Here is a 57,671-nt window from a genome sequence, read left to right on the forward strand (position 1 = left end):
GCAGAAGCGTCACCAGGGCCAGTGATATTATTGGCGAAGTTATAGCTGGAGCGCTCCTTGCTACCATCACTAAATGAGATCTCCAATCTGGGCGATAGCATCATAATATTAGGCAAAATTGCCGCAATGTTTTTCGTCAACAACCATCGATTTAAAAAGCTATAATGCCAATCTGAAGTCCTCTACTTGATAAAAGTCTGAATATTTACTTTTTTGGCTCTCTCAATATGGCCAATCCTTTTTTCAAGACGACTTATATTATTAAATCTATTAGGTTATGTACTTCTATCTAGTTTCAGGACAGATTCATTTTATAGAGTCCATTTTTGGTGGTTTGTGTTTCATTGGTTCGAGGGAGGATTGACCAATGAATGATTTAGTTTTGTTGAGCGAAAATCAGATGGCACGGATATCACCCTTTTCCTACTTTCTCACGGAGTTTTTCGTGTTGATAACCAGTGTGGTGACAGCAGTATTGTCTATGTCATTAAGCATGGTCTGCAATGCAAAGATGCACCTGTTGGCTATGGTCGGCATAAAACACTCTATAAACGTTTTATTCGCTGGAGCCGAATGGGTGTGTTTGACCGCATCTTTACAGCCCTTGCTGGGCAAGACCCAAAGCCTCAACGTATCACGATTGATGCCACACATCTCAAGGCACACCGCACGGCAGCACGCCTCTTAAAAGGGGGATGTTCCCCGCCACATCGGGCGCACGAAAGGTAGCTTGAGCTCTAAACGGCATACAGTCTGCAATCAAGATAGAAAGCCGTATTTAAAATTGTTGATTGGGCTGTGTCTAATAATGTTCATGTTCATCTTGTTGCTCATGCCCGAAAATCTAATTCTGACACAGGTATTCAAGGAACGGAAGAGGTCAAAGGTGCATCAGAAATCGGTGCGAACGCATTTAACATCATAACATTATGGCGTAATCGTAAACTTGAAGAGAAACTAAGCGCAGCTAAAACAGAAGAAGAAAAAGCTGAACTTACTGAAAAACCAAGTGTTGTGATGAACGTAGCCAAACGACTTAATGGAGACTTTGAAGGTATGGTTGGGCTTTGGTTCGATCATAAAAGCGTATCGTTATTTTTCGTCATACGACAATAGAACTTGGCAACGTAGTTATTTAGAACGGCAAACAAAATATCATTTGGAGGCCGCAGAATGAAGCTTATCAACTACTGGCTTTAAAAAAACCTGTCAAAAAAACATGGAAAGGATCTGCAAAAGGATATTACCCAATAGGTTTAGGGTGTCGTGAAGTATTCTTCAACCTTTATGAAGATGATAAGGTAAAACGTTCATATACAGAACACTTAGGGCAAGAATTTACCAACATACCACGCAAAGCAGACTTTAGTGCAAAAGCACAAGTTGATGCTTGGGCAAATTCAAAAGCACCTTTGCCTCGTTGTCTTTTCGACCCTTTTGAAAACGTGGGGAAACTGTAATATGCGAAAGAATGTATCTGATTATAAACAATCTATAACTAAACCTACGCGCAGTAAGTATGGCAATAAAAAAACTGTATTTAATGGACGAACATACGATAGCAAAGCAGAGGCAAGATATGCAGCTGAATTGATGCTACGTTTTAGCTGGTGAAGTTTCAAACATAGAAGAACAAAACCCATTTCCTTTAATCGTTGCTGCTGGCCGCCTGATTGGTAATTACAAAGCGGACTTTGTATTTTACGACCACATTTTAAAGCGTAACAGAATTATTGTTGTCAAACGCATTGAAACACAAATTTTCAAACTCAAAAAAATAGTTGAGGTTCTTTATGGAGTTGAGGTTGAATGTGTATAGGTGGGGTCATGAATTATTTTAAGGCAAAAGCTGAAAAGACGTATAAAGGGTGAAATGCCGTTGTAAAGCCTCCCCATAAAGGCAAAGATATTATAATCATTAATGATGAAAGAAAGCCTTTAGTTTTCATAATAAAAGTTTATGCAATGAAAGCCGTTACTGAAAATTTATTAAAATTTTTAAATGGCGATTATCGTTCATGGCATGATTTTTCAGTTGATAATGCAGCACGACAAAAAGCCAAACTACTATTCAAAAACCAATCATCAGAAAGCGTTTGATATGGCTAAGATAAAAAGAAAAAAGCAAAACAATGAAAAGATTGGCCATTTGAAAGCTCATGTCGTTACAATAGAGGTTGAAAATCCATATTTTCAAAAATCAGACAAAGAAAGTAGAACTAACCAAAATACAATTAAAGTTCATGTGAATGCAAATGAAAGTGCAATAGAAACTTTATATAGTCGTGGAAGCATTGATCTTGCTCATAAGCTTGCCGATGATAAATTAAGATATTTATGGGAAGCTTGCGGCGGTAAAGGTGCGAGTGCTATTGATTATTCACGTGAGCAAGTTGACGGTCGAGCAACTATAACGTGTGTTACAGATAAATAACTTGAAGCGGCAGAGAAATTAAAACAATGTCAAATATGGCTTGGCGATGATGGTTACAAATTAGTCATTAAATTGCTGGACAAGGCTATTAGCTGTCAGAGCTTTTTAAAGATAAAACCCAAAGAATATATGCATCTGAACATTTCAAAAAAAGCATAGACCTATTAGCCGTTAAATGGAATTATGCTAATAGGAGAAAATTTGAAATATGTGCTTGACCTCGGTAACCGAATAAGGTATATAAATACCATAATCAGAATTGTAACTAATATTAAGTTACCTAAAATCAGAACCCACACGCCTCTTAATAATGCGAACCAGTGGGTTTATTTATTTAACGCGGAATGGAGCAGAAGCAGCTCGCTTGGCTCATACCCCAAAAGATGCAGGTGCAAGTTCTTCTTCCGCGACCAGCGCATAATATAAAAATGCATTCTTGTTCAAAATAAAATAAATGAATATTTGTACTACATTTACTATCGTCTTGATTAAGGCAACCGAGGGAAACCAAGGCGGTCTTTGCTTTATGTGGTGTGTCCTTTGCCTATTTATTGTTTTGATAAAAAGTCAAAGCTGCTTCAGTTATTTCATAAAAGCCATATGGTTGGATATTTCAAAAACCACTGTTTTTAAATTCGTTAAGAATTTCAACTTTTTGATTTTTATCATATTCCTGTAAGTACTACTCAACCGTAACAGGTGTAAACCCAAGATTTGCAGTAATGTTGGGATTGTATTTATACATTGCTTTCATATAAGCTATTAAATCGCTATCAGTAGCATTAAAAACTTTAACGTTATCATTTGATTTAATATACCTTATAAAAATAATACATTAACAACAGTAAGTGCTTCTGCCCGTTCTTATATAACAACATCACAGTCAATTTACGATTTCAATTAGATTGTTGCTACAATAGTAAAAAGAGCAAATGGAATTCATTATCACTAGGGCAAGTTAAGTGAAAAAGAATTTGAAAATTTCAAAGCTGCATTTATTGAAGCAGGTATAAATTTAAAGCAATTCATTCATATTGAATGGGCTGATAATTTAGGTCAATCAATGCTTGATAAAGCCGTTGATCTTTTTGTTACAACATTTCCAATCTGTTCAGCTCTGACTGAGGTTAAAATGATGTCTTCAGGCATACCTATACTTAATCACTATGTTATTAACCCATCAATTTATCCTACAGCAGATTTTTGTGATCCTAATCAATTCTTATGGTATGATAAAGATGATTTGCTAGCTATTATTAGCACGCTCAATGCCGATATATTAACACAAAAAAGCAAATCAGCTAAAGCGTGGTTCTTATCGCATAATGACTATCAACTCTATATAAGTAGTTTATTAAATTCATTAAAAAAATCTTATCCAGTAAATAAGAAGCCTTGAATTCACATATATGATTATGATACTTTTACAGAAAATAACTTTTCTGTAAAAGTATTTAAGATTACATATTATAGCTCGAGCTTCGAAAAACAAAAAGATTTTAACACTATTCTCTTAGAAAAGATTGAAGAAAATAAATGCGATATTCAAAATATTGTAAATGAAATACAACAAGCAAATACAAATATTTCAAACAGTATGGAGCAGGTGAGCTCTAAAATAATTTTAGAGATTGAGGATAAATTTATAAAATTAAATAATAAACGCTTATCACGACGCTTTAAAAGCTTTTTAAAAAAAATACATTTTTAGAATGTATGTTGAGGTAGAATGATGGATAAAATTGATAAAAAACTAACAATTGTGATGGCTGTATATAATAAGGAAAACCTTATCAAACGTGCTATTGATTCAATTCTATGCCAAGAAACAGATTATTTATATAAAATAGTTATTATTGATGATTGTTCATCAGATGGATCACAGATCGTTATAGAAGAATATAAAAAACAATATCCAAATATTATTGAGTTTCATCAAAATAAAAAAAATATGCGTTATTTTGGGGCAGTTCTTACTGGATGCAAAAAAATTACCACACCATATTGGACTGTTCTTGATCCTGATGACTACTGGACAGACAAAAAACATCTTAATGATGCCGTAGAGTTTTTAGAAAACAATGAAGACTATGCATTATATGCTTCCAACGCAATGATGTTAAGCGATACTGGAAAAGAAATGGGGGTTATAAGTCCACTTTTTTCATGCCCTAATTATAGTCTTAAAACATCAGATATTTGCCCATATACACATACATCAGCTACCTTTTATAGAAATTATTATACACCTACCGATATTGCAGATTTAAAAAAATATATAAATACACCTTATGAAAAAGTGATTGAAGGGGATAGTTTTAGAAATTTTTGGCATTTAAATAAAGGTAAAGGTTTCTATTGCAGTACCATTAAGAGTGTTTATGAAGTTGATCAAAAAGGTATTTATTCCATTTTAAGTGATATACAAAAAGATATTTTAAATGCAAAATTATTTTATTTTTGTTATTTGTTTTTTGATAAAAATATAGAATTTAAATTTTTAAAGACAACGCATTTCTTTTTAAGAAAAATATATTCTTCACTTGCTTTCATTGATCTTGATCAGAAAGTAAAAAATGAAGTGTTTGATCTAAGTAATATTGTTTTTTTCATCAATAAAGAGTGTTCTCAGGTAGTGCCTGTTAATATCATTCGTGAGAAGCAAAATAAAAGATATTATTTATTTAAGTTCATACCAATTCTAAATGTAAAATATCGCAAAAATATTTGTAGAGTGTATATTTTTGGATTTATACCTATTTTGAAAATAAGGTACAAATAAAGTGAATAAAATAAGTTTTATTGTCATTTGCTATAATCAAGTTGATGATATTGATAATGTTTTTGAAAGTATCTTTAATCAAAATGTTGATCAAGATTACGAAGTCATTGTAAGTGATGATGGGTCGACTGATGGGACTATTGAAAAAATTCAGAAATGGAAAGAAAAGTACCATGATAAATTAAAATTATTCATTCAACCACGCGATAAAAACATTGCTATCAATGTTATGACAAGAATTGCTAATTCATTCAAATGTGCAATGAAAAACATGACCGGCCAATATTTTTGCTTATTTGATGGCGACGATTATTGCGTTAATAATAATTTTGCTAAAAATGCTATTGAAATAATGGATAAAGATAGCTCCATTGGGTCTGTTGTTTTTGATTTTGAATATAGGTTCCTTGATAAACGGGAAAAAGCTTACTATCATGTTTCAGATGAAGGCATAGTTGATAAATATGCCTTTTTTGCTAATAATTATGCGCATTCTGGAACTTTTGTTTTTAGAAACAATTTAAATAATTCGCGCATAGATGAATTAACAAATTCACCTTTTGTTATAGATAATACAATTATCCCATTCATGTTGCAGTTTGGTAATTTATATTACAAACCTGAATTATCTTATTCTTATAGAGTGTTTGGAGGCACTTGGGATAAAAGAATAGATGAAGAGAAGTTTGTGTTTACTGTGCTGATTTCAGCTATTATAAGTAAAATTTCTTCAAGATTCCAAGCTGCATTTGATAAAAGGATTTTTCAAAGCTTTAAATACATATATGATAACAAACAAAATCTACGACCTAATATGGATAAAGATACATTCGATCAATATGTAAAAATAGCTAAGGATTATAAAAGTTATTTCATTTATGATTGTTTGTTTTGGAATGAAATAAATTTTCTAAAAAGAATTAGGTTATTTTTTTGCTACAAATTATTAAAATCCAAATTAGGTTTATGATAATGGCAAGCTAAAATTATTGATATTTCATACCGAAAGTCTACATGAGAATGGTAGTTGCCTTAAAGTTAATAGAAATAATGTACGACTTATCTAATATGATAACAAGTAATTTAGAGCATCATATATTTATGAAAGAAATCAATAAAAAGAAAAGTCTTTTCAAAAGAATAAGAATTGTTTTTTCTCCTTCACTCTTGAAGTGACATTACCGTGTAGCTCGTAACGCAAGAGAAATACTTGAATTAGGACGGTACAGAGAGGCGTGTAAGCAAGCAGGTATTCCTCTGTATCTAAAAGCGCAAATCTCTGGAAGCATTACAAAAAACTAGGCTCTAAAAAGAATATTAATCCTTGCCAGTTATTTGATGTAATTTGGTATAACAATCGTTATTTCTCAGAAGATCCAGAGATTAATCCACTTGTACACTATTTAGTTATAGGCGAATGCCGAGGCTATAACGTAAATGACCTTCTTATTCCTAACGATGTTTATAAAGCGCTTTCAAATGAAATGCCGTATGGTAAAAGTTATATTTTGGGGCTTATGAAAAAGTACAAAGTCCTACAGAATAATGATTTATTTAATTTTGATTTAAAATTTTTTGAAATCTATTTTGACAAAAAAAGATATAATCTTGTAGATGGTATAACATAAGCCAAGACAAATAATATTGCATATTACTTTATAGATAAAAACAATCCATATAACAAAGATTATGGTTTTTATTTAAAAATTCAATTTTTGTATTTCAAATGCCTTATTACACAACCTTTGATCACGTTAAAATATTGGCAAATACATCCGATATTATTTTTGATAATGATAATCTCATTAATGATCTTTTCTCAAGAAATAATTCAATTTGTTTGTTTTCCAATAGTCAACGATAAATACTGCGTCTATATTATTTGAATAATGTTTTGGCTTCATGATCGTAGAATTTTATTTATGAAAACCAAACAAATAATATAAGGCGCAGTCTTGATGATTATCACTATATTATTATCATGCATTGCTCTCTTTACAGTATTTAAAATAGGATAATCAGACCATCAGATGACGATTCAATCAAATGTTTTGATATTTCTCGTCATATAAGTATAAACAGACATCAAAAAAAAATTTTAAGAATTTTATGAGTGTTATATAAATCTTGTCATTTTAAATATTTAAGAACACATTTTTTTGATTTTTTTGGTATAAAATCAAAAACCCATCGTAAATTTGCGATGGGTTTTTTTAAAAGTAAAAAAATAAAATATACTAAACATAATATACGTTATTTTTGTCAATCATACCTTTATTTTGCTCGTAAGGTTAGTTTTGAGACACCAAGTGCCAAATTTGCACCTTCATGCGCTTCAACACTTACAGGCTGCAATGAAAATGCCTTGTTATTACCAACGAGAATGCGTGCGCCAGCGCCAACACCTGCGGCCGCATTGACGCCGACACCCCCATATTCACCAGAAAGCACACCTTTGCTATAAGCATCTTTACTTGCCGCAAGAACAAGCCAAGAGATTTGCCCTGCCCCTGTTTGCCCAACATCAAGACCAAATTCTTCAATTTTACCTTTATAATGATCAGCTTGGGCACCTTTATTATTCGGCTGGTAAATACAAGAAAGTTCTTCACTGCTTTTAAAAATCTGCCCCGTCTTACCTTGTCCAGTACAAACCAACATTCCCACTGTTACCTTATCAGCCGCAAAAATATTCGATGTAGAAAATAATGCTGTTACGGTTGTGAGACCGGCAATAAAAGCAGTTTTCAACATATGAGACATTTGTTTTTCCTTTCTATAATCATCATAATTAAAATTAATGCGCCCATATCGGTTTTACGTCTATAAATTTTTTAATTTTTTGATGAATTCTTCGTGAGGCATTTTTTTTATTATAGGATTGAATTTTTAAGAAAAGAACCAATGTATGGATTAAGGGAGAAAAATATGTTGGTTAAAAAATTAACAGTTTTAGCTTTAATGACTTCAATAATTTTCAGCTTGTCTCTGAAAGGTTATACGATTGAAATTAACAGTCCTTTGGCACCTATTGCCCCACCCAAAATAGCACCTCTACCAAAAAGTGATTATGCACCTTTAAAAACCAATCGTAATTTTGAATCCCACAAAACTATTCCATCAAAACCAAGTTTTAAATTAAACAAAGGACCTGATATCAACCATCAACAATGGTGTAAAAGCCGTTTTCAAGCATATCGATCATCTGATAATACTTATGTTGATCACGGTGGAGTGAGGCAAGCTTGCAACTCACCTTTTTCTCAGTAAAAAATTGTATTTTAACAATTTGTTTGAAATAAAACAATCAATCTTATCAAATTTTAATCATAAAAATTTCTGAGTTAAAAAGGGCATTGAAATTGCCCTTTTAGCTCATTTTTACATTAATTACGCTCTTTATCGACAAGTGCATTGGATTGGATCCAAGGCATCATAGAGCGTAATTTTTCACCAACTTCTTCAATCTGGTGGGAATCATTCAAACGGCGAATACCTTTGAAACGTGCAGCACCTGCTTTATATTCCTGCATCCAATCTGAAGTGAATTTTCCTGTTTGAATATCCTGCAAAACCCGCTTCATTTCAGCTTTAGTTTCAGCTGTGATAATACGTGGTCCTGTCACATATTCACCCCATTCTGCTGTGTTTGAAATCGAATAATTCATATTGGCAATGCCACCTTCATAAATCAAATCAACAATTAACTTGACCTCATGTAAACATTCAAAATAAGCCATTTCAGGTGCGTAACCTGCTTCAACAAGCGTCTCAAACCCTGCACGAATAAGCTCGACCAAACCACCGCATAAGACCGCTTGCTCGCCAAACAAATCCGTTTCACATTCTTCTTTAAATGTGGTTTCAATGACGCCAGAACGACCTCCACCGACACCACAAGCATAAGATAATGCAACGTCATGCGCGTTTCCCGAAGCATCCTGATCAACCGCAATCAAGCATGGAACACCGCCACCTTTTAAATACTCACCACGCACAGTATGACCAGGACCTTTTGGCGCAATCATCACCACATCAACACTTTTTTTTGCTTCAATCAAACCAAAATGAACATTTAAACCGTGCGCAAATGCAATAGCCGCACCATCACGCAAATGATCATGTATATGATTTTTATAAATGTCTGCCTGTAATTCATCGGGTGTTGCCATCATAATAAGATCAGCCCATTGAGCAGCATCTGCCACAGAGACAACCTTAAAGCCATCTGCTTGCGCTTTCTGTGCTGTTTTAGAGCCTGCACGCAGTGCAATTTGAACATTTTGTGCACCAGAATCTTTTAAATTAAGTGCATGAGCGCGCCCTTGTGAGCCGTAGCCAACAATAGCAACTTTTTTCTGTTTAATGATATTAACATCAGCATCACGATCATAAAAAACACGCATGGAAAGCTCCCTTGTTAAATGCGTTAAGTAAAGTCTTTTTTTTCTTTGCCAAAAAGAATAAAAAATTGTCGTGTTGCGCTACGCGCTTCACGTATAATTTGGTCGTCATTCATAACAAATTCATCACCAAGCAATTTGCGAATTTGCATGTCACGTACAACCAAACCGAAAAATGTACGAAAGGCTTCATCAAGATTATCAAAGCATAAAAAACCTGATTCACGCCCAAGTTCAAGAATAGGCTTTAATCGATGAGCCATTGCAAAGGGTCCATTATGCAAAACAATCTCACTCAATTTTGAAGTTTGTGATGCTGCATGGCTCACCGCCAAACGATTCAATGCAATAGAGGTTTGTGAGGACAAAACCATCAACCAATCACGCGCAAAATGCTCCAAGCTAGTAAAAAGGTTTTTTTCATCAATCCCTTCACGATGCAATGGGACAACACGAACGCGAGAGGCCTGCCAACGCACCATCGCTTCCAAAAATAAATCGCGATCACCAAACCATTTATAAAGTGTTTCTTTAGAACAACTTGCCGCACGGGCAATATTTGACATTGTTAATGCCTCATCCCCTTTTACAAGCAAGTGCAAAGCTGCATCCAAAACATCGCATTGGCGTCGTGTTAATGTTTTTTGCGCAAACTCTTGCATTCTTTTTTTTAACCTTATTTATAGTACCGTACGGTACGGTTCTTGAGGTATGCAATATTTAAATTAAAAATGCAATACATATTTTTATGTCTAAAAGGAAATTTTCATAACAAAATATTTTATTGCTCATACAGTTTTTTTAACTGTATGAGCAATACATTGTTACACGGTTTGTAAAAGAATGCTCTACAATGATATCTTAGATATATGTATAATATTAGACCGTAACTTGTGTTCCAATTTCGACAACACGACCAGTTGGAATTTGGAAGTATTCAGTAGCATCCGAAGCCGTACCCGCAAGAAAAATAAAAAACTTATCTTGCCATAAAGGCATATTAGAATTTGTTGCAGGTTTGATTGACCGACGAGAAAGAAAAAAAGAGGTTGTCATAATATCAAATGTCCAACCGAGCTTGCGGCATATAGCCAAAGCCCTTGGTATATTTGGATGCTCCATATAGCCAAAAGTTAAAGTCACCTGCATGAAACGCTTATTAAATTGCGACACACGAGCACGATCAGCCGCCATAACTCTTGGTGTAGGTGCAGTTTTAACTGTCAAAATTACATTATTTTCATGCAAAACTTTATAATGCTTTAAACTATGCATTAATGCACTAGGTGCATTTTGAGGATCACCTGTTAAAAACACAGCTGTACCCGGAACAATTGTTGGCGGATTTTCGCGCATTTTTTTCGCAATAAAATCAAGTGGAACTTCATTTTTACGGCTTTTTTTAAACAATTGCCGACTGCCGCGCACCCACGTCCACATAATCGTAACAATAATAAGCGCCATACCAATTGATGCCCATCCGCCTTCATGAACTTTAACAAGATTGGCACTAAAAAACAAAAGATCAATGGATAAGAAACACACGGTGATAAGAAGACCTAAAATGAAGCTCCATTTCCAAATTCGTGTCATGACAATAAATAAAAGGGACGTTGTAACGAGCATATTGCCTGTTACAGAAATACCGTATGCAGCAGCGAGATTTGACGATTTTTCAAAACCTATCACCAAAATAACAACGACAATTGCTAAAAATAAATTAACCCGAGGCATGTAAATCTGCCCCAAAGTTTTTTCGGATGTATGCCGAATTTCTAAACGTGGTAATATATTAAGCTGAACAGCTTGGCGCGCCATAGAAAAAGCACCTGTTATAACGGCTTGAGAGGCAATAACCGTTGCCATTGTTGCTAGAATAATCATTGGTATAAGTGACCATTCAGGAAGCATTTGGTAAAATGGATTAGCCGCTGCCTGACCATGAGATAATATAAAAGCCCCCTGCCCCAAGTAATTGAGAATAAGACAAGGAAAAACCACCCAAAGCCAAGCCGCAACGATTGGTTTGCGGCCAAAATGGCCAAGATCTGCATAAAGTGCTTCTGCACCTGTTACAGCCAAAAACACCGCCCCAACAGCAGCAAATGATGTTGCAGGATTATCCAATATATAATTTATACCATGCCAAGGTAAAAGTGCTTTAAAAATCGATAAATCATCGAAAATATGATAAAGTCCAAAACCACCAAGGGCTAAAAACCAAAGAAGCGTTATCGGTCCGAATATAGTGGCCACTTTTCCTGTACCAAACCTTTGGACAGAAAATAGAGCGATCAGAATACTTACCGTAATAGGCACAACATAAGGTTGTAAATTAGGTGCCACTATTTCCATTCCCTCCACGGCCGAAAGAACAGAGACAGCTGGTGTAATCACTGCATCGCCAAAAAAAAGTGACGCCCCTAAAATACCAACGGCAACAGCCCATCCCCCTTTTTTCTTGAATGTTGTGCGTGCTAAAGCCATGAGTGATAATATACCACCTTCGCCGTTATTATCGGCACGTAAAACAAAAACCACATATTTTATAGTAACGATAAGAACCAAAGCCCAAAAAATGAGCGAAATCACACCAAAAATATCAGCTTGAACGATCGCTTCAGATCCAGCACCTGCGTGCAAAGCTTCACGAAAAGCATAGATTGGGCTTGTGCCAATATCACCATAGACGACACCGATCGCGCCAAGCAAAAGCATACGAAAACTTTCTTTGCTATGATCGCTTGTTTCATCCAATTTGGATATTTCTGTTTCAGAAAGGTCTTTGTCTTCAACCGTAGCCATCAGGCATTCCTTTCACAAAAGCCTTACATAAAAGGCAATGTTAATATTGAAAATTAATGTAATTTGACAAAAAGAGTGCGCATATTAAGCAAATTAAAAACGACATACATCGTATGTTTCATGGATCTTAAGTCATGATATTGCACTTTTAAAACGTTTCACTGTGTCTATCATACCATATTCAAGCGCATCTGCAATTAAACCATGGCCAATTGAAACCTCATCAAGCCAATTGATGGCTTTCACCAACGCAGGAAGGTTCTCTACTGTCAAATCATGACCTGCATTTACACCAAGTCCAAGCTTTTTTGCTTTTTGCGCGGCTGCAACAAGACAATTTAATGCCTCGCTTTGTTTTTTTAAATCATCATATGCATCACCGTAGGGACCTGTATAGAATTCAATACGGTCACAATCTAAATCTTTTGCCTTTTCTAACCCTTGAACTGTGGGATCAGCAAAAAGAGATACACGGATATTATTCTTCTTTATGTTATGAATTATAGGAGATAAAAAGTTTTCATCCTTTATAAAATCCCAGCCATGATCTGACGTCGACTGTGTTGGAGAATCAGGAACCAGAGTAATCTGATTTGCAAACGTACAAGCATTCTCTAAAAAATGCGATGTCGGATAACCTTCAATATTAAATTCAGCATGAGGAAATTCTTCATCAATCAATTTGCGTATATCGGCCAGATCACGAAAACGGATATGTCGTTCATCTGGTCTTGGATGTACAGTAAGTCCATCAGCTCCTGCATTTAGCGCTATACGCCCCATTTTAATAATATTTGGCCATGGCAAATTCCGTCTATTGCGTAAGACCGCGATGGCATTTAAATTAACTGAAAGTTTTATCGTCATCGATTAAACCTTTTTCCACATCACCCATTTTGCAAAATAAGATCATAAGAGGGGTTGGAACCAAATGGGACTGTCTACATATAACTTTATGAAGACAAATGAAAGGGCAAAAAAATGTTACCAGAAAATACTCTATCAGCAATTAAAAAAATTAAAACAAATCGTGAAAATGCATTTGCATTCTCAATAAATGGTTTACTGACATCCGCTGATGTGGAAAATTTTTATGGATTATTTGTTGCCGCGTCTACTAATCAAGAAACTATTGATATGATTATTATCTTTAATGAATATGATGGCATTGATTGGGGAACATTATTTAATGAAGATACGAGTGCCATTCGGGCTGAAGCTTTTAAAAAACTTCATAGATATGCAATTGTCGGCGGACCTGCATGGCTTAATCTTGCAATCGAATTCTTCCGTCCCTTTGGAATCATTCAAACAAAATGGTTTAATATCAATGACATTGATAAAGGATGGGAATATATTGATGCTCAACCTGTTGAGGATGATATATCTTCATAAAAAAATGAAACAATATTTCCAAACATCGTATATTTCGTTGTTTTTAAGATCACGTCTTTATTTACGATCATAGCACACTACGTTGTCACGTTGATTTTACCTATGAAAATGTAGGCGAAACTTACTCTTTACGTATCTTTTCCTAATAAAATTAAATGCAACATCTCCATCATTATAAATTATGAAATACGATAAAATTAACTCTTATCACATCTAGAAAACTCGTTTTTTCTCATTTTTTGAATGAGAATAACAGCCTGTATTGATTTTTTTGTAGATTTTACGAAAATTTAAGTGGAAAAAAATAACAGATCTTTGTAACAAGAAAGCAAAAGTCATGTTATCACTTCATTCATGGCGATAAATTTTTAAAATGATCGATTCTTAATGAGATCATTGTAACAAACTTACCATTAGTACAGATGCCAGTGACAAACCTTAAATGGTCAAAAGGCAGCTGCACGACAAAAGGGAGGCCCATGGCTTACGAAATTGAAGAATTAAAAACACCGCGTCCTCATCGCGCTTTTTATCGACACCTTTATGTACAAGTTATATTCGCAATTATATGTGGCATAGCTTTAGGACATTTTTGGCCTGAAATTGGTGTATCCTTTAAACCTCTTGGCGATGCATTTATTAAATTGGTAAAAATGATCATCGCACCTGTTATTTTCTTAACAATTGTTACAGGCATCGCAGGTATGAGTGACTTAAAAAAAGTTGGTCGTGTTGCAGCTAAAGCGATGATTTACTTCTTAACATTTTCAACTTTGGCATTAATCATTGGTTTGATTATCGGCAACGTGGTGCAACCAGGTGCCGGCATGCACATCGATCCGACAACATTAGATGAAAATGCCGTTAAAGGCTACGCTCAGCAAGCACATGATTCTTCTATCATTGATTTTTTAATCAATATTATTCCTAATACTGTCGTTTCTGCATTTGCTGATGGGAATATTTTGCAAGTCCTTTTCTTTTCTGTTTTATTTGGAATTGCACTTGGAGGTGTTGGTGAAAAAGGAAAGCCTGTTCTTGATTTCATACAGGCTTTGACGACACCAATTTTTAAACTTGTTTCCATCTTAATGAAAGCCGCTCCAATCGGTGCATTTGGTGCAATGGCTTTCACGATTGGACGTTATGGAATCGGATCTGTTGCCAATTTGTTTTTTCTGATTGCAACATTTTACATTACATCAGCACTATTCGTCATCATGGTCCTAGGAATAGTCTGCCGTTATAACGGATTTTCAATCTTTTCTCTTATTCGCTACATTAAAGATGAATTACTATTGGTTTTAGGAACATCATCATCAGAAGCCGCTCTTCCCTCACTTATGGATAAAATGGAAAAAGCTGGCGCAAAAAGATCCGTTGTAGGACTTGTTATTCCAACAGGATATTCTTTTAATCTTGATGGTACAAATATCTATATGACTTTAGCGACGCTTTTTATCGCTCAAGCTTTGGATATTCCATTGAGTTTAGAACATCAAATTCTCGTTCTCATCGTTGCAATGATTTCTTCTAAAGGTGCAGCCGGCATTACTGGAGCAGGCTTCATCACATTGGCGGCAACACTTGGCGCCGTACCTGCAATACCTGTTGCTGGTATGGCTATCATTCTTGGTATTGACCGTTTTATGTCTGAATGCCGCGCACTAACAAACATTGTTGGCAATGCTGTTGCTTGTATTGTTGTTGCACGGTGGGAAAAGGAATTGGATACTGACCAATTACATAAAGTCCTTGGCGGACATGAACGTGGATCCCATACTGCTTAACGCGACAAAATAAAACAAAGCCAACGGTGACTGGACATATAGCTTCCGACACTTTTGAAGAAAAGCCCCTTTTAAAGGGGCTTTTTTTAAAATTTCTTCCTATCTTGTAAACAAAAAGCAATATTTTAAATTATTTTAACATTATGAGATTTGTATTTATAAATTAAACATTGTTTTTCTTCTGTCTATAGGCAGAAAATACAAAACGCGCCTCTTTCTTTTTCGATAGAGTTTCCTTATATTAAGGTGGCTGGCTTGCCAGCTATGGTAATAAATGGACAATGAAATAAACCTATTGGACCCGGGGGCGGTACCCGGCGCCTCCACCATAAATCAAAAATAATGTTTGCTTTATGATGGGGGCGAAATAGGATCGACAAGGGCGTAAAGATTGATCTTTTACTCGGTATTGTACCACCGTTATCGGGCTAACTTAGTAGTTGCAAATGACAACTATGCGGAAGCTCGTCTCGCTGCTTAATTGCGGCGCGTACGCTTCAAATTGAGTCTTAAGCCGTCGCAGGTTTAAGCGGGGTTCGGAGGCACCTGGCAACAGAAGCCTTCACTTTATTTCTATATTTTTTTATGCAATTCACAAAAAATAAACAATAATCAGGTGCATCCTATAAAAATTCTTGCTAGCAAGAAAAATATATACTTAAAATCATTATGCTGCTTGCGTCGTAAAACTATCAATAGGAACAGGTTTCCCATGGTTCAAGATCAGATCCGTTATGACATTCTCGTTCAAGATGCCCTACGTGGTGTCATTGCAAAAGTACTTGCTGAAGTGGCTAAAGCGGGACTGCCAGGTGACCATCATTTTTTTATTACTTTTATGACAACAGCGCCGGGTGTAAAAATATCTTCGCGCCTTAAAGAGCGTTATCCAGAACAAATGACCATTGTGCTGCAGCATCAATTTTGGGATCTTAATGTTCACGACAATGGATTTGAAGTGAGTCTGCATTTTGGTGATATTCCAGAAAAACTCAGTGTTCCCTTTTCAGCAGTGCAAGTATTTTATGATCCAACGGCTGCCTTTGAAGCCGCATTTGACTTGCCAACGGATCATTTAACAACTGACGATGAAAACGATGGTACAGAAACAGCTGATTTAAAAGTTTTAAAACAAAATAAAGACGAAAAAACGCCAAGTAAAACCAACAAAACCACAAAATCAGCAAAACCAAACTTAAATAAGTCAAAAGCCACTGAATCATCAGAAAAAGAAACGAGTGGTGATGACAAACCGTCGGCTGATGTGGTTTCTTTGGATGCTTTTAGAAAAAATAAATAATCATACAATGAATGATATTACCAATCTGCGTCAATTTCGCAAAAAGAAACAACTTGAAAAAGAAGAACAATTGGCCGAACAAAATCGCCATCTCTTTGGACGAACAAAAGCTGAAAAACAATTTGATTTACGACTAAAAATTAAAAATAAACGTTTGAATGAAGTGGCTCGGTTAGACAAAGACCAAATGGAACAACATAAAATCAATGATGTGATGACCACAAGTGATGAGCATGATTGATAATTTTGACTGGTCGAAGGCAAAACTTCAAAAAGTATCGGTTCGCATTGATGGACATTCAACCAGTATTTCTCTTGAACCATATTATATAGATTTTTTAAAAAACTATGCTGCAAAAGAAAACATTTCATTTACACAACTTGTTCAATTCATTGACAAAAAACGTATAGGTGACGTCACATTATCTGCAGCTTTGCGTTTTTTTGCGTTTCATTTATTAAAAGGTCAAATTTCAAAATAAAAGGAAAATATACAGATCTCAATTAAAACAAAACGGGTTTTGAAAATTGATAATTTCTTAAAAAGCGTTTTATGTAAAATCAAAATAGCCTAAATAGCGTTACAAAAACGTTTCAATTAACAAAAATATGCCTAACAAAATATATTTTATCGTGAAAGTGGCTTGATTGAATTGTCTTGAGCGTCTAACTCAATCTCATGAAAAATTTAAAACATCAAAAAACCTTTAAACAACAAGAGACACCACAAATTTTGCAAGACTTTGTGGTTGAATCTGTTTTAAAACGTGATGTTTTTTCAGAAACACGCGTCGGTCATTTTGTAAATACGCCCAATGAACGCATTGTTCATCGCATTGTGACAGCTGCTCCTTGGTGGTCACGTCCTCTCGCCTGGATTTTAGCAAAACGAGAAATTAGAGCATTAAAAAAAGTCTATGGACAAGAAGGGGTTCCTCAACTCATTGCGGTTGACAGTGATGGATTATTTCGCTCATGGAGTGAGGGAACACCCTTACATTTAGCGCGGCCTAATACGGCTGAATTTTATAAGACCGCGCATAAAATTTTGCGTTGCATGCGACAAATGGGTATTACACACAACGATCTTGCCAAACCTCAAAATTGGCTTATGACCCCAAAAGGCGAAGCATCAATCATTGATTTTCAGCTTGCTAGTACGCATAAGCGTAAAGGAATGCTTTATCGTTATTTTGCTTATGAAGATTTTCGCCATTTAATCAAACAAAAAAAAAGTTTTGCAAGTCATCTTCTCACACCAACCGAAAAGCGCATTTTAAACAATCGCTCATGGCCTTCTCAATTGTGGTTAGCAACAGGAAAACGAATTTATAATTTTTGGACGAAAGGAGTCTTTAAATGGTCTGATGGTGAAGGTACCGGGGATCGTATCCAAGAACAAGCCTCCACAATTCGTCAATTATTAAAACAAGATGAAAATATTCACGATCTTGCATTTGCAACTTATACGCTACCTGCAAAAGGCGTTGGTCTTTATCTCTTTGTAGAAACGACACATTTGGATGAAAAGCACATTCGAAACCTTTTAAAAGGACAAAAAGTTGAATTGTTGCAACCTGTTTGTCGTTTACCACGTCGAGAAGATGGTAGTATACGCGATGATGTGATGAAACTTATTGCCATGAATGAGATGACAGATTTAGAAGATGTGCTCAAGCGTGAAAACGATCTTGAAGAAATTGTTCGTCCCATTATCAACGATAGACTTAATTTTACCGATCGGCGCGTCTATGCCTATGAAAAAAATCGTTAAAACGCGAAACTATTGTGATTTTTCGTTAAAAAAAACTTAATGCTCTATTATAATGTGCAAAAAAAGACTAAATCATTATTTAATGAACGATATATCAAATACTATACCTTTTTTTGATGATGATGAAAACGCCACACAGCCTAACAAATTAAAACATTTAGGCAATGATGGCGTAAAAGAAAGTCAATCAGATAATATGACTTGCCAAGATGATGCAGAACATATCGCTTCCCAAGAAAATAACGAGCAAAGCGAAAAACAGACTTCCCATGAACAAACTGCCTCCCTACATACTGGTGGCGGAATTGCAGCTCGTGCCATCGCTGCTAGACAGGGTGTACAAAAAACAGCTGACTATTTAGAAAAGCTCAATCCTGAACAACGTCAAGCTGTTGAAACAACTGAAGGAGCCGTTTTGGTGCTTGCGGGTGCGGGAACTGGCAAAACACGCGTATTAACAACACGCATTGCGCATATTTTAAATCTTGGCCTTTGCACACCTAGCCAAATTTTAGCTGTTACATTTACCAATAAAGCCGCACGTGAAATGAAACAGCGTATCGGCAGTTTGGTAGGCGGCGCGATTGAAGGAATGCCATGGCTTGGAACATTCCACTCCATTGGCGTTAAAATTTTACGCCGCCATGCTGAATTGGTGGGTTTAAAAAGCACTTTTACGATATTAGACACGGATGATGTCATTCGACTGATTAAGCAACTTATTCAAGCAGAAGGTCTTGATGATAAACGTTGGCCACCGCGCAGTTTTGCACATATGATTGATGGTTGGAAAAACCGTGGTCTTTCACCTGAACATATTCCAGAGGGTGATGCGCGTTCCTTTGGCAATGGAAAAGGACGAGAACTGTACCACGCGTATCAAGATCGCTTAAAAACACTTAATGCGTGTGATTTTGGCGATCTTTTAATGCATCCCATTCATATATTTCAACATAATCCCGATATATTAAGCGAATATCATAAAAAATTCCGTTATATTTTGGTTGATGAATATCAAGATACAAATACTGCTCAATATTTATGGCTACGCCTTTTGGCACAAAGGCAAAAAGGACAAAAAGTTAATTTATGCTGTGTTGGCGATGACGATCAGTCCATTTATGGATGGCGCGGTGCAGAAGTCGATAATATATTACGTTTTGAGAAAGATTTTCCCGGTGCAATTGTTATTCGTTTGGAGCGTAATTATCGTTCTACCGTGCATATATTAGGTGCGGCTTCTCATCTTATTGCACATAATGATGGACGTTTGGGCAAAACACTTTTTACAGATCAAAACATTGATGAAGCAACAAAAGTTCAGGTGCATGCAGCTTGGGATTCTGAAGAAGAAGCACGCGCTATTGGTGAAGAGATTGAGCAGGCACAACACCATGGTCATCCCTTAAATGGCATAGCAATATTAGTACGCGCTTCATTTCAAATGCGAGAATTTGAAGACCGTTTTGTCACATTAGGTCTTAACTATAGAGTAATTGGTGGTCCACGCTTTTATGAACGTATGGAAATACGCGATGCAATGGCTTACTTTCGTGTGGTTACACAACCTGCTGACGATCTTGCTTTTGAACGCATTATCAACACACCAAAACGCGGTTTGGGTGAAGCAGCACTTCGACAAATCCACGACGCAGCGCGTATGCGTAATATACCTTTGTTTACAGTAGCGATAGAAATGGTTGAAACAGATGAGTTAAAACCAAAACCACGCAGTGCTTTGCGTGAAGTGGTGGAAAATTTTCGCCGCTGGCAAGAAATGCTGGATAATACACCACATACTGAACTCGCTGAAATTATTCTTGATGATTCAGGATATACAGCCATGTGGCAAGCCGATCGTTCTGCAGAAGCACCAGGGCGGCTTGAGAATTTAAAAGAATTAATACGCTCTATGGAAGACTTTGAAAGCTTACGCAGCTTTCTTGAGCATGTTTCTCTCGTTATGGATGCAGACAAAAATGAAGATTTAGATGCTGTTAATATTATGACATTGCATTCCGCCAAAGGACTTGAATTTGACACCGTCTTTTTACCAGGCTGGGAAGAAGGATTGTTTCCACATCAACGCTCGCTTGATGAAGGCGGAAGATCAGGACTTGAAGAAGAACGCAGACTTGCTTATGTCGGTTTAACACGTGCAAAAAAAGATTTACATCTTTGGTTTGTCGCCAATCGTCGCATACATGGTTTATGGCAATCAACGGTTCCATCACGTTTTTTAGATGAATTGCCTGAAACACATGTTGAAATTGCTGAGATTGAAACATCTTATGGCGGTTATGGACAATCACGTTTTGATCGTCATGAACCTTTTGAAAATAATTATTCAACACCAGGTTGGCGACGTGCCAAAAAAAATACAAATGAAGCAACGCGCAATAATTGGGGGTCACGTTCAGGCGCCAATGTTGAACGTGTTGGATATGGCGAAGTTGATTCAGGTTTTGGAGCAGGAACTTCAGCGAAGATCAAAACAATTGATGGTGAATTGGTTGCGAAATCCGTTTCAGATAGTCCTTCTACTTTTGCTATTGGCGAGCGTGTTTTTCACTTAAAGTTTGGTAATGGTAATATCCGTTTTATTGATGGAAATAAATTAACAGTCGCTTTTGATAAGGCAGGAGAAAAACGCGTTCTCGATAATTTTGTGCAACGGGCATAAAAAAGCGGCGATAGGCGCCGCTTTTAAAGTCAGATCAGTATACATTCATTACTTCACAAAATTATTGACGAGAAGGTCTTTCACATCTTTTACACGACCTTGCAATATGGCTTTTGTACCATAAAGTGCCATGCTAGAAACCTCATTAGCAGTAATTTTCGGTGGCATAACCAATTCATATCCATTGGTTTTAACGTCAAGCAGTGCAGCACCTTTATGTGACAAAAAAGCTTTTACCGAACTTTCAAGATCTTCTGGCTTATCAACTTTCCAGCCTTTAATACCCACAACTTCAGCAAGCTTGGAAAAATCTGGATTATGAAGATCCGTATAATGATCAACGAGACCTTCAACTTTTTGCTCTAATTCAACAAAATTAAGAGAAGAATTATTAAAAACAATAATCTTTAAATCAATTTTTTCTTGCACCACCGTCAAAAGCTCACCCAAAAGCATCGCTAACCCACCATCGCCTGAAAGTGAGATAACCTGACGATCATCGTAAGTTTTTTTCAGACCAATTGCTTGTGGCAATGCATTGGCCATAGTTCCATGGCTCAAACTTGCCAATGTCCTACGTTTGCCGTTTGTTTTAAAATGGCGCAACATCCAAACCATAGGCGAACCGCTATCAGCAACCGCCATGGCATCATCATCAGCATATTGGCTCACAAGTGCAACAAGGTGTTGCGGATGAATGATTGATTTGGCATCTGCTGTTTCTTTTTCTTCTTTTTTCAATGCCTCCTCACGATTCTTAAGACATTTATCAAGGAAAGATGTGTCTGTTTTTTCTTCAACCACTTTTAATAACGCTTTCACGGTATCTTTTACATCGCCGATAACGCCTAAATCGACAGGATGACGATGGCCAAGATGTGTTCCATCAATATCAACTTGTATCAGTGTGGCTTTATCAGGATAAAATTGGGTATAGGCAAAATCTGTTCCTAACAGCAATAAAGTATCGCATTCTTGAATCATATCAAAACCAGATTTTGAACCTAACATACCGTTCATCCCAACATTATAGGGATTATCATATTCAATAAAATCTTTAGAACGTGTTGTGTGGCCAATCGGTGCTTTCAAACGCTTTGCCAGTTCAACCACTTCATCATGCGCGCCATTGACACCCACACCAACATAAATACCAACTTTCTTACCTTTATGAAGAAGAGCAGCAATATCGTTTAATTCTTTATCAGAAGGACGAATAACTGGATGTGCACGATGAACACTATAATTGGTCACATGACGAATGCTTTGCGCAGATATATCTGATGGCAAAATAATGACTGCAACGCCCTGCTTGCTTATTGCCGCTTGACACGCTGCTGTAACAAGACGTTGCGCATCTTCAGGATTAAAAAGCTGTTCACAAAAAACGGAACAATGAGAATATATCGCTTTAAAATCTACTTCTTGCGGAAAATTTGTTCCAAGGTTCGTCGTATCGATTTGACTGGCGATTAATACGACAGGAGCGCGATTTCGATTGGATTCAAAAATACCATTAATAAGGTGCAAACTACCAGGACCACATGACCCAGCACATGCCGTTAATTCACCACTAACATAGGCTTCAGCACCAGCTGCAAAAGCACCTGCTTCTTCATGGCGCATATGCACCCATTCAATTTTTGATCGGAAAATTGCATCTGTGACGTGATTAAGTGTATCCCCCACAATGCCGTAGCAATGTTTGACACCAGCATTTTCCAAGGTTTCAACAACAATATCGGCAACGCGTTTGGCAGACATTTCAAAAATCCTTTCTAAAATTATCTCATTACTTTAATATGAACACTTAAATTAAAAATCCCAACCATTATCATTTTTGATCACGCGATTTTGACTATTCATTCTTTTTCATTTCTGGATAAAATTCTTAGATGCCAGATGGTATCTGTGTATTAAAACATTATAAAGACTATGAAACATTTCATATGGCGGTATAATAGTGATTATTTCGCACAAGCAATCATATTTTCTTTGATCTACAAACAGTATACTGATCAATTGTATAATGCTGATTTATCATTCCAAACACTTTTACTGATGATAAATGTTCTATTATTTAATGTCACTTCAATGAAAAAAGACATTTTTTAAGACTTTGCAACACTCATCTTTTGCGACAAAAACAACATCGATGAAATAAGTTGGTTATAAATTATTCATTCAATATCGTTTTATCATTTATTTTAAACACCAATTTCAAACGAAAGACTGCGACCTTTTAACCGCCATACAGACCATTGCCGTACGCTTTATAGACAATTATGATAAGATAAAATAAAACTGATCGGTATCGCTGATTAATCATTATATGCGTCTTATAAGGATAGGAATGAATGAAAAATTTTGTGCGTTTTGTTATCATTATAGTTGTTTTTATTGCTGCGGTTTTTGCTTATGATCATTTCACGAACCCGCCCTTAGGCGATGATTTTAGTTTAACAGACTCAAATGGTAACACAGTCACGCAAGATGATATTCGTGCCAAACCAAGTGCGATATTTTTTGGATACACTATGTGTCCTGATATATGCCCCACAACATTGGTTGATCTTGACCATTGGTTGACAGAGCTTGGGCCTGATGCGGATAAATTAGGAATCTGGTTTGTAACTATTGATCCTGAGCGCGATACACCTGAAGTATTGCATGGTTATTTAGAAAATTTCACCGATAAAATCATAGGTATTAGCGGTGATCCTAAAAAGGTACATGCCCTTGTCTCCTCCTTTAATATCGCAGCCGAAAAAGTACCGGGTGAAGATGGTGACTACACCTATGACCATACAGCTGCAATAATATTGATGAAAAAGGGTGGAAAACTTTCAGGGATCATTCCTTATAATGTTGAAGAAAGCGACAATGCGCTAAAAGATGATATTGCTATTGAACGCTTAAAAAAATTAACAACGCAATAAGAAATATGACACAATAAGGATTTAAAGTTTGGGACAACTCCGTTTATATCATCGGGCACCAAAAATTGAGGCTGAGCACGCTTATCAAGCAATGGAAATTGCTTTTGAAAATGACGGGCTTCCCCTTGCTATCACTGTAATTGACGAACATGAAGCACTTTATGAAGTTTCGCTCTATCTTGATGCTGAGATAAAAGAAACGGTTCTTGATCAATTATCAAAACTTCTCAACATTTCAATCGATAAAATTGAAGTAGAAGAGATTCCTGACATTGATTGGGTAAGCCACAGCTTAGAAGGATTGCAGCCCGTTCGTGCTGGCGTTTTTTTCGTTCATGGTAGCCATGATCGTGATAAAATAACACCCGATGATCTGGCTATTGAAATTGAGGCGGGACAAGCCTTTGGCACAGGACATCATGGAACAACAGCTGGTTGCCTTGAAATGATCACGAAGGTCATGAAGACTGAAAATCCTCAAAATGCACTTGATCTTGGAACAGGAAGTGGTGTTCTTGCCATTGCTATTGCGTTGCTAAAACCAATTTCAATACTCGCAACAGACAATGATGCTATTGCCATTCAGGTGGCGGAAGACAATTTTAAATTAAATGGAGTTGATAAGGCGATTACCGCCATAACTGCAGCTGGCTTTTCCCATGAAAAAATTGTTGCACATGCCCCCTTTGATTTGATAGTTGCCAATATTTTAGCCAATCCGTTAATTGAGTTGGCATCTGATTTAATGGCGGCGCATAAAAAGGGTGGCTCTATCATTTTATCTGGTATTCTTGAAGAACAACATGATCGTGTTTTGCAAGCCTATCTTGATCAAGGCGCACGACATAAAGAAACACTTCATCGTGAAGGTTGGGTTACTATTCATCTTGTCTAACACTTAAATAAGGTCGTCTTCATGTTTCAGTCTTTTGATATGACAACAAATCCTGCCAATGCGAAAGAACGCGTTGAACGTCTGCGTTATGAAATGGAAAAACAAAATTTGGATGGTTTCCTTGTACCTCGCGCTGATGAACATCAAGGCGAATATGTACCACCGCATGCTCAAAGATTAGCATGGCTTACAGGTTTTACAGGTTCTGCAGGTATCGCTCTTATTTTAAAAAAAAGCGCAATTTTATTCGTTGATGGTCGTTACACCTTACAAGTTAAACAACAAACAGATCCATCCATATTCGATTATTGCGATCTTATTGCCACTCCTCCCGCAACATGGCTGACACAAAATGCAGCAGGCTTAAATATTGGATTTGACCCTTGGTTACATACAATAAACGATGTAAAAAATTTAAAGAAAAGTCTTGAGAACCAAACAGACACCCATCTTATAGCGGTGCAAAAAAATCTTGTTGATCTTGTATGGGATGATCAGCCAGAGCCACCTTTATCACCTGTTCGCTTGCAACCTTTGGCTTTTGCAGGCGTATCTACAGATGAAAAATTACCTCTTATTCAAACTGACATTGCCAAGCATCATTGTGATTTAGCTTTATTAAGTGATCCTTCTTCCATTGCTTGGATATTTAACATTCGTGGCAATGATGTTTCCAATACACCATTTGCATTATCCTTTGCTCTTATGCCAGCGCATGGGCGTCCCATGCTTTTTATTGATTCACGCAAATTAGGCAATGAACAACGCGATTATTTAAAAAATTATAGCGATATTTATTCGCCAGATCAGCTTATTTTACACATACAAAAACAAGCGAAAGAGCATAAATGTTTCGCACTTGATCCAACGCTGGTCGGACAAAAATTTGCTGGTGAAATAACAGAATATGGTGGTAAAATTAAATATGTCAGTGACCCTGCTAAATTACCACGTGCTATTAAAAATAAAAGCGAACTTGATGGATCTCGCAATGCACATGCGCGTGATGGCATCGCATTATGCCGTTTTTTTGCTTGGTTAAGCCGTCAACCTTTTGGCAGTGTAAGCGAAATTTCAGCGGCAAAAAAACTTGAAGAAATACGTTTTCAAACCGCCTTAGAACAGGGATCAAAACTTGAAGACCTTTCTTTTGATACAATCTCAGGAACAGGTCCAGATGGCGCGATCATTCATTATCGTGTGACCACACCTACCAATCGCATATTAAATGAGGGGGATCTTTATCTCGTTGATTCTGGCGCGCAATATCGTGATGGAACAACTGACGTCACCAGAACTGTGGCTATTGGTCAGGTAGGTGATGAAGAAAAACGTTGTTTTACCCTTGTTTTAAAAGGAATGATTGGCATTTCAACCGCCCATTTCCCACAATCAACAAGAGGACAAGACATTGATGCACTTGCACGTATCAACCTTTGGAAAGCAGGCTTAGATTTTGCTCATGGAACAGGTCATGGTGTGGGTGCATATCTTGCAGTCCATGAAGGACCGCAAAATCTATCAAAACGTGGTGTTCAAGAATTATTTGCAGGCATGATTGTTTCTAATGAGCCGGGATATTATCGTGAGGGCGCATTTGGTATTCGTATTGAAAATCTTCTTGCGATAAAGCCAGCTGAGCAGATTACAGGTGGCGATTATCCAATGTTATCTTTTGAAACCCTCACCTATTGTCCTATAGATCGCGATCTTATCAATGTGAATATGTTAACCGAAGAAGAACGTCAATGGATCAACGCCTATCATAAAGAGGTTTTTGACCGCCATTCAACCTATCTTAATGATGAAGATAAAGCATGGCTTAAAAATGTTACCCAATCTATTTGATGTCAAAATATCATCATGAAGAGTGTTTTTAAAACTATGCAATGGCATCATAATTATTTCACTTATGGATAAAAACATTCTCAGATCAGGACATTGGCAACTTCGTGACCAAATAATTATCATCCATAAATAGTATTTCTCAATGACGAAAATATGCGTCAGACACTAACAAACTTTAAACGAGAAGTGAGAGGATTAACTTTTTTTTCAAAAAATGGTTATTTATAACTATAAATTACAATTTATTATTTTTAATAAGGCAATATATTATTTAATAAAGACATAACAATTAATCATCATAAAAATACAAAATTTGCAGTCATATTTTGCGAACTCATCACTTATTGACGACATTCTTTGAGCTAATGATTGAAAATATTTACGACAAAATTTCAAGGTAATGATGGAACGAATGCACATCCGTGATTACGAAAAAAGTTGATATAGCACTCACCCATCAATTGTCTTAAAGTTATTCATTTAAAACATCTGTCATTCGCGTTTTGGTCGCAATTGTGCTGAACGTATTTGCTCCCGATAAAAGACAAATAATCCGCTACCAACTACGAGAAAGGCACCAATAAAAGTATATATATCTGGAATATCACTAAAGACGAGATATCCAATGATAACTGACCATACAAGTTGTAAATAATTAAAGGGCTGAATAACTGTCAAAGGTGCAATTGATAGTGCTTTGATCATTAAAAAATGACCAAAAACCGAGGTACAACATAAAAGAACGATAAAAGGTATATGTTGTTTTTCTACAGTTACCCAGAAAAAGGGCAAACCAATTGTCATAATGACAAGTCCAACAATACCAACATAAAAAAACGACGTTTGCGGTTTATCAATACCACCAACAAGACGTGTTAATGCCATATAAAGAGCAAAAAGTAGCGCACCAATAAGCGCCCAGATAGCCCCTGGACCTAAAGCACCAACACCGGGTCTCAACATAATAAGTATACCAATAAAACCAATAATGAGAGCGCTAATACGCCGCCAACCGACTTGTTCCTTCAATAAAAGAATTGCAAAAATTGTCCCAAAAAGTGGATAGGCTTGAAAAATAGAGGTGACTTCTGCCAAGCCCATAGCTCGAAAAGCCATCGCCAGAACAAGTAACTCAGATAAAAGCAAAACGCCACGCAAACATTGAATCATAGGACGACGCGTTTTCATATTTTGAAAAGTACTGCCATCGGCCCTTTTCACCATGTAAAAACCTGCAAGGAAAAATATCCAATAGCGCACCATAACAATAAACGTTGCAGGATATTCTACAACAAGTGTTTTGGTGATCGCATCTTGGCATGCAAATACAATCGTGGCAATGATGACAAGAATTATGCCTACTGCATAGCGTGGTTGGGGAGCTACTGATTGTTTATCATGAAATTCAGGTGGTGCTGCCTTACGCATTATTTTGTCCCATCATTTGAAACCATTCATTTTCATCAATGATTTCTATGTCCCATTCTTTCGCTTTTGACAATTTAGAACCCGCGCCTGGTCCGGCAACCACAAGATCTGTCTTTTTTGAAACGGATCCAGCTGTTTTTGCACCATAACGTTCTGCCATTGCTTTTGCTTCTTCTCGAGACATTCGTTCAAGAGCACCCGTAAAAACAATGGTTTTTCCTGCAATAGGCGTTTGATCTATTATCGGAACATCTTCTGCTAAAGGTTCAACCTCTGCCAATAAAGCACGTAAAACCTCACTATTATGCTCTTCACGATAAAAATCAACAATCGCCTCTGCTACAATAGTTCCAATTCCTTCAATATTTATTAATTCTTCCCAAGCTTCATTGTTGCACTTATTTTCATTTGTAGAACACATTGCTGCACGTGCAGTCTTCTCAAACGCATCATAAGTTTGATAAGCACGTGCCAGTCTGCGAGCATTGACTTGTCCAATATGTCGAATACCAAGTGCAAAGAGAAAACGATGAAATGGAATTTTTCTACGCGCATTGATCGCGTCATAAAGTTTACGAACGGATGTTAAGCCAAAACCCGGAAATTTTTCAAGTTTGACCAAGGCATTTTTTTGTCTTTTTTGTAAAGTGAAAATGTCAGCTGGGCTGCGTATTAACAGCTCTTCACTTTCAGCATAAAAGAAAAAATCAACTTGTTTTTCGCCTAAGCCTTCAATATCAAACGCATTGCGTGAAACAAAATGACGTATACGTTCTACTGCCTGAGCAGGACAAATCAACCCTCCTGTACAACGGCGCACCGCTTCTCCTTCTTCTCGCACGGCACTGCTTCCACATGCTGGGCAAGTATCTGGAAATTGAAAAGAATGGGTCTCTTGTGGACGTTTTTCCAACATAATATCGACAATTTGCGGTATGACATCCCCAGCTCGTTGGATAATCACCGTGTCACCTACACGAATATCTCTGCCATCACGAATATATTCACCTTTACTGCCAATTCCTTTAATGTAATCCTCATTATGCAATGTGGCATTGGTGACAACAACACCACCTACTGTAATTGGCTCTAAGCGCGCAACTGGCGTTAAAGCACCTGTCCGTCCAACTTGGACATCAATTGCAAGTAATTTAGTGATAGCACGTTCAGCGGGGAATTTATGGGCAATCGCCCAACGTGGAAAACGAGACACAAACCCAAGACGTTCCTGTAGTGAAAGTGCATTGACTTTATAAACCACACCGTCAATATCATAGTCTAAATCGGCGCGTTGCATTTCAATTTTACGATAATGATCAATGAGGTCTTGAGCTGTTTCATAAAGCGCTGTTAGCGGATTGACACAAAAGCCAAGTGTTCGAAAAAAATCCATCATACCCATTTGAGTAGTCGAAGGAAGTTGACTGATTTCACCCCATGCATAGGCAAAAAACTTTAATTCCCTGCTTGCCGTGATGCGTGAATCCAACTGTCTCAAAGAGCCGGCCGCCGCATTACGGGGATTAGCAAAGATCTGCTTATTCTTTTTTTCATGACGTGCATTCAATGCTTCAAAATCAGAATGCGCCATGTAAACTTCACCACGCACTTCAAGAATATCTGGAAAATTTCCATGAAGTTTTTGAGGAATATCGCGGATAGTTCGTGCATTGGCGGTAACATTTTCACCAACTTGACCATCACCACGCGTTGCCGCTTGTACAAGTATTCCTTGTTCATAGCGTAACGAAAGTGAAAGCCCATCAATTTTTGGTTCTGCCGTAATCGCCAGTTCTTCTTTTGTTGAAAATTTTAAAAACCGACGTATACGATCAACAAAATCCTGAACATCTTCATCGCTAAAGGCATTATCAAGAGAAAGCATGGGAATGCGATGCGTTACTTTTTCAAACTTTTCAGAAACCTGAGCCCCAACTTTATGAGAAGGTGAATCTGCCCGTATCAGATCAGGAAAACGATGTTCGATTGCACTATTGCGCTGTCTTAAGGAATCGTAATCTGCATCAGAAATCTCAGGGGTATCGTGTGTATTATATAAAACATCATGACGAGCAATTTCTTTAGCAAGCCATTCCAACTCACTTTCCGCCTGTTTTGATGTTAAATCCTCAACCAAGATTGTTTTCATATTTATATTCCAGAATCAATCACACGATTACAAACATGGCGCGTTGCATAAAAAGGTACAATAAGCTTGCTAAGAACATTTGTGTATAAACAACTCATATAAATCTCATTTTACAATAGTGTTCCAAAATTATAGAACATAAGCAGTTCATTTAAAAAGCACCATTATAGACTTATAGTTTATCAGCTACAAAACTATCGCTTAAATTATGTCTCTTTTTCAATACAAGCTAAAATTTTAAAATTAGTGACGTGCCAATAATTTTTGAGCAGCAGCACGTGCTTCCTGCGTAACATGTTCTCCTGCCAGCATACGAGCGATCTCTTCTTCCCGTTCACTCCATTGCATTTCATGCACTTGTGTAAAAAGACGCTCATCTGCCTGTTCGGCTTTCTTAGAAATGAGAAAGTGGTTGTCTGCTTTCGCTGCCACTTGCGGTGCATGCGTAACTGATAAAACTTGAATGTTTTTTGCCAATCTTGATAATCTTTGCCCAATAGCATCAGCAACTGAACCACCAACTCCTGTATCAATTTCATCAAAAATTAATGTTGGCGCTGAACCGCGATCAGCTAAAGCGACCTTTAATGCCAGTAAAAAACGCGACAATTCACCACCAGAAGCAACTTTCAATATTGGACCTGCATGCGTTCCTGGATTGGTTCTAACCCAATACTCTACTTTATCGATACCATAAATATGACGATTAAGAGGATCCGTTTCAATTCGAACCATAAAATCAGCGCGCTCAAGTTTAAGTGCAGGTAACTCTGCCATTACATTTTCTGCCAGTTCTTTTCCAACAGTATGGCGGCTCTGCGATAAATCTATTGCAGCTTCATCATATTCTTTACTTGCCACTTTTACATCATTTTCAAGTTGAGTAAGTGCTGTTTGCCCCTGTTCAAGAGCATTTAATTCATTTCTCATTTTTTCGCGAAGTGTACTCAAATCATCAACCATGACATGATGTTTGCGTGCACTTGCACGAAGTGCAAAAAGACGTTCTTCTACCCTTTCAAGTTCATGAGGATCAAAATCTAAAGAACGCACAGCATCTTGGATGTGGTCTTGTGCCTGAGCGAGAGCTTCCAAAGCATTATCCATTGATTGAACAATAGGCGCAATATGTTCTTCCGCTTCTTGCACCTTACGCTCAAGACGACGCACCAAATTTGATATTAAGAAAACGGGGGAATCTGCACCACTTAATATCTCTTCAGCCTCGTGAATGTCACCAGCAATCTTTTCAGATTTCATCATTTCACTACGACGTATCGCCAATTGTTCTTCTTCACCCAATTGAGGATTAAGCGTATCTAATTCTTCAATCGCAGTCAGCAAATAATCCGCTTCTTTTGCTCTTTCTTCAATTTTTGTGCGCTGTGATGTCAGCTCCGTTTCTAAAGTTTTAAGCCGTTTAAAACAATTTTGAACGGTTTCAACCTTTTGTTCTAAACCACCAAAAGCATCAAGCAAATTTCTATGGGTATCAATATCCACCAATGCCCGATCATCATGTTGACCATGAATTTCAACCAATTTTGAACCAAGCATACGCATAAGCGCGACACTGGCTGCTTGATCATTAATAAAAACACGACTACGTCCGTCTTTTGCCTGAATACGACGAAAAATAATATCACCTTCATCATGCAAGCCATGTTCACGCATTATAGCGCGAATAGGATGATTTATAGAAAGATCAAAAACCGCGCGCACTTCACCATTTTCTGCACCATTGCGCACAAGCGAGGCATCACCTCTGCCCCCAAGAGCGAGAGAAAGAGAATCAAGTAAAATTGATTTTCCTGCACCCGTTTCACCCGTCAAAACCGACAGACCCGTTTCAAAGCTGATATCGAGCCTTTCGATCAGAACAATGTCGCGGATCGAAAGCTGTATAAGCATGATACCCTAAGACGCTTTCTTTCCACCGCCAAAGGCTTGTGAAATCCATGATCCAGAATTTTCTTGCGGGGAAACCCCCCCTTTACGTAACAGATTATAAGCGTTTAGATACCACTTACTTTCAGGATAATTTTGTCCTAAAACTGCTGCCGCTGTTTGCGCCTCAGAAGTTAAACCAAGAGCATAATTGGCTTCAGTTAACCGATACAGGGCTTCTTCAACTTGATTGGTATTAGAATATTCTTCTACAACATTACGATAACGTTTTAAAGCAGCCAAATATTGTTTACGTTCTTGATAATAGCGGCCAATTTGCATCTCTTTGCCAGCCAATTGCTCACGTCCAAAACGAATTTTTGTACGTGCATCATCAACATATTCAGAATCGGGATAACGATCCACCACTTCCTGCATAGCTGCCACTGCACGTTTTGTATCTTTTTGATCACGTGTAATGTCAGGAATTTGGCGGAAATATGCAAGCCCAATAATATAATATGCATAAGCAGATTCTTCAGATGTTGGATAAAGTGCTAAATAGCGCTTTGCCATATTCACTGCTTCATCATAATTGCCTTGCCTATAATTGGTAAAGGCACCCATGACCAATGCCTTGCGCGCCCATTCAGTATAAGGATGTTGACGATCAATGGTTTCAAATTTTTTCGATGCTTCACCAAAGCGACCATCTTCAAGATTTGCCAAAGCTTGATTGTAAAGCACATCGGGTGGGTCAATCGTCTCAACATAAGCACTCAAATCAAGATCATCATCCTTGTTTGAACAGGCTGCAAGCAAACTCACGCTTACAAGCATAAGACCGACGCATATTTTTTTCGAAATATCAAAATGTGCGTTTTTAACGTTTTTTACAAACGAAATAGACTTCGTCATATTTTCTCTGGCCTTCCCACACTGCCTTTAACAATTGCCATGCCAAAATTAAAAAATTCTGCACTTTTTAACGCATAAAGCACACAATCTCAATCAGCAAGATCAAATTTATACAACAAAACCAAATTTGGCTTTATCATTAATGAGTCTTTTCAATCAGCTTTCAAATGAAATACCCGATTAGTTTAATATTGGTCAATCATTGCTTGACGGCTCAATTGTGGCAAAAACAAAAAAAACCATTTTTTTTTGAATTTATGCTGTTAAAGCTCTTAATTCATAAGCCTTATGATTATCCAAAAGTGCTTTAACCAATTGAGCATTTAATGCATGTCCACCCCGGTAAGAGCGAAACAACCCTATAAAAGGTGCGCCTAAAAGCGCGGTATCACCAATTGCATCCAATAATTTATGGCGCACAAATTCATTATCATAATAAAGACCTTGAGGATTGACGATTGTATCATCATCACCAATAACAATAGAATTTTCTAAAGATGAACCAAGCGCCATCCCCTTAGCCCGTAACATTTCGACATCCTTTAAAAATCCAAAAGTGCGTGCCCGCGAGATTTCCTTTTGAAAGGCAACGCGCTCCAAATCGAAAATTAATTTACTCGAACCAATTGCAGGTGAAGAAAATGCAATTGAAACGTCGAACCGTCGTCCAGAAAATGGACAAAACTCCGCATAAGATTCCCCTGATTCGACACGTATTGGCTGTTTAATTATGATATATTTACGCAATGCTTTTTGGCGTAAAAGTCCTGTTTCTTCAAAAGCTGTGCAATAAGTTAAAGAACCACCATCAAGAATTGGAATTTCGTTAGAACTAACATGAATCATTATATTATCAATATTAAAAGCTGAAATTGCCGCCATAAGATGTTCAATTGTTTCAACGCGTATGTCCCCCTCACCCAAAACTGTTGATAAAGAAGTTGCACCCGTCTCACTGGAATGCGCATTAAATTGGTATTTCGTACCATCAGCTTTTTTCCGTACGAAAACAATGCCTGTATCAATTTCAGCAGGCATAAGTGTAAGTGTGCACGCGCGCCCACTATGAACACCGACACCTTCAAATGTAATCGTCTTACGTATTGTCGATTGAAACTCTGGTTGCATCATCGCATCGACTGGTATGTCATTCTTAACACTCATAGGTTTGTTCAAAGTGCTCATAATTTTATTCCAATTTTTTTATATAAAATATCACGTAATGAAATCAAAAGATAAAACTCATTTACAACTATAGTCGATATTTTTTTTATGTGGTGAAACTATGCACACCATTCTCATTATATTTTTCTTAAACATAAAAAAACCGCTGTCGAAACAGCGGTTAAATAAGGAATAAGGGCTTTTTTAGAAGAAGAGATAATTAAATCTCCTCTTTTAATATAGTGGTTTCATCTCAAGATTTTAATGAGATTGACGACGCAAAAAGGCTGGAATTTCCAATTGATCCTCTTCACTCATATTTGAACGTTGTTGCTGCTGTTGTGGCTGAGGGCGTACTTGATTATCAGCATTGCGACGTGGTGCATAAACATTTGCATCAGGAGAAATTGCACGGCGATTTTCCATTTGTGGCATAGAAGGACGGCGTGGCGATGGATTTGAAGCGGGTTCTAAACGCGCCGTAGGTTCTGCTTCATCACGATGCATTAAACTTTGTGTAAGTTTTTGCCACAAACTACGCGGTCCTGGTTGTGGTGTGCTGCGTTCATGTGAAGCTGCCATTTGTTCACGACCAACAGAAGGAAAATCACTCAATTCAGGCATCCGCGCTGGTGCAGAACGCTGAACTTGACGAGGAGAAGAATTTTCCTGTGATACATCAAATGCATTATCAACCATTTCATTTTGAGCAGGTTCTTCTAAAACACGCGCAGTTGCTTCCATTGATACTTGCTGTGTCATATGTTGCTGTGGCACAGCTTGACCACCCATTCGCGGAGCTCCAAATGCCTGCGCTTGACCACCGGCGTGATGTGAGTTTGCATGAGAATGGGCGCCACTATTATTGTGCATTTGTGCATAAGCACCAGCAGGAGCTTGTGCATGCGAACGCTGTTGTGCATGCCCCACTTGAGATGTTGGTGATTTGAAAATTTGGCTTTTAGGTCTGAAAGGCTCATTAACAGGTTGATTGATTTCAACCTCAAGCGCTTCCATAACCTCAACCATAGATTCATGGCGGCTTTCTGATTTAGGTGCTGAAGCAGCAACAGGCTTAGAAGCGGTTGCAGCTTCTTGTTTACGTATTGGTGCCGACATACGTTGAGCGGCAAAATCACCCGGCTGGATACCATCCGCTGCGACACGGTCAATACCTGTAGCAACGACAGAGACACGAACAACCCCTTCCAAAGATTCATCATCAATGGCACCAAAGATAACATTGGCATCTGAATCAACTTCTTCACGGATACGATTGGCCGCTTCATCAACCTCAAACAAGGTAAGATCGCGACCACCTGTGATAGAAATTAACAGTCCGCGTGCGCCGCGCATAGATGTTTCATCCAAAAGTGGGTTTGCAATTGCAGCTTCAGCAGCAGCAAGGGCGCGCCCTTCACCTGATGCTTCACCAGTTCCCATCATTGCACGGCCCATTTCATGCATCACAGAGCGGACATCTGCAAAGTCAAGATTAATCAAACCTTCTTTGATCATCAAATCTGTGATTGAAGCAACACCAGAATAAAGCACCTGATCTGCCATCATAAACGCATCAGCAAAAGTCGTTTTTTCATTCGCGATACGGAAAAGATTTTGATTAGGAATAACAATTAATGTATCGACAGATTTTTGCAGTTCTTCAATTCCAGCTTCTGCCGTTTTCATACGACGCGCCCCTTCAAAATGAAAAGGCTTGGTTACGACGCCAACGGTAAGAATACCTTTTTCACGAGCAGCACGCGCAACAACAGGTGCCGCACCTGTACCCGTACCACCACCCATGCCGCAAGTGATAAACACCATATGCGAATTTCCAAGATAATCTTTGATTTCGTCCAAGCACTCTTCGGCAGCCGCTTGTCCGACCTCAGGCAAGGCACCAGCACCCAAACCTTCCGTAACAGCAGCACCTAATTGAATAACGCGATCTGCCTTAGACATTGTTAAAGCTTGTGCGTCAGTGTTTGCCACAACAAAATCAACGCCGCGCATACCAGCATTAATCATATTATTCACAGCATTACCGCCGCCACCGCCTACACCGAAAACGGAAATACGAGGTTTTAATTCGGTAATATCTGGCTGATGCAGATTGATTGTCATTGTATATTCCTTCTCAATTAGAAAACCGCAAAGCCCAAAGCGGTATTATTTTTATTAAACGAAACGCTTCTTTACTCAAAAATTTTCACGCAGCCATTGGCCAACACGTTGAAAACGTCCTGTTCCTGTCTTCAATTGACGAGAAACCTGAACCGTCTTCTCTTCAAAACCAGCCATTTGTGGATAAATCATTAATCCAACAACAGCTGAAAACGCAGCACCCTTTGCCAAATTTGGCAAACCCGAAACACCCAATGGTCGTCCTATACGCACATTACGGCCTAGAATTTTTCGTGCAGTTTCAGCAAGCCCAATCAACTGACAGCCTCCCCCTGTCAAAACCACTCGTCTTCCGATAATATGACCAAAGCCTGAGCGATTTAAACGATCTCTTACCATTTCAAGTGTCTCTTCTACCCGCGCACGAATAATGCGCGTTAAGACAGCTCTTGGATATTGGACATCTTGCTGTTCACCCGCAATTTGAGGCACATTAATCATGTAACGATCATCAGCACCTTCCAAAAGTGCTAATCCATGCATCACTTTCAAACGTTCTGCAGCTTCAACGGGCATAGAAAAGCCCCGTGCAATATCAAGCGTGACGTGATGTCCACCAATGGCGATTGCATCAGCGTGAACAAATTGACCTTCAAAAAAAACTGAAAATGTTGTGGTTCCACCGCCAATATCAATACACGCCGCACCCAAGCGCGCTTCATCTTCAACCAAGACAGAAAGACCACTTGCATATGGTGTTGCTACCATTGCCTCAACACTCAAATGAGCACGATTAATGCAAGCCTCCAAATTGCGTAAAGCCACATTATCTGCAGTCATAACATGAACATCGACACCCAATTGGTCGCCAATCATACCCAAAGGATCGGCAATGCCTTTTTCCTCATCCAATGAATAAGAAAGAGGTACAGAATGCACAATGTGGCGATCAAGTGCGAATGCCTTTTGTGAAGCATCCGCAAGAACTGCACGTACATCACGAGCAAAAACTTCGCCGCCACTAACTTTGCTTTCACCTTGCAAAACAACACTTTGAAAACGAGCTGAGGAAAAATTCACAATCAAGGAATCAACAACAAGTCCAGCCATTTTTTCTGCGGCATCAACCGCCAAACGAACGGATTGTTCCGCAGCTGCCATATCCATAACGACGCCAGATTTAATACCGCGAGACTGTTGAACACCAAAACCCAATATTTCAATATGATGCGTGCGGCCATATAAATATTGCATTTGTTCAAGCGGACGAAGGCGCGCAATCACGCATGAAACCTTGCTCGAACCCATATCAAGCACAGTTAGCAAACGCGTTTTACGCGATACACCGCCATATCCTGCACCTAATATATTCATGCTTGTCCTGCCTTCCGCGCCTTTAGAAGACGCTCCTCTTCTTTTACAATTTTATTACGGCGCTCCAGAGCCTCATCTGACAGTGCAACAACAATGCGATCAGGCAAACGCAAATCAACGCTCACCACATCGCGTGTAAAAAGACCTTGCGATTTTTCTATCTTCACCGCATCACTTAAGCGTTTTTGCGCATCAAACTCAGGCAGTTTAATGCGCACCCCATTATCAAGAAGAACATCCCAACGACGATCCCCCACACGAACATAGGCTCTGACATGACTTTTTAAACTTGGGAAGGTGGCTACATCAGGCACAAAACTGGCTGCATTCACCCCAGCACCAACACCAACAACCAAAGGTAAATCTTTTTCAAGTCCAGAGCGAAATGGCACAATCACACGTCCATCACGATCAATTACATCAAGATTATCCCCATGCTGCCAAATGGCATAAGGTTCACGTTCAATCAGTGCAATTCGTACAGTATTAGGATAAATTTTTTGTACATCAACCGATCGAACCCAAGGCAATTCCGCCAATGTTTGACGCGCAATCGCAGCATCAAACCCGATCGTTGAAGTTTCACCATCAAGACCAAGAGCCAAAAGAACATCAAGATCAGACACATGATGATTACCCACAATGTCAATCTTTTCAACAGCAAAACCAAACGTCGATGCAACAGCCTTTACGGCATCCTTTTGATACCCCCCGGCTATAACCCCATATAATGCACTTGCACTTATAAAAATAGCAAAGGCAAAGGTTCCAATATGGCGAGGTGGCTGAACATCAGCAAACAAAACACAAAAGACAGAACGACGCAAACGACGATAAAAACGCCCAAAAAATGACGTCGCAGTCGTTAAAGCATGACTATCTCTTTGATCGTTCAACGCATACACGACGCGTCCTCCACCATCCATTGAACCAGTTTTTCAAAAGAATAACCGGAATTACGAGCAATATCAGGCACTAAAGAAGTCGATGTCATGCCTGGTTGTGTATTAATCTCCAACCAAACCAATACACCCTTTTCTTCATCAAAACGAAAATCAGAGCGACTAACACCACGGCATCCAATAGCCTGATGGGCAATTAAAGACATTCTTTGCACATTTTGGTAAACAATTGGTGAAAGTTTTGCTGGACATATGTGAGAAGACCCACCTGGTTGATATTTTGATTGAAAATCATAAAACTGAAATCCACCATCAGGTACAATTTCACAAACATCCATTACTTCATCACCAAGAACAGCACACGTTAATTCACGTCCAGCAATATATTTTTCTACCAGAACCTCATCGCCATACTTCCAATCGCTACCGCGAATCTCTTGAGGAGGATGAGAGTGATCATCACGAACAATAACAACACCAAAACTTGATCCCTCAGCCACAGGCTTTATCACATAAGGTGGCTCAATAGGATGATCCAGCCCAATATCAAAACGATTCATAACACGTGAATGTGCAACAGAAACACCGCTTTTTTCTGCAATAATTTTTGCTCGCCCCTTATCCATTGCCAAAGCTGAGGCCATAACACCAGAATGCGTATAGGGAATTTGTAAAAATTCAAGCACACCTTGAATTTTACCATCCTCACCAAAAGGGCCATGCAAAGCATTAAAAACAACATCAGGCTGCAAATGCGATAAAACCCCAGCAACATCACGCCCAACATCAATTTGATGAACACGATATCCCAAAGTTTCAAGTGCATGGGCACATTCTGCTCCAGATGAGAGGCTCACAGAGCGCTCTGACGAAAAACCGCCCATCAATACAGCAACATGTTGTTTTGCAACCATGATTTTCCCCTATTGAACACAACATATAGTCCCTCACAATTCAACCCACACTATTGGTAGATCAAGCTCCAAATCATCGTTACGAATCAATGGACTAGCGTTATACGCAATGAATCAGAACCGCTCTTTCATGGCAAGAGCTGCAATTGCCAAATGACTGATCTTAAAGGGCAATAGTGATTCATCCCTTTGAAATGACTCATAGTTTTTTTTTGCATTTTTTTGAGAAAAAATAAAAAAAAGAGGATAACAGACGCTTCACTCTTAACTCATGGAATTTTTTATCAATGATTGTGAATAAATTTTACAAATATATTCTTAAAACCTATTTAAAAATCAGTTCTGTCGTGAATTTTTTTGATCTTCACCTTTGTTTCCATAGGCATTTCAAAAAAATTAAAACTTAATGATGCGTAAAATCAAGTTGAAGAAAAAGGTTTAACGATTTTACCGTTTGCAAAATCACCAATTCTTTGAATTTCCCAATGTAAAAGAATACCACTTTTAACATAAACACGTTCACGAACTGTTTCGCCCAAAAGTTCCAAATCGTAAGCTGTCGCATCGCCATTATTAATCATAAAATTGCAATGCATTTTACTTATTTCAGCACCACCAATTCTCAAACCGCGACAGCCTGCATCATCAATCACTTTCCAAGCCGACGTACCTTCAGGATTACGAAAGGTTGAGCCGCCCGTTTTTTCGCGTATTGGCTGAACCTCTTCACGATGGTGAACAACATCTGCCATAGCTTGACGAATAGATTCTTTTTCACCTTTTTCACCTTCAAGCAGTGCACCAATCAAAATATAATCATGCGGAAGTTGCGAATGCCGATAAGAATACTGCATATCTTCTAAAGAAAGTGTATGATGATTGCCTTCACGATCAAGTGCATAAACCTCTACCACACGATCTGCTGTTTCCACACCATTGGCGCCTGCATTCATTTTTAAAGCCCCCCCAAGACCACCGGGAATTCCCTGATAAAAATGAAAGCCTGCAATTTCTGCTTCTAGTGCGCTATTGCTCAAACGCTTATCAGGTGTCGCAGCACCTGCACGTAACTGTGTTGTGGAGATCTGTTCAATCTGGCCAAACCCTTTAGCAGAAAGACGAATAGTCACACCACAAATCCCGCCATCACGCACAAGTAAATTTGAACCAATACCAACAAGCGTTATTGGGACGTCTTTGGGTAAAGCTCGCAAAAAAAGCACCAAATCCGCTTCATCCGCTGGCTGATAAAGAAGTTCTGCCACCCCACCTGTGCGAAACCAAGTGACTTTACTCATATCAACGTGTGGCGTTAATTTGCCACGAAGAGAAGCCACAATGTCTCCCAAACGATTTAACAAAGCATTCCCGTTTATTTTGGGTGTATCATTCACGTTTCATACTACCATTTTATCATTATTCATTATACCATATACACAAAACATGATTCATCTTTTTCTAAACAGCGTTTTTTATCTCATATAATTTTTTGACCATGTTCACGATAAAAAGTTTAGAAAACATCCTCGTTCTAAAAAGTGGATTAAATTATTTAAAGTGATTTGAGCTCTTCAGGAAGTGCATAAGCCCATTGTGTGATATTTCCTGCTCCTAAAAAAATAACATAGTCGCCAGAATGCGCTACTTTTGCAATGAGCTGAGCAATCTCTTCTGAAGTATTTAACAAATGTGCATCACGATGACCTGCCGTTTTTATCCGTTCCACAAGCTCGGCCGAATTAACTCCTTCAATCGGCTCTTCTCCAGCGGCATAAACAGGCGCAATAAAGAGAGTATCCGCATCGTTAAAACATGCGGCAAATTCATCAAAAAAATCATGAAGACGTGAATAACGATGCGGTTGAGCAATCGCAATAACGCGCCCATCAACACTGTCTCTTGCAGCTTTTAACACGGCACGTATTTCAACGGGATGATGACCATAATCATCAAAAATTTCAACACCATTCCAACTGCCCGTATGGGTAAAACGGCGTTTTACGCCACCAAAATTTGCCAAACCTTTGATAATTGCTTCATCACTTATTCCAAGTTCATGAGCAAGCGCAATAGCAGCCGTTGCATTTGATACATTATGACGACCTGGCATAGGCAAAACAAGATCTTTCAATTCAACCATTTTGTTGTTTTTACGCGAGCGGATTGTCACATCAAAATGTGAATTTGACCCTACCATATGATGATTTGAAAAACGCACATCTGCCTGCGGATTAGCGCCATATGTAATGACACGGCGATCATCAATACGCGCAACCAACGCTTGAACTTCAGGATGATCGACACATAAAACGCCAAAACCATAAAAGGGTACACTCGAAACAAATTGGTAAAAAGCATCACGCACAGCATCAAAACTACCATAGTGATCAAGATGTTCAGGATCAATATTTGTGACAACTGCAATATCAGCAGGCAGTTTTAAAAACGTACCATCGCTTTCATCCGCTTCAACCACCATCCAATCGCCCTCGCCCATACGGGCATTAGTGCCATAAGAATTGATGATACCACCATTTATAACCGTTGGGTCGAGATCTCCTGCATCCAATAAACTTGCAACCAAAGATGTCGTAGTTGTTTTGCCATGCGTCCCCCCAATGGCAATAGCATGACGAAAACGCATAATTTCTGCAAGCATTTCAGCGCGCGCAACAATGGGAAGATGGCGCTCTTTTGCAGCCAGATATTCAACATTGGTTTTTCTTATAGCGCTTGAGACAACAACCACTTCTGCCTCTCCCAGATTATCGCCATTATGCCCAATAAAAACTTTAATTCCTTTTGCACGCAAACGCTCTATATTTGCGTTATCAGCCTGATCGGAACCTTGCACTTTATAACCAAAATTACAAAGCATTTCAGCAATACCACTCATACCAATACCGCCGATTCCTATAAAATGGATAAGACCAATACTCAGCGGCATTTTCATGCAGTTTCTCCTTTTTGACACGCTTCAATCTTTTCCCCTTTTATGATCGCTTCAGCAAGATTAGCAAGTTTTTTTGTTGCATCGAGCACACCAACCGTATGAGCAGCTTGTGCTTGCGTCATCAAAAGTTCCGAATTATGACAAATGACTTTCAATAAATCCGCAAGTTCTTGTGCATCAAGATTTTTTTCCTCAATCACTTTGACTCCACCCGTTTGTGCCAATCGGGCTGCATTCATGGCTTGATCATGATCCAAAGCATAAGGATAAGGTACCAAAAGAGCAGGTCTTCCAATGCCGGCGATTTCTGAAACAGTTGAAGCACCAGATCGGGCGATAATAAATTGCGCATTGGCCATTTTTTGTGCCATATCATCAAAAAAAGGAGCAATTTCAGCTTCAATCCCAAGTGCTTTGTAAGCAGATTTTAGCGCAGGCGCATCACCACGGGATTGATGCACAATGCGCAGTCTTTTAAGAATATCTTTGTCCACCAATTCCATAGCTTGCGGCACAATCTGGCTAAAAAAAGAAGCACCTTGGCTTCCGCCAAAGATCAAAAGATGAAAAGGTTCTTGAGCACGAGAAGGTTTATAAGGCTGTTTTGCAACTTCAATAACCGCGCTTCTTAGTGGATTGCCAGTCATATATATTTTTTCAGCAAATGGGCCTTCTTTTGCCAAAAAACCGCCTGCAATAGCATTTGCTTTTGCAGCAAGCGCATGATTTGCACGCCCCATAACTGCATTTTGTTCATGAATAAATGTCAAAATACCACGTGACTGTGCCGCATAAAGAGGGGGAAGCGTTGGATAACCACCAAAACCACCAACAAGAACAGGTTTGAATTGACGAAATAGCTTACGCGAATATCTGACCCCACGCACCAATTGCCATAAGGTTTTTATCAAAGCAATTGGATTCTTACCTGTAATTGTAGCAGAAGGAACAATATGAATATGATCATCATCAAAAAAGCGCACAAACTGTTTGGCGCGCATATCAGTTGCAAGATGGACATCATAACCACGTTGGCATAATTCTTCTCCCAATGCCTCGGCTGGAAAAAGATGCCCCCCTGTGCCACCTGCAACCAAAAAAATCGTTTGTTTTTTACTCATTTTATACCGCCGGCACGAATGTGGGAAGCGAAGCTGATAGACGCGCTTCAGGCCGACGACGCGTTAAGCTTAAAAGAATTCCCATTGATATAGCAATGGCAACCATAGAAGAACCACCGTAAGAAATAAAAGGCAAGGTCATACCTTTAGGAGGCATGAGATGCAAATTCACTGCCATATTAATCATGGATTGACATCCAAATAACATAGCAATACCAGCAATGGAAAAACGAGTAAACATATCGCGCTCTTTCATTGCAATAGAAAGCGAACGAATAACGATAAATGAAAAAAGTGCAAGTATAAGCAAACATAATATAATGCCATATTCTTCTGCGGCAACAGATAATACAAAGTCAGTGTGGCTATCTGGCACTATCCGTTTTACTGTACCCTCGCCAGGTCCTTGACCAAACCAGCCACCATTTAAAATGGCTTCACGACCAACATCCACCTGAAATGTATCCCCCTCACCTGTTAAAAAACCAATAACACGTTCACGCACGTGATGAACAAACATATAAGCACCAAAACCACCAACAAATGCCAAACCAATGAAGAAAAAAATCACAATAAGAGGGACACCAGCCAAGAAAAACAAACCACCCCATGTCGCACTGATGAGCATGGTTTGTCCAATATCAGGTTGTAGAACCAATAAAGATGCGCTCACAGCATAAATGATTATAGCAAGTAAATAACCATAAATACCTTGACTTTTGGTTTGTTGTGCAAAAATCCAAGCTGAAACAACAATGAAAGCAGGTTTCATAAATTCAGAAGCTTGCACAGAAATTCCCAACAGTGAAATCCAGCGTTTTGAGCCTTTTACTTCTGCACCAAACAAAAGTGTAGCAACAAGAAGCGCAATGGTCGCAATGAATAATAATAGACAAAATCGGCGAATATTACGCGGTGAAAAAAAAGAAATGATAATCATAGTAAAAAGGGCAGGAATACTAAAAATAATATGCCATCGCACGAAATAAAAACTATCTGCTATGCCAATTTTTGATGCAACCGTAGGACTTGCAGCAAAGGATAACATAATGCCAATTCCCATAAGCATCAAACAAGCGGCAAGAATTGAACGATCAATTGTCCACCACCAATTTGCAATCGGCCCACGATCTGCGCGAGAAACCATAAGGAACCCTTTCTTTAAATTTTTACATTGTGATGCAGTAAAACCACTAATGATAAGGGTTATACGATCTTATTTTTTATTCAGACTTAAAATCAACTGCACCATCAGCGTTCGGTAGTCAGAATATACTCTAAAAGGATTCCAGTTGGTTAACAGCATTTAAATTTTTTTATAAAATTATGACAATTAAGCACTGACACGACCCTATAAAAATATTTGTCTGTTTTTTGCTTTATGAAAACGACATTTATGATTGAGAAAGCTTAAAGCTCATTGACAAGAGTTATAAAAGCATCACCCCGTGCGCCATAATTTTTAAATTGATCATAACTTGCACTTGCTGGCGAAAGCAAAACAACCCCCTCGCCATTTTCTCCAAAAAGCCCTTGCGTACTATCAAAAGCGGCATCTTTAGCAGCTTCATGGACCGCTTTTTCCAGTGTTTTGCTTTTAGAAACCGCAAAGGCATCACCAATAGTTTTGGCAAAATCATCGGCAGCATCACCAATAAGATAGGCCTTTTTAATTTTTGGAAAAAAGTCTTTAAGAGCAGAAATCCCCCCCTCTTTAGCAACGCCTCCAATAATCCAATAAATATGTTCAAATGTGGCTAATGCAGGGGCAGAAGCTTCAGCATTGGTGGCTTTACTATCATTAACAAATAAAACCGATCCGATTTTTCGCACCTGTTGCATACGGTGAGGCAATCCTTGATAGGATGAAAAAGCCGCATCAATATTATCAAGTTTAAGATTTAAAATATCCAAACATGCAAGCCCCATCATGGCGTTTTGCGCATTATGGCTTCCACGCAATGAAATTACATTTTTTAAAGACACTCTTTTTTTCGCTATATGATTATTAACCTCATTCAATTCATAGAGAGTCAAATGGTCCAAAAAATATCCACGCTCAAAATTAACGATCTTTTTTTGCTCTGAATAAGGTTTTTTTGAAATGGGATAAATTTTATGGTTTTTCGACTTCAGCGCATCATAAATTGCCCGCGTTTCTTTCTCTTCAATACCGATTAAAGCATAATGAGCCTTTGCAATGAGCCTTTTCTTTATTGCATTATAATGCGCAAATGAGCCATGCCGATCAATATGGTCGGGGGATAAATTTAACAATATTCCTATTGTTGGATTAAGAGAGGGCGCTAAATCTATTTGGAAAGAAGAACATTCAACCACATAAATACGATTTTTTTTAAAAGGCTCAAGCGCTAATATTGCCGTACCAATATTGCCACCCATCTGTACATCTTGACCAGCAATTTTTAAAAGATGATCTATGAAAGCGGTGGTCGTCGATTTTCCATTTGTGCCAGTAATAGCAATAAACGGTATATCACGCTCTTTCAAACTATGTTTTTTTAAATAATAAGTTCGCTCGCGCACAAAAAGTTCAATATCACCAATAATATCAACTTGTGCTTTTTGTGCCAATGTAACAACCCAATGTGGTGTAGGATGTGTTAAAGGAACACCGGGAGCTAAAATGAGGACATCTATATGTGTCCAATCTAATTCACGCAAATTTTGAAAAATTAAACAGCCATGATTTTCGTTAAAATATTGATCTGCTGCATTTTCTATAAAATTTAATGACGCTTTATCATTTTGTGTATCAATAATGCTATTTTGAAGCTGTTCTTTTGCGAAACGACGTACTTCTTCCTTATCATCCCAAGCAAACACATCTGCGCCACCGCAAATTAACGCTTGTAGTGTCGCAATTCCCGAACCACCAAGCCCAAAAAGTGCAACTCTTTTATTTTTAAAACTCTCAAGAACAATCATAACTATCTCAATTTGAGCGTTGAAAGACCGATCAAGGCAAGCACAATAGCTATAATCCAAAAACGGATCACCACTTGACTTTCTGTCCATCCTTTTTTTTCAAAATGATGATGGATAGGTGCCATGAGAAAAACCCTTTTTTTTGTCATTTTATACCATCCAACTTGGATAATGACAGAAAGGGCTTCCATAACAAAAAGTCCCCCAATAATCGCTAAAACTATTTCATGCTTGGTAGCGACAGCAACACCACCCAACATACCACCCAAGGCTAATGAGCCTGTATCCCCCATAAAAATGGCAGCAGGAGGGGCATTAAACCATAAAAACCCAAGACCCGCACCAACGACTGCCCCCAAAAGCACTGTCAATTCACCTGTACCAGCAACATAGTGAATTTGAAGATACTCAGCAAAATTTATATTACCTGATAAATACGCAATAAGCCCAAATGACGCTGCTGCAACCATAACAGGAACGATAGCCAAACCATCCAAACCGTCAGTGAAATTGACCGCATTACCAGCACCAACAATCACAAAAGCAGCAAAAGGAATGAAAAACCAGCCAAGATTGATAAGATATTCTTTAACAAAAGGCAGTGCTAAACCTGTTGACTCTGTTTGCATCACAACAATCGCAGCAATGGCTGCAATCAAAAATTCAATACCAAGCCGTGCTTTTCCTGAAAAACCTTTATCACTTTGTTTGGTGACTTTAAGATAATCATCATAAAAGCCAATCACACCAAAAGCGAGCATAACACCTAAAACAACCCAAAAATAAACATTTCCAAGATTACACCATAAGAGTGATGAGACAACAGTTCCTGTTAAAATCATCAAACCACCCATTGTCGGTGTGCCTGCTTTTTTAAAATGTGTTTGCGGACCATCCGCGCGTATAGGCTGCCCTTTGCCCTGACGTACTTTCAATGAAGCAATAATAATTGGGCCAAATAAAAAAACAATAAGACCTGATGTCAACATCGCAGCAACAGTACGAAATGTAATATAGCGAAAAACCCCAACACCCGGCAAAATATCCGTCAAGGACGAAAGATACATCATCATGTCTGAACAGCTTTCTTCAAATCATCTGGATGCTGCTTATAACGCTCAAGAAGCGCGGCGACAATACGTGAGGCGCCAATACTATTGGAAGATTTCACCATAATAATATCGTCTTTTAAAAGATCGTTCACAAGCGGCTCAATACAATCATTCGCATTGTGTTTGTATGTAGTTTGAATTTTTTTTGATAAAACCTGTGCCAAAGCTTCCATTTCATGCCCAATAAGATAAATCGGATTGACCTCTGCTGCCTCAATCGGTTCTAAAAGCTCCAAATGCAATTTATGGCTATGTGCACCAAGCTCTAACATATCACCTAAAACTGCGATATGTCTGCCACGCTCAGTTTTTGGTGTCGCCTTAAGCAATTCAAGAGCTGCACGCATGGAAGCTGGATTGGCATTATAACTTTCATCAATAAGCGTAAAATACCCCCCTTTGGGTAACATTAAACGATAACGCGCACCACGGCCATTTTCAGCTTTAAAATCGGCAAGCGCCATGAAAATTTTCGCTAAATTTGCTCCCACATTGTCGCAAGCACCAATCACAGCTAAGCAATTTTGAACAATATGGCGCCCAGGTGCACCAACTTTTACCATAGCTTCTTCACCACGGATAAGAATTTTCATCACAGAAGAATCACTCATCATATGGAGTTTTTCCAATCGATAATCTGCAAATGCCGCTTCACCAAAACACCATATGGTTTGAACACCTTGCAAAAGCGCTTTATCACGCAAATAAGAAAAAAAAGCATCATCGGCATTTAAAAACACAATGCCGTTATCATTCATACCTTCAAAGATTTCCGCCTTAGCATCCGCGATATCTTCTAAAGATGAAAAAAAACCTAAATGAACAGCCGCAATCTGTGTAACAATTGCTACATCAGGTCGTACAAGCTTCACCAAAGGACGAATTTCATTGGCATGATTCATACCAATTTCAAAAACACCATAATCAGTCTCTTTTGGCATCCTTGCAAGCGTTAACGGAACACCCCAATGATTGTTAAAAGATAAAGGATTAGCATGCACTTTACCCACGGTTGCTAAACTTTGACGCAAGAGTTCCTTTGTTGTCGTTTTACCAACAGAACCAGTGATGGCGATAATTTTTGCTTTTGAGCGCAAACGCGCTGCTTTTGCCAAATTTTGCAAACCTTGCAAAACATCGTCCACGGCAATCATAGGCGTTGCCAAATGATAAAGTGATTTTGTACGATTTTTATGAACTATCAAAACAGAGGCACCATTTTCAATTGCTTTTTGCGCAAAATCATGACCGTCAAACTGATCACCTTTAATGCAAAAGAAAATATCGCCCTTTTGAGCAGTGCGGCTATCAATCGAAATTCCGTGAAATTCTTCACTAAGCTTTCCCGTCACCTCACCCTTTAAAGCATCGGCGAGTTCAGAGCTTGTCCATAAAGCGCTCATCTATTTTGCCTTTCAAGAGCAGCTATAATTTCTTGTTGATCAGAAAAGGGCAATGTCTCATGACCAATTATTTGTCCTTTTTCATGACCTTTGCCAGCGACAAGCAGTGTATCGCCTGCCTTTAATTGGGAAATTGCATAAGAAATCGCCACAGCTCTATCACCAATTTCAACACCATTTTTCATTGCTGCCATAATTTCATGACGAATGAGAGAGGCCTCTTCTGTTCTTGGATTATCATCTGTGACAATAGCAAAATCACTATATTTTTCAGCAATAGCACCCATAAGTGGGCGCTTTCCTTTATCTCTGTCTCCACCACAACCAAACAAAACAATCACTCTGCCTGTTGTAAAAGGTCGCACAGATTGAAGCACTTGTTGTAATGCTTCTGGCTTATGGGCATAATCTACATAAATGGACGCATGATCTTTTGTTTCACCAACCAACTCCAAACGACCAGGCGCACCTTTTAAGCGTTCAAGAGCGCGAAAGACGGCAGCTGCAGGCACCCCCGTTGCAAGTGTAAGACCCGCAGCGACAAGGGCATTTGCAACTTGAAAATACCCCCCAAGAGGAAGCTTGATGTCATAAAGTTGCTCGTCAAAAATAAGGTCAATCATTTGGAAACAGCGCTCTGTCTCCACCCGTATTACTTTAATATAATCGCCGTTTTTTCCGACTGTTAAAACTTTCCGTTTGGCTTTTTGCACATGAGAAATCGCTGCTTGTGAATGCGCATCATCGGCATAAATAATGGCTGGTGCATCTATCGGCAAAACATGATCAAAAAGACGCATTTTAGCATTAAAATATTCTTCTACCGTCTCATGATAATCCATATGATCGCGCGAAAGATTGGTAAAAGCACCAGCACTAAGGTGAATACCATCAAGCCGCGATTGATCAAGCCCATGAGAAGAAGCTTCAAGGATGGCATGCGTCACTCCTTCATGCGCTAAATCTGCTAAAGTTTTTTGTAATAAAACAGGATCTGGAGTTGTGAGCGAACCATAATTAATATGTGTCGGCGTCACGACACCTATTGTGCCAATACTGGCGGCCGGAAAGCCTGATTCTTTCCAAATTTGCTGGGTAAACGATGCTACAGACGTTTTGCCACTTGTCCCTGTAACAGCAACTACGACCTCTGGCTGTTTGCCATAAAAGCGTGCTGCTGCCATTGCCAATTCATGACGGGCATTTTTGACATAAATGATTGGTACGTTTTTAGAGTATGACTGTATCTTTTCTAATGGATGTAACATTTGTGGTTTTTGATTGTTGTTATCGACATTAAAAGAGTCCTTAGAAAAGGGATCATCTAACAAAAACAAAGAGTCAGTTTTTGTGTTTTTTTCTGCGTTCATGTGATGATCCGTTAAAACGACAACCGCCCCACGCGCAATCGCATCTTGAATATAGGCGCCCCCATCCCCTTTATTTCCTTGCAAGGCAAAAAATGCATATCCTGGCAAAACACATCTTGAATCGGCAGTTATTCCTGTCACATTAAGAGCAGATATAAACATGTTGTCGGCCGTTATTGGTATTAATCGATCAAGCCTCATGCGCATTTGCCTTTCATTATGGGCGAAGTGCCGTTTCGGGTAGCCCCTGATCTGCTTTGACAGTTAAAACAGGCGCATACTCTTCTTGAAAATCAGGTTGCACACCCAAAAGTGTTGCTGAACGACGAATAATATTAGCAACCATTGGTGCCGCATTAAGACCTGCTGTTGCTGAATATTTTCCTTCTTCAGGTTTGGGTTCATCTATTATCGTTAAGACGACATATTGTGGTTTTTCAATTGGAAAAGAGGCTAAAAAAGCATTAAATCTTTTATCCTTTGAATATTTGCCATTTTCAACTTTTTCAGCCGTTCCTGTCTTTCCTCCAACCCGAAAACCTTCAACCTTAGCACGTCTTCCTGATCCACGATCACTGTTTAATTTATAAAGATAGCGTAAATCACGACTGGTTTCAGGGGACACAACTTGTTTAAAATGTCCTTCAGTTTGCTCTACACTGCGTTTGAGAAATGTTGGTTCAATCAGTTTTCCGCCATTCATCAACGCGCTTGTGCCCACTGCTGTTTGCAAAGGAGTGGTCATCATTCCATGGCCAAAAGCAATGGTCATGGAATTGACCGTTTTCCATTGACGCGGCTCCACAGGACGGGCAACTTCAGGCAATTCTGTCGTCATACGGTCAAGAAGGCCAAGACGTTTAAGAAATTCACGATGCCCGTCTATACCAATTGTCAACGCTTCTTTTGCTGAACCAATATTAGAAGAATAAATGAATACTTCCCAAGTTGTTAATGGGCGATATTTACCATGAAAATCACGAATAAAGTGCCCTCTGCCAGCTGGTAAAGGTTTTGAAGCATCGATAATACTGTTTAATTTAAACTGACCTGAATCAAGTGCCATGGCCGTTGTGAACGTTTTAATGGTTGAACCCATTTCATACGTCCCCGCCGTCATACGATTCAAACGGTCTTTTTGTAGAGCATTAACTGGATTATTAGGATCAAAATCAGGCAAAGAAACCATGGCCAAAACTTCACCCGTATGAATATTCATAATAACTGCACCTGCGGCAATTGCACGATAACGCAGCATCGCATCTTCAAGCTCTTCTCGCATGATTGCCTGAACACGCACATCAATCGACAAAGTTACAGGTTCCAACGATCTTTCATCAACCAATCCAACAGCACGTAAATCGCTTAAACCAGCATTATCAATATATTTTTCCATGCCAGCTGTACCTTGATTGTCAACATTGACCATTCCAAGAATATGCGATGCTGTTGGTCCACCGGGATAAAAGCGCCGTGTTTCCGTGCGAAAACCAACACCGGGGATACCAAGTGCCATAATATGTTCTTTTTGGGCGGGTGTCAGACCACGTTTTATCCATGCAAAACCTGATTTACTTTTTAATCGACGATAAGTGGTTGGCCAATCCAAATCAGGCAAAACAGACGATATCATTTCAAGTGTTTCATTCACATCAATGATACGGCGCGGCTCAGCAAAAAGCGAATATGTTTTAATATCTGTCGCCAATAAACGCCCATTGCGGTCAAGTATATCAGGACGAGCTGCTGAATTTTGTGCCGAGGGGCCACGCGCTTCTTCAATCTCGCCACCTTCCATTCCATAATGAACAAGACGCGCTCCAATAACACCATAAACTCCAAAAAAACATAAAATAAGAACAATAAGGCGATGACGGACACGCCGAGATCGAGCATCAGCCTTTTTAAGAGAAGCATATTTGTCATTGACATCTTTTTTTTTCGATAAAAAAGAAAACCACATCATGGTTGTATACTCCCCGTCAAGAGATCATCTAAAATGATACCGTCATTACGGGCTAAAAGTTCATTTTTTTCTTCAAGCTCATTGTCTTTAATGAGATTTTCAATCTGATCAGGCAAACGTTCTGGTATATCTTCAAACCGAACAATCTGGCGCGCAGTGGTAATATCAAGATGGAGTTGATCTTCATAACGTTTTGCCAAAATTTGCATACGTGAAGGCTCGATCATCATAGCCCATTCAGCTTCAAGCAATTGAATTGTATTTCTTTCAGCAACAATTTGGCGCTCAATACGGCGTACTTCACCAATGCGTTTTTGGGCATCAAACTTCACTTTATACGTCAATGCTGCCGCACAAATCATCAATGTCACCAATACAATATCAAATGTCCGAAAAACTGTCATTTTCTTTCACCATAAAAGCGTGATTGAGTATCATCAAAAGCCGTTTTGAAAGTGTCAATATTTACAAAATTTGCCAGCCCAAAAAGCGTCATATCATTATCAAAAGCAGGCATAGCCGTTCGTACCCCAACACGCAAACGCGCTGATCGCGCCCGTGCGTTCTCATCGATCTCTTTTTCATCAGCTTGTATTGCCCCTTTAAACAAAGGGACAAAACTTGGTTCTCTTTTCGTCACTTCTGGCATATGGCGTGATAATTTTTGAACCCCAGAACGATTGGAAAAAAACTGTTTAACCATTCTATCTTCCAGTGAATGAAAAGTAACAACACCCAAACGTCCCCCTGCAACCAAAGCGCGTTCAGCTGCAAACAAAGCTTTTGCCAATTGTCCCAATTCATCATTAACATAAATACGCAAAGCTTGAAAAACACGAGTCGCTGGGTGAATGCGTTCACCCGGCTTGCGTCCAACCAGCGCTTCTATAGCATTTGCCAAATCCTGCGTTGTCAAAAACGGACGTTTATTGCGTCGCCGCTCTATCATACCAGAAATACGCCCTGCCTGACGCTCTTCGCCCAAAATACCAAAAATACGTGTAAGGTCTGTGCGTTTCATCGTGTTCACAATATCTGCTGCACTGACGCCTTTTTGTGCCATACGCATATCCAATGGACCATCTTTTTGAAACGAAAATCCTCTTTCAGGCGTATCTATCTGCATGGATGAAACACCAATATCCAAGATAATGCCGTCTACTTTTTTGCACACAACGTCATCAAGGTGTGAAAATTCAGTTTCAACCAAACGCAAACGCGGAGCATAATGCTGTACAAGCTTTGCCCCATCACAAATAGCGTTTGGATCACGATCAAGAGCAATAACATTGGCACCTTTTTCTAAAAAAGCACGCGTATAGCCACCAGCACCGAAAGTTCCATCAATGATGGTTGCTCCTTCCAGTGGCGCAAGACTTTCGACGACCTGACGTAAAAGAACAGGTACATGCGGAAGATGATTTTTATCCAAATCACTCAAAATATTTGTCTTTTTCTTGTCTTTACTCATCTTTAAAAGAAATGCTTCACTCGCAGCTTTTCGTCGTTTTCTTCATGGTAAGCGTTTATCATGTTTCTTTGAACATACGCTCAACCATTGACAAAAAACTTCATTCTCTTTTATGCCATTCTATGCTTAACGAAGTGTTAGGATTAAAAGAAAAATTCAAAAAAGCATATTATTGAGCGATATTTTAAGTTCATACGGAACTTTCTTCCTTCATTTGTAGTTGCAAAATGCAAATATCATAAAGGGTATTTTAAAACATGAATGGATGAAGGGTGTTATTTTTAAAAAATTATGAACCAAAGGAAAAAGAAAAACCAAAAACATCTTTTTCATCAGCGTTTAAATCAATACTGACACAAACGAAGTGGTGTTTTATATTATAGATATAAACGGATAAGGCTATAAAACCTTATTAACAAGAAATATAGAGTTTTTTGAGCGTTTTGAAGAGAAATAAAAATGTCAGTCGGTCTGTAAGCCGGGTTCTGTATGGCGGCGTGTCTTATAACCACGCCGCGTGGCAACCATTCATCTGGGACGGATGTTACCATCCGCCTCGTGCAACCTACCCGAATGACAGACCTGGAAACAGGCTGCAAGAAAACTTGCATGTCATTCCTATTCGGTCTTGCTCCCGGTGGGGTTTACCTTGCCATAATCATTACTGATTAAGCGGTGGGCTCTTACTCCACCCTTTCACCCTTACCCGTAAAACAGGCGGTTTGCTTTCTGTGGCACTTTCCCTAGGGTCACCCCCGCCGGACGTTATCCGGCACCGTTTTTCCGTGGAGCCCGGACTTTCCTCACCTGCCGCTTTTCAGCATTGTACAGGCGCGGCTGCCCGACCGACTGACGTGCCGCTTATAACGTAATTTTGCACAACTGCAAACCATTTGAAAAAGTATGAGAAAAAACGTTATTTGAACCTTACAAGGCTTCATTAAAAGCTGCCAGATAGGTTTTGACTTTGCTGCAATATCGCTGAGTGACAGGATTCATTTTTTTTGCTCCATGCCCAGCATTATATTTTAGTATGGTACGACATGTATCGCCGCCACCCAGTTTATGCGCCTGAGCAAGATATTTCATGCCATATTCAAGATTGGTTGCTGGCTCATAAAGCTTTTTGATCGATCCTGAATAGCCAAGTCCGCGGGCTGTCATCGGTTTGATCTGCATTAGTCCGACCTCACCTGCGGCTCCTCTTGCTTGGGCATTATAACTGCTTTCTGTTTGCACAATGGCATGGGCAAGATTAACTGGAACATTGTGCTTTTTTGCATATTTTTCTATTAAAGCCTCATAAGGGCGTGCTTGTGTCGCTTGTGTTTGGCTTGTGGTGTAAGCCGTATTTCTGCTTTGTGCTAAGGTGCTTGAAATATGCGAAAAACCGAGAATCATTGTCGCGGTTAAAACCACGTTTAACGTCATTTTCATGTATTGTGTATCTTTTCTTTTAGGAGGTTTCCAAATCAATTCATTACGAATGCGGGCTCTTTTGCCCGCGAAATTAAGCCAAAGGGGGGCATGATAATGATTATTTTTGGGCAATTTCGTGATTCATGTCCTATCCTAAAACATTCATACGTTTTTTTTCATAGGAGCCGCAAAAAATCATACATTGACTATTTTTATGAATTTAAAAAATGCTCTGTCATTAAAACGATTCCTAATATAAATATTTGTTCAAATATTTCATAAGATACGAGCACCGCAAAATAAGACGGAATAAGAGTGATAAAATAATCTTAATAGTTTTGCTAAAAGCCACGCATATTTTACCAAAAGCGTCAATGTTTCACCGCGTCCAGAAAAAACAATGTGTCAACTTTTTAAGTCAGTGTTTTTAATGTGCCAAGCAAACGGTGTAGTGTTTCAATTGTTGAAACATCCGCCACACCATCTATTCTTTGAGGTCGGAAATGACGCTGAAAAGCTTGCGTAACAAGTCGCGTACGCTCATCAAATATACCACTAATCTCTATACCATATCCATAAAGGGCAAGCATGGATTGATAAGCTTCAACCGGCCGTCCACTTTCACCAATTGTCATAAAACGTCCACCTGAAATGGGTACTGGCGTAACAAAATGACCAATATCATGACGATAAAGCAAATCCCAAGGAAATTTTTCTCCCGGGTCTTCTTTTCTTGCGGGAGCAATATCAGAATGCGCTAAAACATAGCGCGATAATAGACTATATCGATCTATAATGGATCGACAAAGCTTTATCACCGCTTCTATTTGTTTTTTTGGAAAATCAGGCTGATCAGACAAAGGTCCTTCATTGACAATTTCAATACCGATTGAGGCAGAATTGACATCATGAATACCATTCCAAAAACTTTCACCAGCATGCCATGCCCGATCTTTTTCTCTCACCATTTGCACGATGGTTCCCTCTTCCCGCACAACATAATGAGCAGAAACTTTTGATTGCGCACTCTCAAGACGCTTTTCAGCTTCATCTGCTGTTTTCATACCCGTATAATGCAAGATTAACATTTGAGGGCATAGACCGCCTTTACGCGCTTCAAAATTAGGCGACGGTCGTATCAATGCACCTTCATAATCGGCCATAAATGATTTTACACACATGCTAAGGCGTATCTCTCACGTATAATAGACCAAGCTTGATTGATTTCGGCCAAACGTTCATTCGCAATTGCCATAAATTCTTTTGGCAAACCACGTGCTAAAACTCGATCAGGATGATGCTCTCGCACCAAATCACGATAACGCCTGCGCGCGTCTTCAAAAGAAACATCTTTTGACAAACCTAAAATACGCCAAGGATCTTTCGCACCCATTTTTGTATGACGAGATAAAATCGCTTCAAATCTTACTTTCGAAAAATTAAATATTTCTGCCACTTTGTGCAAAAAATTAAGCTCGTCTTCATCAATTTCACCATCAGCTTTAGCAATGTGAAACAGTCCTTCCAACACATCTTCTAAAAGTTGACCACAACAATGCGCATCTTGGCATAAATGATAAAGCCGTTTGGCATAAAAATCGAAACCAGCAACATCTTGCATAGCAAGATTGTAAAGCCGCTCAACATTTTTGGCTTCATGCAAAGGAACGTCAAAAATTTCATAAAACGCCTTTACCTCCGCATCACTGACCATCCCATCTGCTTTTGCCATTTTTGCAGAAAGGGCAATCATCGACACCGAAAAAGCAACATGGCGACGTGTTTGCAAATCACCTTCAAAAAGTGTGCGAACACGTTCTAAAATAGCGCTAAAAACATCGCTTGTTGTATGGTTTATTAAGTCACCAAGGCGTGTCCATAATGTTGGCATAAGCAATTTCCAAATTTAAAAAGAACGCATCTTAACGTTTAATCTTGTTTGTGTTCTCTTAAGGTCAAAGACGTCAATCGTCTTATTATTCAGTAAGAAGGGTTT

The 57,671-nt window shown here is 38.7% G+C and carries 46 protein-coding genes, 1 tRNA gene and 2 other RNA genes; 19 read left to right on the forward strand and 30 right to left on the reverse strand.

Annotated features, from left to right (window positions below; translation table 11 throughout):
• The first annotated feature begins 498 nt into the window (after positions 1 to 498).
• The 7 genes from ME5_RS10990 (at position 499) to ME5_RS08040 (ending at position 6,186) form a co-directional block, all read left to right on the forward strand.
• A complete protein-coding gene (locus ME5_RS10990) occupies positions 499 to 729 on the forward strand; it encodes a hypothetical protein (RefSeq protein ID WP_425338866.1) in 231 nt (76 codons plus the stop codon).
• 69 nt (positions 730 to 798) lie between these two features.
• Positions 799 to 1,116: a hypothetical protein gene (locus ME5_RS08010; protein WP_008040068.1), complete on the forward strand. Its 318-nt coding sequence runs from the start codon at positions 799 to 801 to the stop codon at positions 1,114 to 1,116.
• Positions 1,117 to 2,002: 886 nt separating this feature from the next.
• A complete protein-coding gene (locus tag ME5_RS08020; protein ID WP_008040072.1) occupies positions 2,003 to 2,434 on the forward strand; it encodes a hypothetical protein in 432 nt (143 codons plus the stop codon).
• Positions 2,435 to 2,772: 338 nt separating this feature from the next.
• Positions 2,773 to 2,847 (forward strand) — tRNA-Met (locus ME5_RS08025).
• Between the two features lie 650 nt (positions 2,848 to 3,497).
• Positions 3,498 to 3,833, forward strand: coding sequence for a hypothetical protein (locus ME5_RS08030; protein WP_008040073.1), 336 nt, complete (start codon positions 3,498 to 3,500; stop codon positions 3,831 to 3,833).
• Positions 3,834 to 4,163: 330 nt separating this feature from the next.
• Positions 4,164 to 5,216 carry a glycosyltransferase family 2 protein gene (locus ME5_RS08035; RefSeq protein WP_245256514.1) on the forward strand — a complete coding sequence of 351 codons (1,053 nt, stop codon included), beginning with the start codon at positions 4,164 to 4,166 and terminating at the stop codon, positions 5,214 to 5,216.
• Position 5,217: 1 nt separating this feature from the next.
• Entirely contained in the window at positions 5,218 to 6,186 is a 969-nt protein-coding gene (locus ME5_RS08040; protein ID WP_008040077.1) for a glycosyltransferase family 2 protein, read from the forward strand.
• A 1,304-nt stretch (positions 6,187 to 7,490) separates the two neighbouring features.
• Here ME5_RS08040 and ME5_RS08045 read toward each other — a convergent pair.
• The gene (locus tag ME5_RS08045) at positions 7,491 to 7,979 is read right to left on the reverse strand and encodes a DUF992 domain-containing protein (RefSeq protein ID WP_008040079.1); all 489 of its coding nucleotides are present in this window, start codon (positions 7,977 to 7,979) and stop codon (positions 7,491 to 7,493) included.
• Between the two features lie 165 nt (positions 7,980 to 8,144).
• Here ME5_RS08045 and ME5_RS08050 point away from each other — a divergent pair, with 165 nt between their 5' ends.
• Positions 8,145 to 8,486 carry a BA14K family protein gene (locus tag ME5_RS08050; RefSeq protein WP_008040080.1) on the forward strand — a complete coding sequence of 114 codons (342 nt, stop codon included), beginning with the start codon at positions 8,145 to 8,147 and terminating at the stop codon, positions 8,484 to 8,486.
• Positions 8,487 to 8,602: 116 nt separating this feature from the next.
• Here ME5_RS08050 and ilvC read toward each other — a convergent pair whose 3' ends face one another.
• The 4 genes from ilvC to ME5_RS08070 all read right to left on the reverse strand — a co-directional run bounded on the left by ilvC (position 8,603) and on the right by ME5_RS08070 (position 13,291).
• Positions 8,603 to 9,622: a ketol-acid reductoisomerase gene (ilvC, locus tag ME5_RS08055; RefSeq protein ID WP_008040082.1), complete on the reverse strand. Its 1,020-nt coding sequence runs from the start codon at positions 9,620 to 9,622 to the stop codon at positions 8,603 to 8,605.
• A 23-nt stretch (positions 9,623 to 9,645) separates the two neighbouring features.
• Positions 9,646 to 10,281 (reverse strand): TetR/AcrR family transcriptional regulator, encoded by a 636-nt coding sequence (locus ME5_RS08060; protein ID WP_008040085.1) that lies wholly within the window; start codon positions 10,279 to 10,281, stop codon positions 9,646 to 9,648.
• Between the two features lie 217 nt (positions 10,282 to 10,498).
• Complete coding sequence (locus tag ME5_RS08065) at positions 10,499 to 12,424, reverse strand: potassium transporter Kup (RefSeq protein ID WP_008040087.1); 1,926 nt, start codon at positions 12,422 to 12,424, stop codon at positions 10,499 to 10,501.
• A 132-nt stretch (positions 12,425 to 12,556) separates the two neighbouring features.
• On the reverse strand, positions 12,557 to 13,291 hold the full coding sequence (locus ME5_RS08070) for a pyridoxine 5'-phosphate synthase (RefSeq protein ID WP_008040089.1): 735 nt from the start codon (positions 13,289 to 13,291) through the stop codon (positions 12,557 to 12,559).
• 114 nt (positions 13,292 to 13,405) lie between these two features.
• Between ME5_RS08070 and ME5_RS08075 the strand changes: the two genes are divergently transcribed.
• The 8 genes from ME5_RS08075 to ME5_RS08105 all read left to right on the forward strand — a co-directional run bounded on the left by ME5_RS08075 (position 13,406) and on the right by ME5_RS08105 (position 21,366).
• On the forward strand, positions 13,406 to 13,819 hold the full coding sequence (locus ME5_RS08075; protein ID WP_008040090.1) for a SpoIIAA family protein: 414 nt from the start codon (positions 13,406 to 13,408) through the stop codon (positions 13,817 to 13,819).
• A 479-nt stretch (positions 13,820 to 14,298) separates the two neighbouring features.
• Entirely contained in the window at positions 14,299 to 15,609 is a 1,311-nt protein-coding gene (locus ME5_RS08080; protein ID WP_008040091.1) for a dicarboxylate/amino acid:cation symporter, read from the forward strand.
• Between the two features lie 210 nt (positions 15,610 to 15,819).
• Positions 15,820 to 16,176, forward strand: a transfer-messenger RNA (tmRNA) gene (ssrA, locus tag ME5_RS10410).
• Between the two features lie 145 nt (positions 16,177 to 16,321).
• Positions 16,322 to 16,909 (forward strand): SspB family protein, encoded by a 588-nt coding sequence (locus ME5_RS08085; protein ID WP_008040092.1) that lies wholly within the window; start codon positions 16,322 to 16,324, stop codon positions 16,907 to 16,909.
• Positions 16,887 to 17,150 (forward strand): DUF4169 family protein, encoded by a 264-nt coding sequence (locus ME5_RS08090; RefSeq protein ID WP_425338812.1) that lies wholly within the window; start codon positions 16,887 to 16,889, stop codon positions 17,148 to 17,150. Before ME5_RS08085 ends, ME5_RS08090 begins: the two co-directional genes overlap by 23 nt.
• On the forward strand, positions 17,143 to 17,391 hold the full coding sequence (locus ME5_RS08095; protein ID WP_245256515.1) for a ribbon-helix-helix domain-containing protein: 249 nt from the start codon (positions 17,143 to 17,145) through the stop codon (positions 17,389 to 17,391). The genes ME5_RS08090 and ME5_RS08095 overlap by 8 nt, the downstream gene beginning before the upstream one ends.
• Positions 17,392 to 17,588: 197 nt before the next feature.
• On the forward strand, positions 17,589 to 18,683 hold the full coding sequence (locus ME5_RS08100; RefSeq protein ID WP_008040095.1) for a hypothetical protein: 1,095 nt from the start codon (positions 17,589 to 17,591) through the stop codon (positions 18,681 to 18,683).
• A gap of 304 nt (positions 18,684 to 18,987) precedes the next feature.
• On the forward strand, positions 18,988 to 21,366 hold the full coding sequence (locus ME5_RS08105; protein ID WP_483413614.1) for an ATP-dependent helicase: 2,379 nt from the start codon (positions 18,988 to 18,990) through the stop codon (positions 21,364 to 21,366).
• A 48-nt stretch (positions 21,367 to 21,414) separates the two neighbouring features.
• On the opposite strand, the gene ME5_RS08110 is transcribed toward ME5_RS08105, so the two are convergent.
• Complete coding sequence (locus ME5_RS08110) at positions 21,415 to 23,130, reverse strand: ubiquinone-dependent pyruvate dehydrogenase (protein ID WP_008040105.1); 1,716 nt, start codon at positions 23,128 to 23,130, stop codon at positions 21,415 to 21,417.
• 593 nt (positions 23,131 to 23,723) lie between these two features.
• Here ME5_RS08110 and ME5_RS08115 point away from each other — a divergent pair.
• The 3 genes from ME5_RS08115 to ME5_RS08125 are packed head-to-tail and all read left to right on the forward strand — an operon-like array spanning position 23,724 to position 27,048.
• Positions 23,724 to 24,305: an SCO family protein gene (locus ME5_RS08115; RefSeq protein ID WP_008040107.1), complete on the forward strand. Its 582-nt coding sequence runs from the start codon at positions 23,724 to 23,726 to the stop codon at positions 24,303 to 24,305.
• 28 nt (positions 24,306 to 24,333) lie between these two features.
• Complete coding sequence (locus ME5_RS08120; RefSeq protein ID WP_008040109.1) at positions 24,334 to 25,200, forward strand: 50S ribosomal protein L11 methyltransferase; 867 nt, start codon at positions 24,334 to 24,336, stop codon at positions 25,198 to 25,200.
• Positions 25,201 to 25,221: 21 nt separating this feature from the next.
• The gene (locus ME5_RS08125; RefSeq protein WP_008040123.1) at positions 25,222 to 27,048 is read left to right on the forward strand and encodes an aminopeptidase P family protein; all 1,827 of its coding nucleotides are present in this window, start codon (positions 25,222 to 25,224) and stop codon (positions 27,046 to 27,048) included.
• 492 nt (positions 27,049 to 27,540) lie between these two features.
• Here the strand turns inward: ME5_RS08125 and ME5_RS08130 are convergent, their stop codons facing one another.
• From ME5_RS08130 to ME5_RS08240, 24 genes are all read right to left on the reverse strand, one after another.
• Entirely contained in the window at positions 27,541 to 28,476 is a 936-nt protein-coding gene (locus ME5_RS08130) for a DMT family transporter (protein WP_008040125.1), read from the reverse strand.
• Entirely contained in the window at positions 28,469 to 30,625 is a 2,157-nt protein-coding gene (gene ligA / locus ME5_RS08135) for an NAD-dependent DNA ligase LigA (RefSeq protein ID WP_008040127.1), read from the reverse strand. The genes ME5_RS08130 and ligA overlap by 8 nt, the downstream gene beginning before the upstream one ends.
• A 243-nt stretch (positions 30,626 to 30,868) precedes the next feature.
• Positions 30,869 to 32,536, reverse strand: a complete 1,668-nt coding sequence (gene recN, locus ME5_RS08140) for a DNA repair protein RecN (RefSeq protein WP_008040129.1) — start codon at positions 32,534 to 32,536, stop codon at positions 30,869 to 30,871.
• Positions 32,537 to 32,542: 6 nt separating this feature from the next.
• Positions 32,543 to 33,352 carry an outer membrane protein assembly factor BamD gene (locus ME5_RS08145; RefSeq protein WP_245256555.1) on the reverse strand — a complete coding sequence of 270 codons (810 nt, stop codon included), beginning with the start codon at positions 33,350 to 33,352 and terminating at the stop codon, positions 32,543 to 32,545.
• A 333-nt stretch (positions 33,353 to 33,685) separates the two neighbouring features.
• Positions 33,686 to 34,615: a UDP-3-O-acyl-N-acetylglucosamine deacetylase gene (gene lpxC, locus ME5_RS08150; RefSeq protein WP_008040132.1), complete on the reverse strand. Its 930-nt coding sequence runs from the start codon at positions 34,613 to 34,615 to the stop codon at positions 33,686 to 33,688.
• A 240-nt stretch (positions 34,616 to 34,855) separates the two neighbouring features.
• Complete coding sequence (gene ftsZ / locus ME5_RS08155) at positions 34,856 to 36,721, reverse strand: cell division protein FtsZ (protein ID WP_008040134.1); 1,866 nt, start codon at positions 36,719 to 36,721, stop codon at positions 34,856 to 34,858.
• A 75-nt stretch (positions 36,722 to 36,796) separates the two neighbouring features.
• The gene (ftsA, locus tag ME5_RS08160; RefSeq protein ID WP_008040135.1) at positions 36,797 to 38,095 is read right to left on the reverse strand and encodes a cell division protein FtsA; all 1,299 of its coding nucleotides are present in this window, start codon (positions 38,093 to 38,095) and stop codon (positions 36,797 to 36,799) included.
• A complete protein-coding gene (locus ME5_RS08165; RefSeq protein WP_008040136.1) occupies positions 38,092 to 39,000 on the reverse strand; it encodes a cell division protein FtsQ/DivIB in 909 nt (302 codons plus the stop codon). Before ME5_RS08165 ends, ftsA begins: the two co-directional genes overlap by 4 nt.
• On the reverse strand, positions 38,988 to 39,911 hold the full coding sequence (locus tag ME5_RS08170; RefSeq protein ID WP_008040137.1) for a D-alanine--D-alanine ligase: 924 nt from the start codon (positions 39,909 to 39,911) through the stop codon (positions 38,988 to 38,990). Before ME5_RS08170 ends, ME5_RS08165 begins: the two co-directional genes overlap by 13 nt.
• A 419-nt stretch (positions 39,912 to 40,330) precedes the next feature.
• Positions 40,331 to 41,305 carry a UDP-N-acetylmuramate dehydrogenase gene (gene murB / locus ME5_RS08175; protein WP_008040138.1) on the reverse strand — a complete coding sequence of 325 codons (975 nt, stop codon included), beginning with the start codon at positions 41,303 to 41,305 and terminating at the stop codon, positions 40,331 to 40,333.
• Between the two features lie 158 nt (positions 41,306 to 41,463).
• On the reverse strand, positions 41,464 to 42,864 hold the full coding sequence (murC, locus tag ME5_RS08180) for a UDP-N-acetylmuramate--L-alanine ligase (RefSeq protein WP_008040139.1): 1,401 nt from the start codon (positions 42,862 to 42,864) through the stop codon (positions 41,464 to 41,466).
• A complete protein-coding gene (gene murG, locus ME5_RS08185) occupies positions 42,861 to 43,985 on the reverse strand; it encodes an undecaprenyldiphospho-muramoylpentapeptide beta-N-acetylglucosaminyltransferase (RefSeq protein WP_008040140.1) in 1,125 nt (374 codons plus the stop codon). Before murG ends, murC begins: the two co-directional genes overlap by 4 nt.
• 1 nt (position 43,986) lies before the next feature.
• Complete coding sequence (locus ME5_RS08190) at positions 43,987 to 45,132, reverse strand: FtsW/RodA/SpoVE family cell cycle protein (protein WP_008040141.1); 1,146 nt, start codon at positions 45,130 to 45,132, stop codon at positions 43,987 to 43,989.
• Positions 45,133 to 45,395: 263 nt separating this feature from the next.
• Positions 45,396 to 46,934 (reverse strand): UDP-N-acetylmuramoyl-L-alanine--D-glutamate ligase, encoded by a 1,539-nt coding sequence (gene murD / locus ME5_RS08195; RefSeq protein ID WP_008040142.1) that lies wholly within the window; start codon positions 46,932 to 46,934, stop codon positions 45,396 to 45,398.
• A 2-nt stretch (positions 46,935 to 46,936) separates the two neighbouring features.
• Positions 46,937 to 48,007: a phospho-N-acetylmuramoyl-pentapeptide-transferase gene (gene mraY / locus ME5_RS08200; protein ID WP_035000139.1), complete on the reverse strand. Its 1,071-nt coding sequence runs from the start codon at positions 48,005 to 48,007 to the stop codon at positions 46,937 to 46,939.
• On the reverse strand, positions 48,004 to 49,449 hold the full coding sequence (locus ME5_RS08205) for a UDP-N-acetylmuramoylalanyl-D-glutamyl-2,6-diaminopimelate--D-alanyl-D-alanine ligase (protein ID WP_008040144.1): 1,446 nt from the start codon (positions 49,447 to 49,449) through the stop codon (positions 48,004 to 48,006). The genes mraY and ME5_RS08205 overlap by 4 nt, the downstream gene beginning before the upstream one ends.
• Complete coding sequence (locus ME5_RS08210; RefSeq protein ID WP_008040146.1) at positions 49,446 to 51,020, reverse strand: UDP-N-acetylmuramoyl-L-alanyl-D-glutamate--2,6-diaminopimelate ligase; 1,575 nt, start codon at positions 51,018 to 51,020, stop codon at positions 49,446 to 49,448. The genes ME5_RS08205 and ME5_RS08210 overlap by 4 nt, the downstream gene beginning before the upstream one ends.
• Before the next feature lie 16 nt (positions 51,021 to 51,036).
• Positions 51,037 to 52,785: a peptidoglycan D,D-transpeptidase FtsI family protein gene (locus tag ME5_RS08215; RefSeq protein ID WP_008040151.1), complete on the reverse strand. Its 1,749-nt coding sequence runs from the start codon at positions 52,783 to 52,785 to the stop codon at positions 51,037 to 51,039.
• Entirely contained in the window at positions 52,782 to 53,189 is a 408-nt protein-coding gene (gene ftsL / locus ME5_RS08220; RefSeq protein WP_008040152.1) for a cell division protein FtsL, read from the reverse strand. The genes ME5_RS08215 and ftsL overlap by 4 nt, the downstream gene beginning before the upstream one ends.
• The gene (rsmH, locus tag ME5_RS08225) at positions 53,186 to 54,226 is read right to left on the reverse strand and encodes a 16S rRNA (cytosine(1402)-N(4))-methyltransferase RsmH (RefSeq protein WP_425338810.1); all 1,041 of its coding nucleotides are present in this window, start codon (positions 54,224 to 54,226) and stop codon (positions 53,186 to 53,188) included. The genes ftsL and rsmH overlap by 4 nt, the downstream gene beginning before the upstream one ends.
• A gap of 488 nt (positions 54,227 to 54,714) precedes the next feature.
• Positions 54,715 to 55,109: RNase P RNA component class A (gene rnpB, locus ME5_RS10215), an RNA gene on the reverse strand.
• Positions 55,110 to 55,183: 74 nt separating this feature from the next.
• Positions 55,184 to 55,807 (reverse strand): lytic transglycosylase domain-containing protein, encoded by a 624-nt coding sequence (locus ME5_RS08230; protein WP_008040154.1) that lies wholly within the window; start codon positions 55,805 to 55,807, stop codon positions 55,184 to 55,186.
• Positions 55,808 to 56,088: 281 nt separating this feature from the next.
• Positions 56,089 to 56,856, reverse strand: a complete 768-nt coding sequence (locus ME5_RS08235) for an N-acetylmuramoyl-L-alanine amidase (protein ID WP_008040155.1) — start codon at positions 56,854 to 56,856, stop codon at positions 56,089 to 56,091.
• Positions 56,847 to 57,566, reverse strand: coding sequence for a molecular chaperone DjiA (locus ME5_RS08240; protein WP_008040156.1), 720 nt, complete (start codon positions 57,564 to 57,566; stop codon positions 56,847 to 56,849). The genes ME5_RS08235 and ME5_RS08240 overlap by 10 nt, the downstream gene beginning before the upstream one ends.
• Positions 57,567 to 57,671: the final 105 nt, after the last annotated feature.

Source organism: Bartonella tamiae Th239, assembly GCF_000278275.1.
Taxonomy (GTDB): Bacteria; Pseudomonadota; Alphaproteobacteria; order Rhizobiales; family Rhizobiaceae; genus Bartonella; species Bartonella tamiae.

What these genes read in the sequence shown, in the direction of transcription:
- ME5_RS08065 (WP_008040087.1), bottom strand. Translation starts at nt 12,424, where the DNA reads ATGGCTACGGTTGAAGACAAAGACCTTTCTGAAACAGAAATATCCAAA.
- ME5_RS08030 (WP_008040073.1), top strand. Translation starts at nt 3,498, where the DNA reads ATGCTTGATAAAGCCGTTGATCTTTTTGTTACAACATTTCCAATCTGT.
- lpxC (WP_008040132.1), bottom strand. Translation starts at nt 34,615, where the DNA reads ATGAGCACTTTGAACAAACCTATGAGTGTTAAGAATGACATACCAGTC.
- ME5_RS08020 (WP_008040072.1), top strand. Translation starts at nt 2,003, where the DNA reads ATGGCGATTATCGTTCATGGCATGATTTTTCAGTTGATAATGCAGCAC.
- ME5_RS08070 (WP_008040089.1), bottom strand. Translation starts at nt 13,291, where the DNA reads ATGACGATAAAACTTTCAGTTAATTTAAATGCCATCGCGGTCTTACGC.
- recN (WP_008040129.1), bottom strand. Translation starts at nt 32,536, where the DNA reads ATGCTTATACAGCTTTCGATCCGCGACATTGTTCTGATCGAAAGGCTC.
- ligA (WP_008040127.1), bottom strand. Translation starts at nt 30,625, where the DNA reads ATGAAAACAATCTTGGTTGAGGATTTAACATCAAAACAGGCGGAAAGT.
- ME5_RS08170 (WP_008040137.1), bottom strand. Translation starts at nt 39,911, where the DNA reads ATGGTTGCAAAACAACATGTTGCTGTATTGATGGGCGGTTTTTCGTCA.
- ME5_RS08060 (WP_008040085.1), bottom strand. Translation starts at nt 10,281, where the DNA reads ATGCAAGAGTTTGCGCAAAAAACATTAACACGACGCCAATGCGATGTT.
- ME5_RS08115 (WP_008040107.1), top strand. Translation starts at nt 23,724, where the DNA reads ATGAAAAATTTTGTGCGTTTTGTTATCATTATAGTTGTTTTTATTGCT.
- ftsA (WP_008040135.1), bottom strand. Translation starts at nt 38,095, where the DNA reads ATGAATATATTAGGTGCAGGATATGGCGGTGTATCGCGTAAAACGCGT.
- ftsL (WP_008040152.1), bottom strand. Translation starts at nt 53,189, where the DNA reads ATGACAGTTTTTCGGACATTTGATATTGTATTGGTGACATTGATGATT.
- ME5_RS08205 (WP_008040144.1), bottom strand. Translation starts at nt 49,449, where the DNA reads ATGAGCGCTTTATGGACAAGCTCTGAACTCGCCGATGCTTTAAAGGGT.
- ME5_RS08095 (WP_245256515.1), top strand. Translation starts at nt 17,143, where the DNA reads ATGATTGATAATTTTGACTGGTCGAAGGCAAAACTTCAAAAAGTATCG.
- ME5_RS08100 (WP_008040095.1), top strand. Translation starts at nt 17,589, where the DNA reads ATGAAAAATTTAAAACATCAAAAAACCTTTAAACAACAAGAGACACCA.
- ME5_RS08090 (WP_425338812.1), top strand. Translation starts at nt 16,887, where the DNA reads ATGCTTTTAGAAAAAATAAATAATCATACAATGAATGATATTACCAAT.
- ME5_RS08050 (WP_008040080.1), top strand. Translation starts at nt 8,145, where the DNA reads ATGTTGGTTAAAAAATTAACAGTTTTAGCTTTAATGACTTCAATAATT.
- ME5_RS08110 (WP_008040105.1), bottom strand. Translation starts at nt 23,130, where the DNA reads ATGTCTGCCAAACGCGTTGCCGATATTGTTGTTGAAACCTTGGAAAAT.
- ME5_RS08240 (WP_008040156.1), bottom strand. Translation starts at nt 57,566, where the DNA reads ATGCCAACATTATGGACACGCCTTGGTGACTTAATAAACCATACAACA.
- ME5_RS08080 (WP_008040091.1), top strand. Translation starts at nt 14,299, where the DNA reads ATGGCTTACGAAATTGAAGAATTAAAAACACCGCGTCCTCATCGCGCT.
- ME5_RS08075 (WP_008040090.1), top strand. Translation starts at nt 13,406, where the DNA reads ATGTTACCAGAAAATACTCTATCAGCAATTAAAAAAATTAAAACAAAT.
- ME5_RS08125 (WP_008040123.1), top strand. Translation starts at nt 25,222, where the DNA reads ATGTTTCAGTCTTTTGATATGACAACAAATCCTGCCAATGCGAAAGAA.
- ME5_RS08190 (WP_008040141.1), bottom strand. Translation starts at nt 45,132, where the DNA reads ATGGTTTCTCGCGCAGATCGTGGGCCGATTGCAAATTGGTGGTGGACA.
- murC (WP_008040139.1), bottom strand. Translation starts at nt 42,864, where the DNA reads ATGAAAATGCCGCTGAGTATTGGTCTTATCCATTTTATAGGAATCGGC.
- ilvC (WP_008040082.1), bottom strand. Translation starts at nt 9,622, where the DNA reads ATGCGTGTTTTTTATGATCGTGATGCTGATGTTAATATCATTAAACAG.
- murG (WP_008040140.1), bottom strand. Translation starts at nt 43,985, where the DNA reads ATGAGTAAAAAACAAACGATTTTTTTGGTTGCAGGTGGCACAGGGGGG.
- ME5_RS08035 (WP_245256514.1), top strand. Translation starts at nt 4,164, where the DNA reads ATGATGGATAAAATTGATAAAAAACTAACAATTGTGATGGCTGTATAT.
- ME5_RS08235 (WP_008040155.1), bottom strand. Translation starts at nt 56,856, where the DNA reads ATGTGTGTAAAATCATTTATGGCCGATTATGAAGGTGCATTGATACGA.
- ME5_RS08215 (WP_008040151.1), bottom strand. Translation starts at nt 52,785, where the DNA reads ATGATGTGGTTTTCTTTTTTATCGAAAAAAAAAGATGTCAATGACAAA.
- mraY (WP_035000139.1), bottom strand. Translation starts at nt 48,007, where the DNA reads ATGATGATGTATCTTTCGTCCTTGACGGATATTTTGCCGGGTGTTGGG.
- ftsZ (WP_008040134.1), bottom strand. Translation starts at nt 36,721, where the DNA reads ATGACAATCAATCTGCATCAGCCAGATATTACCGAATTAAAACCTCGT.
- murD (WP_008040142.1), bottom strand. Translation starts at nt 46,934, where the DNA reads ATGATTGTTCTTGAGAGTTTTAAAAATAAAAGAGTTGCACTTTTTGGG.
- ME5_RS08210 (WP_008040146.1), bottom strand. Translation starts at nt 51,020, where the DNA reads ATGAGGCTTGATCGATTAATACCAATAACGGCCGACAACATGTTTATA.
- ME5_RS08045 (WP_008040079.1), bottom strand. Translation starts at nt 7,979, where the DNA reads ATGTCTCATATGTTGAAAACTGCTTTTATTGCCGGTCTCACAACCGTA.
- ME5_RS08145 (WP_245256555.1), bottom strand. Translation starts at nt 33,352, where the DNA reads ATGCTTGTAAGCGTGAGTTTGCTTGCAGCCTGTTCAAACAAGGATGAT.
- ME5_RS08130 (WP_008040125.1), bottom strand. Translation starts at nt 28,476, where the DNA reads ATGCGTAAGGCAGCACCACCTGAATTTCATGATAAACAATCAGTAGCT.
- ME5_RS08085 (WP_008040092.1), top strand. Translation starts at nt 16,322, where the DNA reads ATGGTTCAAGATCAGATCCGTTATGACATTCTCGTTCAAGATGCCCTA.